Consider the following 57,671-nt stretch of genomic DNA (forward strand, 5'->3'; position numbering starts at 1 on the left):
CGACGCGCTCATGTTCTCCTGGCCACCCGCGATCACGATGTCCGCGTCGCCCGCGACGATCGCGTTCGCCGCCAGCATCACGGCCTTCAGGCCCGAGCCGCACACCTTGTTGATCGTCATCCCCGGCACTGCCGTCGGCAGCCCGGCCTTGATCAGCGACTGCCGCGCCGGGTTCTGGCCCGAGCCGGCCGTCAGCACCTGGCCCATGATCACTTCGCTCACCTGCTCGGGTTTCACGCCCGCGCGCTCCAGCACCGCGCGGATCACCGTCGCGCCCAGTTCGGGCGCCGCAATCTTCGCAAGCGAACCGCCGAATTTGCCGACCGCGGTCCGCGCGGCCGATACGATCACTACGTCCGTCATTTCCCTTTCCTCCAGGCCCGCACGACACGGCGCATCGCTACCGGCCCTGTTAAAAAAACTGCGGTGCACCGGACAGCGTGCGCCGCTGTCCGTCTTTCGTCAATCGCGCTGCAATACGTACCGGCCCGGCGCCGGCTCGATCACCGGGAACTGTGCGGAACCGGGCTGGGCAGGCGGCGCCACCTTGCGGCCGCCGTACTGGTCGAGCCACTCGACCCAGGTCGTCCACCAGCTTCCCGGATGCTCGGTCGCACCGGCAAACCAGTCGTCCGCCGATTCGGGCAGGTCGCTGTCGTTGATCCAGTAGCTGCGCTTCTTCTTCGCCGGCGGATTGATCACGCCCGCGATGTGCCCCGACGCGCCGAGCACGAACTTCAGCGGGCCCGACAGGATCGACGTCGACGCATAGGCCGTCTGCCACGGCACGATGTGATCCTCGCGCGAGCCGTAGATGAAGGTCGGCACGTCGATCAGCGTCAGGTCGACCGATTCGCCGCAGACGGTCAACGCGCCCGACTCGCGCAACTTGTTCTCGAGATAGGTATTGCGCAGGTACCACGCGTACATCGGGCCCGGCAGGCTCGTCGAATCGCCGTTCCAGTACAGCAGGTCGAACGGCGCCGGCGTGCGGCCCTTCAGGTAGTTGTCGACGACGTAGTTCCACACGAGGTCGTTCGGCCGCAGGAACGAGAACGTGTTCGCGAACTCGACGCCGCGCATCAGCCCCGGCTGCGTGCCGTTCTTGCCGCCGATGGTCTGCTCGCGCATCTGCACGTGCGCCTCGTCGACGAACACGTCGAGGATGCCGGTGTCGCTGAAGTCGAGCATCGCGGTGAGCAGCGTCATCGACGCGACCGGATGTTCGCCGCGCGCGGCGAGCACCGCGAGCGCAGTCGCGAGCATCGTGCCGCCGACGCAGAAGCCGAGCGTGTTGATCTGCTCGCGGCCGCTCACCTGCTGCACGGCGTCGATCGCCGCGAGCAGCCCTTCGTTCATGTAGTCGTCCCACGTCTTGTGCGCGACCGATGCGTCCGCGTTGCGCCACGACACGAGGAACACCTGATGGCCGTTCGACAGCGCATGCGCGACGAGCGAATTCTCGGGCTGCAGGTCGAGGATGTAGAACTTGTTGATGCACGGCGGGACGATCAGGAGCGGCCGCTCGAACACCTTGTCCGTCTTCGGCGTGTACTGGATCAGCTGGATCAGGTCGTTCTCGTAGACGACCGCACCTTCAGTACACCCGAGGTTCTTGCCGACCACGAACTGCGATTCGTCGGTCTGCGAAATCTTGCCGCGCTGCAGGTCGCCGAGCAGGTTCATCATCCCCTGCCGCAGGCTTTCGCCCTGCGTCTCGAGAATCGATTTCTGTGCGTCGGGATTGAGTGCGAGGAAGTTGCTCGGCGCGGCGGCGGCCGTCCACTGCTGGACCGTGAAACGAATGCGCTCGCGCGTCTTCGGATCGGTCTGAAGCGCGTCGGCCAGCTCCTGCAGATAGCGCGCGTTGAGCAGATACCAGGCCGCCGCGAACGCATGCGCCGGCGACGCCTTCCATGCATCGCCGCTGAAGCGGCGGTCCTTCAGTTCGGGCGACTCGAGCTTCGCGGCGGCGGCCTGCTGCATCAGCGCCATGCAATCGCGCGCGTAGTCGGCCTGCAACGCCTGAAGCCGCTCGGGGGGAATCGCGGCGGCCGGCAGCTTCAGCCCGGCGAACGGCGACGCCAGCGCGCCGAAATCGGGCATCGACGGCACCTGGAACGGAAACGAGGTCGGAAACTGGAATGTCGCGAACGGATTCACGGTGGCCGACGCAGTCGCGGCACGTGCCGGATCCGCAAAACCGCGCCACGCGTTCAACCACGACTCGAACATCTGCTGCATCGGCTGGGCGGCCGGATCGAAACCAATGCTGCCCGAGGAAGTGCCCGCTTCAGCGGACGTCGACGATTTTTTCGATGCTGTCATTACCTGCCTTACCGGTGATTCGTGAGCGTCTATCGTGAAATCCTGCTCGCGCGCGGCGTGCCGGCTGCGAGCCGGGCCGTCATGCTCTGGAGAGGCGTCTCCAGATTCTGCCGCAGTGCGGTATTTTTATCATTATCGTTTTCCCCATGTGAAGCGCCATATCAAACCGCTGAACAATTCCGCACGGAGATAATCCTCGCGCAACAGGCGGGACAAGGGTTCCGGCGAAACATAAAACATTTTGATTGACTTGACTTCGCATTTTTCATTCAGCCGCGCACGTAACGCGGCATGGCCGCCGCAAAATCGAGATAACCCGATTTTGCAGCGCGACAAATTCCGCGCCCATGCGCATCCCGTCAATCCGCCAGCCAGATCGCCCCCGCCATGCGGCCCGTCACGCGATCGCGCCGGTACGAATAGAAGCGCGCCTGCTCGGTGACCGTGCAGGCCGTCCCGCCGCTCACGTGCGCCACGCCCGCACGGGCAAGACGCAAGCGCGCGAGCGCGTAGAGATCGGCCAGGAACTTGCCGGGCGCGCCATCGATCGCGACGAACGCAAGCCGGGTTTCATCATGCTCCGACTGCGGGGCCGTGTCGAGAAACGCGTCACGCACGTCGGCGCCGACCTCGAACGCCCGCGGGCCGATCGCCGGCCCGAGGTAAGCATGAAGCGCGTCCGTCGCACCGCCCGCGAGTGCCGCGACCCGCGCCGCCGTCTGTTCGACGATGCCGGCCGCCAGCCCGCGCCAGCCCGCATGCGCGGCACCGACGGCGCGGCCCTGCGTGTCGCACAGCAGCACCGGCAGGCAATCCGCGACCATCACGACGCAGACGGCGCCGGCACGGTCGGTGACACTCGCGTCGGCCTGCACCGGCGCGACCCCTGCGTTTGTCGCCGCGTCTGCCGCCGCGATCACCTCGTCCGCGCGCACGATCTGCGCGCCGTGAACCTGCTCGAGCCACGCGGCGCTCGACTGGCCAGCCAGCGCGAGCAGGCGCGCGCGATTCGCGGCGACACGAGCCGGATCGTCACCGGTATGCAGGCCGAGATTCATCCCGCCCGGCAGAGCTTCCGCGCCCTGCCAGCGCCCGTACGGGCCTTCGCTCACCCCGCCGTCGCGCGTCGTGATCAGCGCGCGCACGCGCGGCGACACCTGCCAGTCGGGCTGTACGCAGTCCTGCCACGTCAACGGCGCCAGGTTCGTCATCGGCACTCACTCCTCCTCATCGTCCAGGTACGGCTCATCGTCGTGATACTCGCCGCCGAAATCGTCATCGTCGTAGACACCGTCATCGTCGTCGAATTCCTCGTCGCCCTGCCCGAAGCCGAGCGCCGCGACGAGGGCGTTCATGTCGTCCGGCAGCGGGCAGCGCCACTGCATCGCCTTGCCCGTGACCGGGTGCACGAGACCGAGCCGCCATGCATGCAGCGCCTGCCGCGCGAAACCGTCCGGCAACGGCGCGACCGAGCGCTTGCCGCGCGCGCGCCCGTACACGGGGTCGCCGAGCAGCGGGTGCCCGGCATGCGCGCAGTGCACGCGGATCTGGTGCGTGCGGCCGGTCTCGAGATCGCACTGGATTGCCGAAACCGGCTGACGTTGCCACAGGCATGTGTCAACCGTGCGGAAATGCGTGCGCGCGGGCTTGCCCGATGCGCCGGTGACGACGGCCATGCGCGTGCGTTCGCGCGGATCGCGGCCGATCGGCGCATCGATCGTGCCTTCCTCGGGCATCGTGCCCCACACGAGCGCGAAATAGCGGCGCTTCACCGTGCGGGCCTGCAACTGGCGCACGAGATCCGTCTGCGCGGCCAGCGTACGCGCCACCACCATCAGGCCCGATGTCTCCTTGTCGAGCCGGTGGACGATCCCCGCGCGCGGCAGGCCGGCCGCCGCGTCGCCATAGCGATGCAGCAGCCCGTTGAGGATCGTGCCGCTCCAGTTGCCGGCGGCCGGATGCACGACGAGGCCGGCCGGCTTGTTGATGACGACGAGCGCGTCGTCCTCGTAGATCACGTCGAGCGGCACCGGTTCCGGCGTAAAGGCGAGCTGCTCGGGGAGCAGGTCGGGCACGAGCTCGATCCTGGCGCCGAGCGGCACCGGCTGGCGAATCTTCGCCGGCGCGCCGTCGACGAGCACGCGCTGCGCCTCGATCCAGCTCTGCAAGCGGCTACGCGAGAATTCAGGGAACAGTTGGGCGAGCGCCTTGTCGAGGCGCTCACCCGCGAGCGACAGCGGCACTTCGACGACGCGCGGCGCGTCGTCGGCCGCCGCGGACGGCACGACGGGCGCCTGCATGGCGTCGCCGGCCAGATCGTCATCGAGGGAATCCCCCGACGCAGCGTCGGCGGGCCGATCGCTTGGGCTATAATCTTCGCGATTTGGTGTGCCCGGCTGGGCATTCTGCGAACTTGAACGGGTCATTTAGACTGGGTCACCGAGACTTGAAGCTAGGACATGCGAGCATGATGAATTCGACCAAACGCACGGCCAGAACCGTCGCCGCCCGGGCTGCGGCGGTAGCGGCCGCGGCCCTCATCGCCGGCTGCCACGGCTTGCCGCAGAAGCAGGACGAGACGGCTACCTGGTCGAACAACAAATTATACTCAGAGGCCCAGGACGCACTGTCCGGCGGCGACTGGGGCAAGTGCGCGAAATATTTCGAATCGCTGCAAGGTCGCGATCCGTTCGGCCACTTCGCACAACAGGCGCAGATCAACGTTGCGTACTGCAACTGGAAGGACAACGAAGCGGCCGCCGCCGACCAGGCCGTCGATCGCTTCATCCAGCTCCACCCGGATCATCCGGATATCCCGTACGCGTATTACCTGAAGGGGATGATCCACTTCAATGACGATCTCGGCCTGTTCGGCCGGTTCTCCGGCCAGGACATGAGCGAGCGCGATCCGCAGGCACTGCGTGAATCGTACGATGCGTTCAAGGTCGTCGTCGACCGCTTCCCGAAGAGCAAGTACGCGCCCGACGCCGCCGCACGGATGCGCTACATCGTCAACGCGCTCGCGTCGCACGAAGTGCACGCGGCCGACTACTACTACCGGCGTGGCGCCTACGTCGCGGCCATCAACCGTGCGCAGCTCGCGATCAAGGACTACAAGGGCGCCCCGGCGATCGAGGACGCGCTGCACATCATGATCCTGTCGTACGGCAAGCTGAACCAGCCGCAACTCGCCGAGGACACGAAGCGCGTGCTCGCAGGCACGTTCCCCGACAGCCCGTACGTCACGGGCCACTCGCGCCCCGGCGCGAAGAAATCGTGGTGGCAGTTCTGACGAAAGCACCATGCAGCGCCCGCTGCACGAACAAAAAACCCGGCCATCGAGCCGGGTTTTTTATTGGCGCCGCGCTCAGGCAGCGTCGGTGCGAGCGCGCGACGAGCGCCGCGCGCGCCGTCACGTGCGCTTTGCGGAACGGTGCTCGTCGAAGAAGTCCTGGACGACCGCGATCTCGCGAGTCCGCTTGAACGGCGGCAGGCTCTGCCAGATCCGGCGCCCGTAGGGCTTGTCGACGAGCCGCGTGTCGCAGATCATCAGCACGCCGCGATCCGTCTCCGCGCGAATCAGCCGGCCCGCGCCCTGCTTCAGCGTGATCACGGCCTGCGGCAACTGGTGCACGGCGAACGGGCTCAGCCCCTTCTTCGTCAGCGCATCGAGGCGCGCGGCGAGCACCGGATCGTCCGGCGGCGCGAACGGCAGCTTGTCGATCACGACGAGCGACAGCGCATCGCCGCGCACGTCGACGCCCTCCCAGAAACTCTGGCTGCCGACCAGGATCGCATTGCCGTATGCACGGAAACGGTCGAGCAGTTCGGTACGGCTCGCATCGCCCTGCACGAGCAGCGGCGTGTTCCAGCCGCGCGATTCGATCACGTCGCGCAGCTTCGACGCGATCCGGTCGACCGCGCGCAGCGTCGTGCACAGCATGAACACGCCGCCACCGGACGCCTCGATCGCCGGCAGCGCGGCGTCGAAGACGGCATCGGTAAACGCCGGCGAAGACGGTTGCGGCAGGTTGCGCGGCACGTACAGCAGCCCTTGCGACTGGTAGTCGAACGGGCTCGCGAGCGTCATCGAGCGACGCGAGCTGAGGCCCATCTGCGCCGCGTAGTGCGTGAAATCGCCGCGCACCGACAGCGTGGCCGACGTAAACACCCATGCACGCGGCACACCCGCGCGCTGCTTGGCAAAGATCGGCGCGACCGACAGCGGCGTTTCGTGCAGCTGGACCGTGTGCGCGAACACTTCGACCCAGCGCACCTTCTCGTTCGGATCACCGTCGGATGCCGCCTTGTCGCCGGCCGCCGCCGCGTCGGCCTTCGCAGCCGCCTCCGTCGCGCCGGGCGCGACCCAGCCGGCCAGCAGGTCCTGCAGTTCGCGTGCGCGCCGCAGGCACGCGCCGAGCGATTCCGCCCGTTCGGCCTGGCTGGCAAGCGCCGACGCAAGCGCGTCGAGCGCGGCCTCGAGCGCGTCGAGCGCGCCGAACATCGGGTGATCGTCGCCGAGCTGGGCGAGCGACATCCGGACGATCTGGTCGTTCGCGAACGCCAGGCGCAAGTCGCGCGCCGCGCGCTCGAGATCGCCGCCGAGCTTCACCCATTCGACCGCGTCGCGTGCATGGCTCAGGCCTTCAGCTACCGTGTCGCGTGCGAGTTCGAGAATCTGCGTCGTCGACAGCGTCTCGCCGAAGAACAGCGTCGCCGTTTCCGGCAACTGGTGCGCTTCGTCGAAGATGACCGTGTTCGCGTTCGGCAGCAGCTCGGCCATCCCCGTGTCGCGCAGCATGATGTCCGCAAAGAACAGGTGGTGGTTGACGACGACGACGTCGGCCTGCTGCGCCTCGCGCCGTGCCTGCATCACGAAGCATTCCTTGTAATGCGGGCATTCCTGGCCAAGGCAGTTGTCGCGCGTCGACGTGACCATCGACCAGACGGGCGCCGTTTCCGGCACGCTCGCGAGCTCGGCCTTGTCGCCGCTCTTCGTGATCTTCGCGAAACGGACGATTTCCTGAAGGTAGGCCGTATCCTGCCGCGACGGCAGCCGGCCGTTGTCGGCCGTGCGTTGCAGGTAGTAGTGACACAGGTAGTTCGCACGCCCCTTGAGCATCGCGACCGACACCGGCACCGCCAGCGCGTTGCGCACGGTCGGGATGTCGCGCTGGAACAGCTGGTCCTGCAGGTGTTTCGTGCCGGTCGACACGATCACCTTGCCGCCCCACAGCATCGCGGGCACGAGGTACGCATAGGTCTTGCCCGTCCCCGTGCCGGCCTCGACGATCAGCGTGTTGTCCCCGGCATCGCTGTCGGGCTCGGCTGCGGCGGCGTCCGCGCCCGGCTCGGCCGCCTTGTCGCCGTCGCCGAGGCGACGCGCCGGCCGCTTGCGGGTTTCGAAGATCTCGGGCTCGGGCATCCGGCGAGCGGACGCCTCCATCGCGGACGCGACGGCGCGCGCCATCTCGATCTGCGAGGTACGCGGCCGATAGCCGTCGAGCGCGCGCGCGAGCAATCCGCCCTCACCGAAAATCGTGTCGAGTTCGTCGACGCGCTTGCGGCTCAGTTCAAAGGTGCCTTCGGGCGCACGAGCGCGCCCGGCGGACGACTCGTCGCGCCGGGCATCGGGGGTGGCTTCAAGCGGTGAATTCAAGGCAAGCGTTCCTGTGTCCAGCGCCCGGGCGGCGCCGGCGCTTGCCAGGCCGCGCTCAGGCGCGCTTATCCGGTTCCAGCTGCGATTGCAGCAAAATGATTTTGTCCTTGGCCGCCAGCTTTTCCTTCTTCAGCCGGTGCAGCGTGATGTCGTCGATGTCGGAGTGTCCTTCCTTCAGCTCGATCTCCCGAGCGAGCTGCTGGTGCTGCTCCTGCAATGCAGCCAAACGGTTGTGCAATTCCTGCTGCTGTTCCGTGTGACGGTTTTGCATAGTTGCCTCCTCATCGAAGCAGCGCGCCGGCTGGCGTGCCAGCGCGCACGAGACTGATTCCGGATCAATCCAACACGTTACTGCCCCTGCTGTTGCTTCTGCTGCGCCTTTTCGGTCGCTTCCTTCTGACGCCGCTCGACATCGGCCTTGTGCTGCTCGGCTTCCTTCTGCTTCTGCTCGTAGCGCGCCGCGTTGTCCGCCCGCTCCTGCGCCTTCTGCGCGGCCTGCTGGTGCGCCTGGTCGAGCTTGCGCTGGAAGTCGCCCTGCTTCTGGTCGTACGCCTGCTTGTTCGCCGCGCGCTGCGGCCCTTCCGCGCCGCGCTGCGCCTGCTTCAGCGCATTCTGCTCCTGCTTGTCGCGGAATGCAGCGGCGTTTGCCGCGTCGTTCGCCGCGCGCTGCGGCGCTTCCGCCGCGTCCTGCGCCTGCTTCAGCGCCTGCTGCTGGTCGCGCTGCTGCGCGCGCACCGCCCGCTGCTCGTCGTTGAGCGCGAGCTGCTCCTGGCGGATGCTCGCCCGCTCGTCGCGCATCTGGTCACGCGCCTTGCCGAGACAGTGATTGACGAAGAACTTGCTGTAGCAATCGTGCTCGGCCACCGCATAACGATAATCGTTTTCCGCGGAGCGTTGATTGAGCACTTTTTGACGGGCGTCGAAATCCGGTGCGGCGGAGGCGGCAACGGGCGCGGACACGGCGGCGTCCGAGGCCTGCGCGAATGCGCCGGAAGGCCCGGCAGACAAAGCCGCGGCGAGCGCTGCGCCGAGCGCGACGAGAGAAATTCGGGAAGTTGGCAACGTCGTAGGAAAGCTGCGGGACATGTGTCAAATTCTATCACCCCCGGCTGGACGCTCCGCCATTTATGGCAAAATGCCCCGCTTCACTCACCCGCGGCATCTGGCCCGTCGGGCCCGCCACGCAGCCCGCCGCTTCGGGCCTGCCGGCCCGCGCCGCGATTTCAGCAGGCAGATCATCCACGACATGACGGAAACCGTAGCACTCAAGATCGTACAGCGCATCGCCACCGAACTGTCCGTCCAGCCGCGCCAGGTCGCGGCGGCCGTGCAACTCCTCGACGAAGGCTCGACCGTTCCGTTCATTGCCCGGTACCGCAAGGAAGTGACCGGCAACCTGGACGACACGCAGTTGCGCCAGCTCGAGGAGCGCCTCCTGTATCTGCGCGAGCTCGAGGACCGCCGCGCGGCGATCCTGTCGAGCATCGACGAACAGGGCAAGCTGACCGACGAGCTGCGCGCCGCGATCGACGCGGCCGACAGCAAGCAGGTGCTCGAAGACCTTTATCTGCCGTACAAGCCGAAGCGCCGCACGCGTGCTCAGATCGCCCGCGAGGCCGGCCTCGAGCCGCTCGCACAGGCCCTGCTCGCGAACCCGCTGCTCGACCCGCAGGCCGAGGCGGCCGCGTACGTCGACGCCGACAAGGGCGTTGCCGACGTGAAGGCCGCGCTCGACGGCGCGCGCGACATCCTGTCCGAACAGTTCGGCGAAACGGCCGAGCTGCTCGGCAAGCTGCGCGACTACCTGCACAGCCAGGGCGTCGTGTCGTCGGCCGTCGTCGAGGGCAAGGAAAACGAGGAAGGCGAGAAATTCCGCGACTATTACGACTACGCGGAAACGATCAGGACCGTGCCGTCACACCGCGCCCTCGCACTGTTCCGCGGCCGCAACGCGGGTGTGCTGACGATCAAGCTCGGCCTCGGCGAAGAGCTCGACGCCCAGGTGCCGCATCCCGGCGAGGCGATGATCGCGCGCCATTTCGGCATCGCGAACCAGAACCGCCCGGCCGACAAATGGCTGTCCGACGTATGCCGCTGGTGCTGGCGCGTGAAGGTGCAGCCGCACATCGAGAACGAACTCCTCACGCAGCTGCGCGAAACGGCCGAAACCGAAGCGATCCGCGTGTTCGCGCGCAACCTGAACGACCTGCTGCTGGCCGCGCCGGCCGGCCCGAAGGCCGTGATCGGTCTCGACCCCGGCCTGCGCACGGGCGTGAAGGTCGCGGTCGTCGACCGCACCGGCAAGGTGCTCGCGACCGACACGATCTACCCGCACGAGCCGCGCCGCGACTGGGACGGCTCGATCGCAAAACTCGCGCGCCTCGCCGCGCAGACGCAGGCCGAGCTGATCAGCATCGGCAACGGCACCGCATCGCGCGAAACCGACAAGCTCGCGAGCGAACTGATCGCAAAACATCCGGAGCTGCGCCTGCAGAAAATCGTCGTGTCGGAAGCCGGCGCGTCGGTCTACTCGGCGTCCGAACTCGCGGCGAAGGAATTCCCCGACATGGACGTGTCGCTGCGCGGCGCCGTATCGATCGCGCGCCGCCTGCAGGACCCGCTCGCCGAGCTCGTGAAGATCGAGCCGAAGGCGATCGGCGTCGGCCAGTACCAGCACGACGTAAACCAGCGCGAACTGGCCCGCTCGCTCGACGCGGTCGTCGAGGATTGCGTGAACGCGGTCGGCGTCGACGCGAACACCGCGTCGGCCGCGCTGCTGGCGCGCGTGTCGGGCCTGAACGCGACGCTCGCGCGCAACATCGTCGACTACCGCGACGCAAACGGCCCGTTCCCGTCGCGCGAGCACCTGCGCAAGGTTCCGCGCCTCGGCGACAAGACCTTCGAACAGGCCGCCGGCTTCCTGCGGATCAACGGCGGCGAGAATCCGCTCGACCGCTCGTCGGTGCACCCGGAAGCGTATCCGGTCGTCGAGCGGATGCTCGCGAAGATCAGCAAGCGCATCGACGACGTGCTCGGCGACCGCGAAGCGTTGTCGGGCCTGTCCCCGACGGAATTTGTTGACGAACGTTTCGGCCTGCCGACCGTGCGCGACATCCTGGCCGAACTGGAGAAGCCGGGCCGCGATCCGCGTCCGGAATTCAAGACGGCCACGTTCCGCGAAGGCGTCGAGAAGGTGTCGGATCTCGTGCCGGGCATGACGCTCGAAGGCGTCGTGACGAACGTCGCCGCGTTCGGCGCGTTCGTGGATATCGGCGTGCACCAGGACGGGCTCGTCCATGTGTCCGCGATGTCGACGAAGTTCATCAAGGACCCGCACGAAGTCGTGAAGGCCGGCCAGGTCGTCAAGGTGAAGGTGCTCGACGTCGACGTGAAACGCCAGCGGATTGCGCTGACGATGCGCCTCGACGACGAGGCAGCAGCGCCCGGCATGTCGTCGCGCAGCAGCCAGGACCGCGGCAACGCGGGGCGCGGCGCCGCCCGCCCGCAGCGTTCGCGCGAGCCGGAACCGGCCGGCGCAATGGCCGCGGCGTTCGCGAAGCTGAAGCGCTGAGCACGCAAAAAAGGCGTCGCCGCACAAAAAAACCCGCCTCCCGGCGGGTTTTTTTATTGAGTCGTCGTTTGCATTTCCGATATCCGGGATGAAAACCGAATATGCGCGTTTCCATCGCCATTCCCCTGCGTTTAATCGGCAAATTAAACAATCCGCATTGCGACATGCGTTTTCTTGACGCTTCACAAGCGACACATAAAATAAGTTTTCGAACGGCCGTATTTTGATGCTTCTGTATTGGGCAGCGATCTTGCCGTTCAGCGACAGCGTTCTCCGCGGCGCTCGCATGCCCGGTGAATATCCTGCCTCCCGTATTTCGGTCTCGCTTTTTTGCAGTCGATTCGCGACGCATTGCATCCGGTATTCGCCTGACCGGCGAACCGGGACGGATTCGCGAAAATGGATCGGGGAACCATGACAGACGATCATCTGAAAACCGAACTGGCCGCATTGCGCGCGCCCGTTTTCGACGTGCCGTGGGCCGGCGCCTGTTCGCCGCACGTCGAGCGAATCGAATCGCGCATGCTCGAGTGGGCCAACGCATACGGCCTGCTCATCAGCGACGCCTACCGGGAACGCGTCGTACGCACCCGATACGGCTGGCTCGCCGCGCGCTGTTACCCGAACGCCGATCCTTCCCTGCTGCAGGCGCTCGCCGATTATTTCGTGTGGTTCTTTCTCGTCGACGACCTGTTCGTCGATCGCGTCGAGCCGGTCGGCCCCGATACGTTGCGCAATCTGACCGCGATGATCGATGTGCTCGACTACGAATGTACCGGCCCCCAGCCCATATATGGCGAGCGAGCATGGCTCGATGTGTGCCAGCGCCTGCGCGCACGCCTGTCGGCCGAACATTTCGCGCGCTTCGCACAAGGCATGCGCCTGTGGGCCACCACGGCCGGACTGCAGATTATCGGCCACCTGAGGGCCGAGCCGATCGCAGTGCAGCAATACGAAACGATCCGGCGTCACACGAGCGGGATGAATCCTTGCCTCGCGCTGGCGGACGCGGCCAATGCCGGTGCCGTCCCGCCCGATACGTTCCATCGGCCGGAAATCCAGACACTGTTCCGGCACGCGAACCATATCGTCTGCTGGAGCAACGACATCCAGAGCGTTGGCGTCGAAGCGTGCCAGCCCGGGCAGTTCCGGAACATGGTGATGATCCAGGCTTCCCGCGGCCATACGCTGCAGGCCAGCGTCGACTACACGGCCGAGCGTGTGCGCGCCGAGATCAGCGCATTCGTCCTCTGCGCCGATGCACTCGCCCAGCATGCCGACACGCGCGTGCGCGGCCTTGTCGACGGCTGCCGATACTGGATACGCGGTTATCTGGATTGGGTTGCGCGGGATACGCAGCGCTATACGGCTGCGGCCGCGGCCAGCGATGCGGACGATCGCGGCCTGATTGCCTGGTCGGCGGACTCGGCGGCGCGCGGCTGAACGACCCGCGCGCCGCACCCGGTCAGATCTCGATCTTCGTGCCGAGCTCGACCACGCGGTTCGCCGGAATCGAGAAGAAGTCGGTCGGCTTCGCCGCGTTCTGGTGCATCCATGCGAACACGCGCTCACGCCAGATCGACATCCCGGGCAGATGCGTCGGCACGACCGTTTCGCGCGCGAGGAAGAACGACGTGTCCATCAGTTCGAACGTCATGTCGTGCGTGCGGCCGAATTCCTCGAGCACGGCCTTCACGTCGGGCGTCTCGTTGAAGCCGTACTCGGCCTTCACGATGTACAGCCCGCCGCCCGCATCACGCGCGGTCTGGCGCTTGTCGTCGCGCACGTAGGGAAAATCGCGCGTCACGAACGTGAGGAAAATGGTTCGCTCATGCAGCACCTTGTTGTGTTTCAGGTTGTGCAGCAGGCTGACGGGCACGAGCTTGTCGTTGCCGGTCAGGTAGATCGCGGTGCCCGACACACGATGCGGCGGATGTGCGAGCAGGCCCTGCAGGAACGGCTCGAGCGGAATACCGTCGGCGGCCGTGCGCTCCTTGACGATGTGACGCCCCTTGTACCAGGTCATCAGCAGGAAGAACAGCAACGCGCCGATGCCGAGCGGCAGCCAGCCGCCCTGCGCAACCTTCAGCAGGTTCGCGCCGAAAAAGCCGAGGTCGACCGCGAGGAACACGGCGATGATCGCGCCGACCAGCAGCCGGTTCCAGTTCCATACCTTCACCATCACGACTGCGGCGAGCACGGTCGTGATCACCATCGTCGCCGTCACCGCGATGCCGTACGCGGCCGCGAGGTTGTCCGAGCTCTTGAAGCCGATGACGATGCAGAGGATCACGAACAGCAGCAGCCAGTTCACGACCGGCACGTAGATCTGGCCGATCGCCAGTTCCGACGTATGCAGCACTTTCATGCGCGGCACGTAGCCGAGCTGGATGGCCTGCGACGTCAGCGAATACGCGCCCGAGATCACCGCCTGCGACGCGATCACGGTCGCGACCGTCGACAGCACGACGAGCGGCAGCAGCCCCCATTCGGGTGCCAGCAGGAAGAACGGGTTCTCGATCGCCTTCGGGTTCTGGATCAGCAGCGCGCCTTGGCCGAAGTAGTTCAGCACGAGCGACGGCATCACGAGCCCGTACGCGGCGATGCGGATCGGTTTCGCGCCGAAGTGGCCCATGTCCGCGTAAAGCGCTTCCGCACCGGTCAGCACCAGCACGACCGAGCCGAGCACGACATAGGCCTGCAGCACATGCTCCGACATGAACGACGCGGCGTAATACGGGTTGATGGCCGCCATGATGCCCGGCACGCGCACGATGTGGTACACGCCGAGCGCGGCAATCACAACGAACCACAGCACCATGATCGGGCCGAACAGCTTGCCGACCAGCGCGGTACCGTGGCGCTGGATCCAGAACAGCGCGATCAGGATCACGATCGTGATCGGCATCACGAGATGGGACAGGTGCGGCGTCGCGATCTCGAGACCTTCGACCGCCGACATCACCGAGATCGCCGGCGTGATCACCGCGTCCCCGTAGAACATGCATGCGCCGAATATCCCGAGCGCCATCAGCGCGCCCGCGACGCGGGTCTTCGAGTCGAGCGGCCGCAACGACAGCGCCATCAGCGCGAGCACGCCGCCTTCGCCGTTGTTGTCCGCCCGCATCACGAACAGCAGGTACTTGATGCCGACCACCAGGATGATTGCCCAGAACAGCAGCGAGATCACGCCGAGGATCGACCCTTCGGTGAGCGGAATGCCGTGTGCGGGGCTGAACGCCTCCTTGAGCGAATACAGCGGGCTGGTGCCGATGTCGCCGAACACGACGCCGATGGCTGCTATCGCTAGCGCCCGCATCGAGTGTTGCTGCGTCGAATGCGGCGCGTGTGCTGCGTCGGTCGCGTGGATCGTGTCGTTCATATGAAGCGTAATAATCGGGTCCGGGTCGGACAAAACGAGCGCTATTCTACTCGCGCCCCCTTGAAACGCCGCCCTGCTCTGTTGCCATGGAACCACGTGAGCCACGCCATGCATGCAATCCGGCGCAAGCTGTGGCAGGGCTGCCAATCATAGCCGGGGCAGCGCCGTCTGCCTACCGGATCCGCGGCCCGCGCGCCGCCGGCGTGCATGGCGCCCCAATGAAAAACGGCGCCGCAAGCGGCGCCGTACAAGGCTTTCCTTCGATTGGCCGGCCGCTTACGCGCCCGAACCGTCGCGCTGGGCGCGACCGCGCTTGATCCACGCCTCGAGGTTGTGCGGGCGAACCGTGTCCCACTCCTCGAACGGCTGATGAATCCACGGATTCGTCGGCAGATACTGCGTGTGATAGTCGGGCTTGACCTTCGAGCAACCCTTGTACCAGAGCACGGCAGAACGCACGGCCGTCACGGACGGGTAGCGCTCCTTCAGGTGCTCCTGCACGCGCGCAAGCGTGACGCCCGAATCCACGAGATCGTCGACCAGCAGCACGTTGCCCGCCAGGTTGCCGCGCGTCATCGTGATGTACTGCGCGATGTCGAGCTCGCCCTGCTCCGTGCCGGCCGCTTCCCGGTACGAACTCGTCGCGAGGATCGCGAGCGGCACGTCGTAGATGCGCGACAGTTGATCGCCGACGCGCAGACCGCCGCGCGCGAGGCACAGGATCTGGTCGAACTTCCAGCCCGATGCATGCACCTGGAGCGCGAGCAGCTCGATGAGACGGTGATATTCGTCCCAGCCTACCCACAGGTTCTTGTCGTCGTTGCGCGGATCGGTCATCAAGTCTGCCGCCGTCATCGTGATTTGCTGCGTCATCTGGGGTTACACCTTGAACGGATGGCGGAGCAGGATCGTTTCGTCGCGGTCCGGGCCCGTCGATACCATGTCGACCGGCACACCGGCCACTTCCTGAACGCGGGTCAGGTAAGCCTGGGCGTTTGCCGGCAGCGCGTCCCACGTCTTGATGCCGACCGTGCTTTCCTTCCAGCCGGCAAACGTTTCGTATACGGGCTCGCAACGGGCCACGTCGGCGGCACCGCGCGGCAGGATGTCCGCATCCTTGCCGTCGATCTTGTAGCCGACGCACAGCTTGACTTCGTCGAGGCCGTCGAGCACGTCGAGCTTCGTCATGCACAGGCCCGACACGCCGTTGATCTGGATCGAGCGGCGCAGCGCGGCCGCGTCGAGCCAGCCCGTGCGGCGCGGACGGCCGGTGACCGAACCGAATTCCTTGCCGACGTTCGCGAGCGTGACGCCGACCTGGTCCTGACGCTGCGGGTTGTCCGCATCGTACAGTTCGCTCGGGAACGGGCCCGAGCCGACGCGCGTGCAATACGCCTTCGTGATACCGAGGATGTAGTTGAGCTTCTGCGGGCCCACGCCCGCGCCGGCCGACGCCGCACCCGCGACGCAGTTGCTCGACGTGACGAACGGATAGGTACCGTGATCGATGTCGAGCAGCGTGCCTTGTGCGCCTTCGAACAGCAGGTTCTGACCCGCATTGTTCGCGTCGTACAGGCGGCGCGACACGTCGGCCACCATCGGCTTCAGGCGGTCGGCATAACCGAGCATCGTGTCGAGCGTCGCCTGGAAATCGACGGCCGCGCCGCCCAGGTACTGGGTCAGTACGAAGTTGTGGAAATCGAGGTTTTCGCGCAGGCGGTCGGCGAAGGTCTTCGCGTCGAACAGGTCCTGCACGCGCAGCGCGCGGCGGCCGACCTTGTCTTCGTACGCGGGGCCGATGCCACGGCCCGTCGTGCCGATCTTGCCCGCGCCCTTGCGCGCTTCGCGCGCCTGGTCGATCGCGATGTGGTACGGCAGGATCAGCGTCGTCGCTTCGGAAATGAACAGGCGGTCGCGCACGTTCACGCCGGCCTCTTCCAGCTCGCCGATTTCCTTGAACAGTGCTTCCGGGGACAGGACGACGCCGTTGCCGATGTAGCAGGCGACGCCTTCACGCATGATGCCCGACGGAATGAGGCGCAAGATCGTTTTCTTGCCGCCGATGATGAGGGTGTGGCCGGCGTTGTGACCGCCCTGGAAACGCACGACGCCCTTAGCGTGGTCCGTCAGCCAGTCGACGATCTTGCCCTTGCCTTCATCACCCCATTGCGTTCCCACGACGACGACATTGCGCCCGGGAGTCACGTTCACTGCGCTGGCAGACATGTTGATTCGTTAGCTGGTTAAAAACGTATTCTACCTATGTTCGCGGGCGATTCCGAATTTTTCCGTTTCGCTTCAACGATATGCACGCCGAAGCACGTCCCGCGAACGCCTGTTTATCGGGGTTCGACCACCCATGCGCCGCCGCGCTCGACGAGCGAACGGTCGCAGGCGAACTCGTCGAGCACATGATCGTGGCCCGGCAGCGCCTGGATCACGACCTCGCCCGCATCGCGCAGCGCCGCAACGGCCGCGCTCAGCGCATCGTCCTGCGCCCACGGCGCGAGAATCGCGGTACCGCGAGCCTCGACCGGGGAAATCCGGGCGAGCTCGCGCAGGTCGAGCGAGAAGCCGGTGGCCGGACGCGCACGACCATACGCCTGGCCGACGTGGTCGTAGCGGCCGCCGCGCGCGATCGCGTTCGGCACGCCGTCGATGTAGGCGCTGAACATCGCGCCGCTGTGATACGCGTAGCCGCGCAGGTCGCCCAGATCGATCGCCACTTCGGCACCCTTCGCCTGCGCCGCGAGTTGCGCCAGATCGTCGAGCGCCCGCGTGATTTCGGGCAGCACCGGCAACCGCGTCCGCGCCTCGGCGAGCACGCTCGCATCGCCATAGAGGTGCGGCAGCGCCCGCAGCGCGGCGCGCGTATCGGCACCGAGATCGTCGGTCAGCTCGTTCAGCAGCGGCACGTCCTTGCCCGACAGCGCGTCGTACAGCGACTCGCCACGCTCCGCGGCCTGCGCGTCGCGCGCCAGCAGCGCCGCGAGCACGCCCGCGTGGCCGAGGTCGAGACGGATGCGCGACAGGCCTGCGAGATGCAGCGCATCGAGCATCAGTTGCTGGATCTCGAGGTCGGCTTCCAGCCCGGCATGCCCGTAGATTTCGGCGCCGATCTGGATCTGCTCGCGCGTCGCGTGCAGGCCGCGCGGACGCGTATGCATCACGTGGCCCGCATAGCAGAGGCGCGTCACGCCCTGGCGGTTCAACAGGTGCGCGTCGATCCGCGCGACCTGCGGCGTGATGTCCGCGCGCAGGCCGAGCGTACGGCCCGACAGCTGGTCGACCAGCTTGAAGGTGCGCAGGCGCAGGTCGGCGCCGCCGCTCGTCAGCAGCGACTCGAGATACTCGAGCAGCGGCGGCATCACCATTTCGTAGCCATACGAACGGAAGCGGTCGAGCAGCCTGCGGCGCAGCTCCTCGATCTTGCGCGCTTCCGACGGCAGCACGTCGGCGATATTCTCGGGAAGTAACCAGGTCGACATCGGTACGGTCCTACGACGGGAAACAGCGCGCGACCACGCGCGCCGCGATGTGAATCGGAAATTCTGAATTCGGGCGGGACGGACGGCGGATGCGCCGTCCGGATCAGGTGGCGAGCAGCAGCAGTATGAGCCCGAGCACCATCACGATCAGCCCGCCGATCCGGATATGATGCGGCGGCCGCTCAGCCATTCTACGAAACGTGTCGCGCCAGGCGACGGGAAACACGAAGGGGAACGCCCCCTCGATGATCAGCATCAGCGCTACTGCGAGCAACAACGAGCCAGCCAGGTCCATGCGAGCGACGGCGCCGCTCGACGCGGCGCCCCAAGGTCAGTGTTTGCGGGGAGCAGCCGCCGCCGGTGCGGCACCGCCCGTCGGGCTGCGCATGAAGCGGAAGAACTCGCTGTCGGGATCGACGACGATGATGTCGTTGCGCTTGAACGTGTTCCGGTAAGCCTGCAGGCTCGCGTAGAACTGATAGAACTGCGGATCGCGGCCGAACGCATCGGCGGCGATCGTCGCGGCCTTCGCGTCGCCCTCGCCCTTGATCGTCTGCGCGGACTTGTACGCGTTCGCGAGCACGGCCTGCTGATCGCGTTCGGCGTCGGCCTTGATCTGCTCGACGTCGGCCGCGCCTTGCGCACGCACCTGCGCGGCCTGATCGCGCAGTGCGCCGATCATCCGCTGATAGACGGCATCGGTTTGCGCAGCGGGCAAGTCGACGCGCGTCAGCTGGACGTCGACCACGTCGACGCCGAAACCGGACGCCTTTGCCTTCACTTCGTCGCGGGCCGCATCAGCGATCGCACGCTGGCCGCCGAGCGCATCGTCGAGCGCATGCTTGCCGAACGCGTCGACGAGTGCGCCCTTCAGTGCGCCGGCCAGACGTTCGCTGGCGGCCGCCGGGTCGCCCCCTGTCGCCGTGAAATACTTCATCGGATCGCCGATCCGGTACTTCACCGCATAGGCGACGAGCAGGTCGTGCTTGTCTTCCGTCGCCACTTGCAGCGGATCCGACGACTCGAGCGATTGCAGCCGCGTGTCGATCAGCGTCGCCGTCTGCAGCGGCGGCGGCAATTTGAAATGGATGCCGGGCCCGGCCAGTTCAGGCTGCGCGCCGTCGCGCCCCGACAGCACGGCCGCATGGCGCGGATCGACGGTAAGGACTGTCGAGGATGCCGCGAAGGCAACGATCACGATTGCGACGACGAGCGCAATGATTCGGTTCATGTTCTGCGCTCCCCGTTACTTCAGATCGTCTTCGCGCGACCGGCTGCGAAACGCCTCGCGCGATCGCAGCACGTCGTTGCCCGACGCTGCCGCGGGCGACGCCGCACTCGCGGGCGCCGCTACCGCCGGCGCGACGGCCGCCGGTGCCGACGCCGCATCGGGTGCGGATGCCCCCGTGGACGCCGCGGCGTTTTGTCGCCCCTGCTCGACGAGCTTGTCGAGCGGCAGGTAAACGACGCTGTTGCCGCCCTTGTTGCCGACGAACACCTTCGTCGAGTTCGAATAGATTTCCTGCATCGTCTCGAGATACATCCGCTCACGGATCACCGCAGGCGCCTTCGAGTACTGCGCATAGACCTGCTTGAAGCGGTCGGCATCGCCTTCGGCTTCCGTGACCACGCGATCGGCATACGCCTTTGCTTCGTCGACGAGCTTCGCGGCATCGCCCTGCGCCTTCGGCAGCAGGTCGTTTGCATACGCCTGCGCGGCGCGCTTCGCTGCCTCGCGCTCGTCGCGCGCCTTGGCGACTTCGCCGTACGCGGCCTGCGTCTGCTCGGGCGCCGCAACGCTCTGCATCGTGACGGCCGTCACCTCGAGTCCCGACTGATAGCGATCGAGATCGCGCTGGATCGCGGTGGAAAGCTGCTCGCGCAGCGCGTCGCGGTCCTGGTTCAGCACGTCGGCCGCGCTGCGCGTACCGACGATCGCACGCACCGCGGCCTGCGCGGCCTGCGACACGCTGCGCTCAGGGTCGACGCTGCGGAACAGGTAATCGGTCGCGGAACGGATCCGGTACTGGACGATGAAGCGCACGTCGACGATATCGGCATCGCGCGTCAGCATCGCGGCTTCCTTCACGTTCGCGAGGCGCACGACGTTGTTGCGGCCGATCTCGATCGAGCGGACCTGCGACGTGTCGACGATCTCGTGCGACGCGAACGGATACGGCGCGCGCCAGTGCACGCCCTGGCCGACCGTACCCGACAGCTTGCCGAGCTGCAGCACGACGCCTGTCTGGCCTTCCTGCACGACGAACAGCCCGCTGCCCGCGTAGACCGCGACCAGCACGCCGATCACGATGCCTACGCCGACTCGCGCGGCCCGCCCGTTGTCAGGACGAAAACCGTTGCCGCCCTTGCCGCCGAAAAGGCCGTTCAGGCGCCGGTTGAAGTTGCGCCACATCTCGTCGAGATCGGGCGGACCATCGCCGTCGCCGCCTTGCGGACGCTTCGATTCGTTCGCACGGGGACGGGATCCGTCTTTGCCATTGCCTTCGCCGCGTCCCCAGCGGGGATCGTTGATCGACAGCAAGGCGCGCATCCGCCGCCAGGTACTCCGCTCGTTGTATTCGTTCACCAGAGTTTGTTCACCAGATTAGACGCCGGCGAACCGGCCGGGACCGGTTAGCGCCCGTGTTCGGAAATCGTGTGGTCTTCGTGTGGTTCAGCGGGAGCGCCGTCGAGCGCGCCGTCGGGTAACGTCGCGCTGGAAAGGTGTTCCGCGGAGGCGATTTCGGCGATGGCGGCACGCAACGCGTCAAGACCCTGACCGGTGCGCGCGCTCAAAAAGACGCGCGAAATATTACCATACTCGTCCCGCTCGACCGCGTCGCCGCGGGCCGCCAGCTCAGGCACGGCGTCGATCTTGTTGAACACCAGTACCTGCCGGATCGTGTCCGCGCCGATCTCGTGCAGCACGCCGTTGACCTGCTCGATCTGTTCGAGCCTGACCGCGCTCGATGCATCGACCACGTGCAACAGCAGATCCGCGTGAATCGTTTCCTCGAGGGTCGCGCGGAATGCGGCGACCAGCTGGTGAGGCAACTCGCGGATGAACCCGACCGTATCCGACACGACGATCTGGCCGACCTCATCGCCGAGGTACACGCGCCGCGACGTCGTGTCGAGCGTGGCGAACAGCTGGTCGGCCGCATAGGCCTGCGCTTTCGTCAGCGCATTGAACAGCGTCGACTTGCCCGCGTTCGTATAGCCGACCAGCGACACCGACATCGTGCCGCTGCGCGCGCGTTGCCGGCGTTGCGTGCTGTGTTGCCGGCGCAGCCGGTCCAGCCGCGACTTCAGCATCTTGATGCGTTCGCCGATCAGCCGGCGGTCGGTTTCGAGCTGGGTTTCGCCAGGGCCGCGCAGGCCGATACCACCCTTCTGCCGTTCGAGGTGGGTCCACGCGCGAATGAGTCGCGTCGACAGGTACTGGAGCTGCGCGAGCTCGACCTGCAGCTTGCCTTCGTGGCTACGGGCGCGCTGCGCGAAGATGTCGAGGATGAGGCTGGTGCGATCGACCACACGCCTGTTAAGTGCCTGCTCCAGATTACGTTGCTGGGCCGGCGCCAATGCGTGATTGAAGATGACGATTTCGACGTTGTGCGCGTCGCAGGCGAGCCGGAGTTCTTCGGCTTTGCCGCTGCCGATGAACATCTTGGCATCGGGACTGGAGCGACGACCCGTGAGGGTGACGGCGGGACGGGCCCCCGCACTGGAGGCGAGAAGACTGAGTTCTTCGAGACTGGCTTCGAAATCGGTCTTGCCGAAATCGATGCCGACGAGCGCTGCGTTGATCAAATTTTCAGGTGTCAAGATAAGGCGGCTGGCATCGGTCGCTCGCGGCGACCGGATGCCGGCCGCTGCGATAGGTTAGGACGAGGCTTCCGCGTCCGGGTGGAAATTCACCGGGCGCGCCGGCACGACCGTCGAGATGGCGTGCTTGTACACCATCTGGGTCACCGTATTACGGAGCAACACGACGTACTGGTCGAACGATTCAATGTTCCCTTGAAGCTTGATGCCGTTGACGAGGTAGATCGAAACGGGAACGTGCTCTTTGCGCAGTGCGTTCAAAAACGGGTCTTGTAACAATTGCCCTTTGTTGCTCATGGCGTACTCCATCTTTTTTTGCAGGTTGATCTGGATTGGCGGCGAAGAAAAAGAGATCCGGCGCCAATCGCTACACTATAGCCGATTTTGCCTGGCCCACCCGGGGCATAGGCCGTGCGGCCTACCCCTCGTGTAACGCGTGTAACAGGCGTGCTTCAGCTCTTGTCCGCGTACGGATTGTTCGACGAACGGAACTCTATGCGCAATGGAGTCCCCGTCAGTGAGAAAGTTTCGCGGAACCGGTTTTCCAGGTAACGCTTGTACGTTTCCGTCACGGCGTCGAGCGCGTTGCCGTGGATGACGATGATCGGCGGATTCTGGCCGCCCTGGTGCGCGTAGCGCAGCTTTGGACGCACCGGGCCGCGACGGCGCGGCTGCTGGAACTCGACTGCCTCGATCAGCGCGCGCGTGAGCTTCGGTGTCGGCAGCTTCGCCATTGCCGCCGCGTACGCGTCGTCGACCGAGCGCATCAGCGTGCCGATGCCGGTCTTCTTCGTGGCGGAAATGAAGTGCGATTTCGCGAAGTCGAGGAATTTCAGCTTGCGGGTCAAATCCGCTTTCGCCCGATCGCGCGCATGCTCGTCGAGCCCGTCCCACTTGTTGACGCCGATCACGAGCGCGCGACCCTGTTCGACGACGAAGCCGGCGATGTGCGCGTCCTGGTCGGAAATGTCCTGCTGCGCATCCAGCAAAAGAATGACGACGTTCGCGTCGGAGATCGACTGCAGGGTCTTCACGACCGAGAATTTCTCGATCGCCTCGAACACCTTGCCGCGGCGCCGCAGGCCGGCCGTGTCGATCAGCGTGTATTTCTTGCCGTTACGCTCGAAGTCGACGTAGATCGAATCGCGCGTCGTGCCCGGCATGTCGAACGCGATCACGCGATCCTCGCCGATCAGCGCGTTGACGAGCGTCGATTTGCCGACGTTCGGGCGGCCGACGATCGCGATCTTGATGCCGCGCGAAGGATCGTTGTCGTCCTCTTCCGCCGGCCGGTCCGCGTACGCGACCTCCAGCGCCTCGTTGATCATGTCGGTCACGCCGTCGCCGTGCGCGGCCGAGATCGCGCGCGGATCGCCGAGCCCGAGCTCGTAGAAGTCGGTCGCGACCGCCGTGTACTTCATCCCCTCGGCCTTGTTGACGACCAGGAAGATCGGCCGGCCGGTCTTGCGCAGGTAGTCGGCGATCGACTTGTCCTGCGGCGCAAGCCCGTTGCGGCCGTCGACGATGAACACGACGACGTCGGCTTCCTCGACGGCCTGGCGCGTCTGGCGCGCCATCTCGTGCAGGATGCCGTCCTTCGCGACAGGCTCGAAGCCGCCCGTATCGACGACCAGGTACGGCCGCTCGCCGACGCGCCCTTCGCCGTAATGGCGATCGCGCGTCAGGCCGGGCAAGTCGGCGACCAGCGCATCACGCGAACGCGTGAGCCGGTTGAACAGCGTGGATTTCCCCACATTGGGGCGCCCAACGAGGGCAATGACCGGTTTCATCTGTGTTTTCTACGGTGAAGCGCAGCAGCGGGAGGCCCGCTGCTGCGGGCGGCTGCGCTGAATGAAAATATCACGAATTCGCGCCGCGCCGAATGCGCGCGCCTGGCGCGCGATGCGCGCCGTCGTCTTTCGTCTCGAACTGCCTTTCAAATACCGAGCGGCCGGGAGCACCGGCCGCCTTCAAGTCGCACGACCACGGCGCGCGGGACAAGCCCGTCGCGCTGCGGTCGCGCATGTTTCCTGCGCGTCAGCGCGGACGGAATCCGTACAGGCCGCCGTCCTTCGTCTGCACGACGAGCGTATTGCCCGCGAGGACCGGCGCCGCCGTGATCGCGCTGCCGTCGGTCTTCATCCGCGCGATGAAGCTGCCGTCTTCGCGCGACAGGAAGTGCACGAAACCCTTGTAATCGCCCATCACGACCGCGTGCCCGAGCAGGTACGGCACGCCGACGTCGCGGCTCTTCAGCTTGTCGTTGCGCCAGAGCTGGTTGCCCGAAGCGGCATCGTACGCGGTCACGACCGACCAGTCGTCGCCGCCGGCAACGACCGAGTCGTCCTGCGCGAGGCCGCTGCGGCTCGAGAACGGCTTTTCCCACAGCGGGCGCCCCGAGTTCGCATCGAAGCAGCCGAGCTGACCCTGGAACGTCACCGCGCAGGCTTCCGCACCCACGAGCGTCGGCGGGCCGCTGACGTCGTTGATGCGCTCGACCTCGGTCACGCCCTTCGGGAACGACACCGGCGTCTGCCAGAACGGTTCGCCCGTCTGCAGGTTGATCGCGACCAGCCCGCCGCCGGGGAAACCCGCCAGCACCGCCGCGTCACCGGCGAACGTCATGCCGGCCGACACACGCAGGTTCAGCGGCACCGCACGGTTGCGGTAGTTCCACTTCTGCTCGCCCGTCTGCGCGTTGAACGCGACCACCTGGCCGTCGATCGTGCGGACGACCACCAGGCCGTTGCCGACGAGCGGCGGCGAGAAGATCTCGCCCTGCACGCTGGTCTTCCACAGTTGCTTGCCGTCCGGACCCAGTACGAACACGCCGCCCTTCAGCGCGCCGACCGCGGTCAGGTTGCCGTCGCTGCCGACACCGGCCGACAGGTCGGAGCCGACCTTCGCGCGCCAGACCGTCTGGCCCGTCTTCGCGTCGATCTTCTCGACCGAACCGTTTTCGCCCGCCGCATAGACGGCGTCGCCCACGGCCACCGGCGAGAACAGGTAGCGCCCGCCCTTGCCGACGCTCGCCTTCCAGACCTGTTGCACGTCCATCACGGGCTTGAACTCGGTGAGCGGCGTCGGCACGCGGCGCGCGTCCTTCGACGACGAGCAGGCCGCCAATGCGAGGACAGCCGCCGCGCAGGCAACGGGCACAGCGTAACGTTTCAGCAAATTCATCGGTTAGCGAAGCAGAGTTAAGAGGTTGAGGGGACCGGGGTTCAGCCGCCGAGCGCGTCCAGCTTGAACTGCACGAGCTGGCGGGCAGACTGGTCGTCCTTCGACAGGCCGTCGAGCGCGAGCTTGTATGCGGCGCGCGCGTCGTCGGTCTTGCCTTGCGCGGCAAGCAGATCGCCGCGGCGATCGGCCACGAGGCCCTTGAATGCATCGACCGGCGTACCCGACAGCAGCGCGAGGCCCGCGTCGTACGCCTTCTCGTCGAGCAGCAGCGACGCGAGGCGCAGCTTCGCGATCTGCTTATACTCGTCATCCTTGGCGTGATCGACGGCCCATTGCAGCTGCGCCTTCGCACCTGCCGTGTCACCGGCCGCGTACAGCGTCTTTGCTGCGGAGAGCGCCGTCATCTGTGCATACGGCGTGCTGCCGAACTTGGCTTCCATGTCGGCGGCCGCGCGAGCCATCGTCGCCTTGTCGTTCGCGGCGGCAGCCTTCTGGACCTGTTCGTACAGCCCGGACGCCTCGGCAGCCTGACGGCGCTGCCAGTAGTTCCAGCCATTGAAACCGGCCGCGACGACGAGCGCCGCGAGCACGATCCACGTGGTGAGGTTGCCCCAGCGGGCCCACCACGCCTTCAGACTTTCAATCGATTCTTGTTCGTCGTGATAACTCATCGGCGAGCGATTCCTTCCTGTTCAGGCCTTTCTTGTCGAGCGGATGCCAGCGCGATCAGTCGTCGCCGTCTTCGGCGGATGCAACCATCGCATTGATTAGGAATTCGGTCAAGCCTTCGACCGGTACGGTCTGCTGAACGTTCTTTTCCCCGTCTCCGCCCGCACCGCGCAGCGCCTTCACGCCCACCGTACCGTTCGCAACCTCCTCTTCGCCGAAGATCACCGCGAACGCGGCGCCACTGGCGTCGGCCCGTTTCATTTGCGACTTGAAGCTCGCCGGTGCGCCGTCCGCGCTGCAGTGGAAGATCACGTCGAGGCCCGTATCGCGCAGGCGTTCGGCCGCGATGAACGCCTGTTCGCGCGCGGTCTCGCCCTGGTGCACGACGTACACGTCGACGCCTTCCTGCTCGGGCGCGAGATCTTCTTCCTTCAGCAGTTCGAGGATCCGCTCGATGCCCATCGCCCAGCCGCACGCCGCGGTCGGCTTGCCGCCGAGCTGCTCGATCAGCGGATCGTAGCGACCGCCGGCCGCGACCGTGCCCTGCGCGCCGAGCTTGTCGGTCACCCACTCGAACACGGTCAGGTTGTAATAGTCGAGACCACGCACGAGACGCGGGTTGATCTTGAACGGGATGTTGTTCGCGAGCAGCAGGCGCTGCAGCCCTTCGAAGTGCGCGCGCGATTCTTCGCCGAGGAAGTCGATCAGCTTCGGCGCATTCTGCGCGATTTCCTGCAGCGCGGGATTCTTCGTGTCGAGCACGCGCAGCGGGTTCGTATACAGACGGCGCTTCGCATCCTCGTCGAGCACGTCGGCGAACTGCTCGAGGTACTTGATCAGTTCGACGCGGTGCGCGGCACGCTCTTCGGCAAGGCCGAGCGAGTTGATCTCGAGCTTGATGCCGGTCAGGCCGAGGTCATCCCACAGGCGCTGGCACATCATGATGATCTCGGCATCCGCATCGGGGCCCGCGAAGCCGAGCGCCTCGACGCCGACCTGGTGGAACTGGCGATAGCGGCCGCGCTGCGGACGCTCGTGACGGAACATCGGGCCGATGTACCACAGGCGCTTCGGGCCGTCGTACAGCATGTTGTGCTCGATCGACGCGCGCACCACCGCCGCGGTATTTTCCGGGCGCATCGTCAGGTTCTCGCCGTTCAGCGCGTCGGTGAAGCTGTACATCTCCTTCTCGACGATGTCCGTGACCTCGCCGATACCGCGCGTGAAGAGCTGCGTGTGTTCGACGATCGGCGTGCGGATGTTCTGGTAGCCGTATGCGCGCAGCAGCGATTTCACGGTGGCTTCGAAGAACTCCCAAAGGCCGGCATCCTGCGGGAGGATGTCGTTCATGCCCTTGACGCCGGTGAGCTTCTCGATCTTGCGTTTTTGTTCAGTCATCGTGTGTGTGGACGAATTAGTTCAGGGCCTCGGTACGGCCGTAATTGCGTGCGACGTAGTCGCTGACGATCTGCTGGAATTCCTCGGCGATCCGCTCGCCGCGCAGCGTCTTGACCTTCTCGCCGTCGATGAAGACGGGCGCGGCCGGGTTCTCGCCCGAACCCGGCAGGCTGATGCCGATGTTTGCGTGCTTCGATTCGCCCGGGCCGTTGACGATGCAGCCCATCACCGCGACGTTCATCTTCTCGACGCCCGGATACTCCTTGCGCCAGACCGGCATCTGTTCGCGCAGGTAGGTCTGGATCTGCATCGCGAGCTCCTGGAACAGCGTGCTCGTCGTACGGCCGCAGCCCGGGCACGCGATCACCATCGGTGCGAACGAGCGCAGGCCCATCGTCTGGAGGATTTCCTGGCCGACGATCACCTCGCCCGTGCGCGATGCGCCCGGTTCCGGCGTCAGCGAGATGCGGATCGTGTCGCCGATCCCTTCCTGCAGCAGCACGCCGAGTGCAGCCGTCGAAGCCACGATGCCCTTCGAGCCCATGCCGGCCTCGGTCAGCCCGAGGTGCAGCGCGAAGCCGCAGCGGCGGCCGAGTTCGCGGTACACGGCGATCAGGTCCTGCACGCCGCTGACCTTGCACGACAGCACGATACGGTCGCGGCCGAGGCCCAGTTCGACCGCACGCTCGGCCGAGCCGATCGCCGACTGGATCAGCGCCTCGTACATCACGCTCTGCGCATCCCACGGCTGCGAACGCGCACCGTTCTCGTCCATCATGCGCGCGAGCAGATCCTGGTCGAGACTGCCCCAGTTCACGCCGATCCGTACCGGCTTGTCGTACTTGGCCGCGGCCTCGATCATCTGCGCGAACTGCGTATCGCGCTTCGCGCCCTGGCCGACGTTGCCCGGGTTGATCCGGTACTTCGACAGCGACTCGGCGCAGCCCGGGTAGTCACGCAGCAGCAGGTGGCCGTTGTAGTGGAAATCGCCGACGAGCGGCACGGTCACGCCCATGCGGTCGAGCTGCTCGCGGATCGCCGGCACGGCGGCCGCGGCCTCGGGCGTGTTGACCGTGATGCGCACCAGTTCGGAGCCCGCGTTCGCGAGTTCCTTGATCTGGATTGCCGTGCCGATCGCGTCGGCCGTGTCGGTATTCGTCATCGACTGCACGCGCACCGGCGCGTCGCCGCCGATCGTCACGAGCTGCCCGCCCCAGCGGACATCCACCGCATGCGATACGCGGCGCGGCTGATGCCCGCCGAACACCGGCTCGGTTGAACAAATCTGACTGCTGCGTGGGGATTGAGCTTCGGATTGCATCGATAGATCCATTTACGCGGAATGCGCCGCGACGCGGCGCATGAATTGAAAAAGCGCCGTGCCCTCACGGCCTGCCGATATCGACGACAGGCCTTCGCCACGGCGCTTGACGTCAGGGCAACGTGAACCGCGCCACGTTACCCCGCGCTGCCGAATATTTTGCCGGATCGACGGGTTTTCCGTCGAACGCAACGGTGTCGAGGCCCGCCTTGTTGCCGATCGTGACCTTGAACGGGCCATCGCCCGCGACCTGCTTCGCCTCGCCGCCGCGCACCAGCCCGGAGAACAGCTCCTTGCCGCTCTTGTCGCGCACGCTGAACCAGCTGTCCTGCTTGACCTTCAGTTCGACCATGGACTGGCCGGCCGCGACCGCGACGCTCGCCGGCTGAGCCGGCGCGGCGGCGCTTGCCGCCGCCGTCGCCACGACCGGCTGCGATGCGGCAGCCGTCACGGCCGGCGCCACCGGCGCGGGCGCCGGAACTGCCGACGCAATAACCGGCGCCGGCGCAGCAGATGCAGCAGCCGGGGCCGGAACCTCATTCGCGACCACGGCAGCCGCACCGCTTGAGGCCGCCTCTTCGACGGTTGACGAGGATGCCGCCGCCGGCACGCTCGCGGCCGACGCATGCTCCGCGTCGCCGCTCCTGAAGCGCGCGAGCAGGCTCGACGAATCGCCGCCAGTGTGCCACATCAGTACGGCGACCACCGCGACGACGACGATCGCCGTGCCCCACAACCACGGATGATGCCGCGACGATCCGCCCAGCGGAATCGACACGCGGCCGCGCGGCAGATCCGTCCCCGACGACGCGGGCATCGACAGGTCGACTTCCGGCACCCCGCGCTCACGGCGCAACGCCTGCGCGAACGGCTCCGGATCGACGCCGAGCATCTTCGCGTAGCTGCGTACGACGCCGAGTGCAAACGTCACGCCGGGCAAGTGACTGATGTCACCCGCCTCGAGCGCCCGGAGCTTCTGCGGTGCGACCTTGAGTCGCGCCGACACGTCGTCGACGGTCCACCCTCTTGCCTCCCGAAGCTGCGCCAGCCGGCTGCCGACCGCCGCAAGCGATTCCAACCCTGCCGGTGCCGGCTTCGCGCCATTCGTCTCTGCGCCGTTAGACGGCTGCGGCTCACTCATCCTTGTCCTCGCGTCGATTCTTCTTCACTGGCGGCCGCCGCCGGTTCCCGCCGGCCGGCACCCGCAACTGTCCATACCATGCGCGACGCCGTGGCGCCGCGACCGATCGCTATTCGCGTGTTGTACCGCCCAAAAGGCGCTGACATCCCCGGCCAGGCGCCCCTGTCAAATCGCCCGAACCTCGATGATTTTCCCTGCTGCGCCCGTTCGTTCCGCGAGGCGCGTGCGATCCTTCACTGCGCCGGCCAGCTGGCCGCACGCGGCATCGATGTCGTCGCCGCGCGTCTTGCGCACGGTCGTGACGACACCCGCGTCGATGAGGACCTGCGCAAAGCGCTTGATCTGCTCCGGTTTCGAGCGGATGAGGCCCGATTCCGGAAACGGATTGAACGGGATCAGATTGAACTTGCACGGCACGTCGCGCGTGACGGCCAGCAGTTCGCGCGCATGCGCTTCGGTGTCGTTGACGCCGTCCAGCATGCAGTATTCGAAAGTAATGAAGTCGCGCGGCGCGACTTTCAGGTAGCGCTGGCAAGCTGCCATCAGCTCACGCAGCGGATACTTCTTGTTGAGCGGCACCAGCTCGTCGCGCAGCGCATCGTTGGGCGCGTGCAGCGAAACGGCCAGCGCAACCGGCAACTCGGCGCCGAGGCGGTCCATCATCGGCACCACGCCGGACGTGGACAGCGTGACGCGGCGGCGCGACAGGCCGTACGCGTTGTCGTCGAGCATCAGCCGCATGGCCGGCACGACCGCGCTGTAATTCAGCAGCGGCTCGCCCATGCCCATCATCACCACGTTGGTGACGACCCGCTCGGCCTTGCCGTTCGGGCCGGGTGCGCGACCCAGCGACGCTCGCAATGCAAATTCGGCCATCCGTAGCTGGCCGATGATTTCGGCTGTCGACAGGTTGCGGGAAAAACCCTGCTTGCCCGTCGAGCAGAAGCGGCAGTTCACCGCACACCCGGCTTGCGACGACACGCACAGCGTGCCGCGCGTCTCTTCCGGGATGAACACGGTTTCGACCGCATTGCCGTTTCCGACGTCGATCAGCCACTTGCGCGTGCCGTCGGCGGAAACGTGATCGCTGGCGATCTCGGGCATGACGATCGACGCGCGGCCCTTGAGTTTCTCTCTCAAGGACTTCGCAAGATCGGTCATGCCGTCGAAATCGCCAGCGTTGTACTGGTGGATCCAGCGCTGCAACTGCTTGGCGCGGAACGGCTTCTCGCCGAGGCTGCCGCAGTACGCGACAAGACCCTCGGCATCGAAGTCGAGAAGATTGACGGAAGTTTCGCTCGTCATGATGTGCTGCCTTGCCGCGTGCGCTGAATCCTGCCTACTTGCTGCCAGCCAGGGCTTAGCGCGAGTAAACGTTCATTTCCGGGAAGAAGAACGCGATTTCGACCGCTGCCGTTTCCGCAGCGTCCGAGCCGTGCACGGCGTTCGCGTCGATGCTGTCGGCGAAGTCGGCGCGGATCGTGCCCTTTTCCGCCTTCTTCGGATCCGTTGCGCCCATCAGGTCGCGGTTCTTCAGGATCGCGCCTTCACCTTCCAGAACCTGGATCATCACCGGGCCCGAGATCATGAAATCGACGAGGTCCTTGAAGAACGGACGCGCTGCGTGAACCGCGTAGAACTTCTCTGCGTCAGCACGCGACAGGTGCGCCATGCGCGATGCGACGATCTTCAGGCCGGCGCCTTCGAAACGGCTGTAGATCTGGCCGATCACGTTCTTTGCCACCGCATCCGGCTTGATGATCGACAGGGTGCGCTCGATTGCCATAAAAACTCCAAAAAATTAAGAAGTTACAGGTTCAAATGAATCCGCTATTGTAGCACAATCCCGTGTATCATTGCGATTGAACCCTTACACGCGTGAAAGGTTCAGAATCCATATGTTTTGTGCTGCCCGGACATTGAAACCTCCCGGCACGGAACGTATCTTAGCCATAGCTGCTCCGGTTTGCTGCGCCGCACACCGCGCGCGCCGAACCGGCCCCGGACGCCCACGCGTTCAATGTTAGGAGAAACCATGAACGACTATCCGTACAATTTCGGCCGCGGCGGTTCCGTCAGCACCGCCGAGGTTCGCAACCGCGTGCTGCGGAACACGTACTGGCTGCTCGCGCTGTCGATGGTGCCGACCGTGCTGGGCGCCTGGGTCGGCGTCGCGACGGGCTTCTCGCTGTTCGCAGCCACGAGCCCGATGATGAGCCTGCTCGCGTTCTTCGCGATCGCGTTCGGCTTCATGTTCGCGATCGAGCGGACGAAAAACAGCGCGGCCGGCGTGTTCGTGCTGCTCGGCTTCACGTTCTTCATGGGCCTGATGCTGTCCCGGCTGCTGAGCTTCATCCTCGGCTTCTCGAACGGCCCGTCGCTGATCATGCTCGCGTTCGGCGGCACCGGCATCATCTTTGCCGCGATGGCGACGATCGCCACCGTCAGCAAGCGTGATTTCTCGGGGCTCGGCAAGTGGCTGTTCATGGGCGTGATCGTCATCCTGCTTGCCTCGGTCGCGAACATCTTCCTGCAACTCCCGGCGCTGATGCTCACCGTGTCGGTACTCGCGATCGCGATCTTCTCCGCCTACATGCTGTTCGACGTCCAGCGCGTCGTGAACGGCGGCGAGACGAACTACATCTCGGCGACGCTCGCGATCTACCTCGACCTGTACAACGTGTTCACGAACCTGCTCGCGCTGCTCGGCATCTTCGGCGGCAACCGCAACTGACGTTCGCCACGCATCATGAAAAAACCGGCCCGTGGGCCGGTTTTTTTACGTCCGCCGCCCGGATCTCAGTCGCGCTCGAACAGCGCGATCGATTCGACGTGCGACGTATTCGGGAACATGTTCACGACACCGGCGCCCTTCAGGCGGTAGCCGGCCTCGTGCACGAGCAGGCCCGCGTCGCGCGCCAGCGTCGACGGGTTGCACGACACATAGACGATGCGCTTCGGCAGCGGGCCTTCACCGCTCTGCGCGATCTCGGCCAGCGCCTTCGATACCGCGAGCGCGCCTTCGCGCGGCGGGTCGATCAGGAACTTGTCGAATGCGCCGAGCGCACGGATGTCGTCGCCAGTCACTTCGAACAGGTTCCGGCACGCGAACGTCGTGTGGCCGTCGACACCGTTTTCGCGCGCGTTCGCCAGTGCGCGCGTCGTCAGCGTGTCGCTGCCCTCGATGCCCATCACCTCGCGCGACAGCCGCGCGAGCGGCAGCGTGAAGTTGCCGATCCCGCAGAACAGGTCGAGCACGCGGTCGTCGCGCGACGGCGCGAGCAGGCGCAGCGCACGGCCCACCAGCACGCGGTTGATCTGATGATTGACCTGCGTGAAGTCGGTCGGCTTGAACGGCATGCGGATACCGAATTCCGGCAGCGTGTAATCGAGCGACACGTCGAGCGGATAGAACGGCGTCACCGTATCGGGGCCCTTCGGCTGCAGCCAGAACTGCACCTTGTGCTCGTCCGCGAATGCGCGCAGCAGCGCTTCGTCGTCCGCGTTGATCGGCTCCAGCACACGCAGCACGAGCGCCGTGACTTCCGAGCCCACCGCGAGCTCGATCTGCGGCATCCGATCGCGAATCGACAGCCCTTCGACGAGCCGGCGCAGCGGCACCAGCATCGCCGACACGTGCGGCGGCAGCACTTCGCAGCTCGTCATGTCGGCCACGTAGCTGCTCTTCTTCTCATGAAATCCGACCAGCACGCCGCCCTTCTTCGCAACGTTGCGCACGGTCAGGCGTGCACGGTAGCGATAGCCCCACGACGGGCCGTGGATCGGCGCGAACATCGTTTCCGCGCGCAGCTTCGCCAGGTGCCACAGGTTGTCTTCGAGCACGCGCTGCTTGACCGCCACCTGTGCGCGCATGTCGAGATGCTGCATCGAGCAGCCACCGCAGGTGCCGAAGAACGCGCATTTCGGCTTCGTGCGCATCACGCTCGGGCGCAGAATGTCGACAACCGTCGCCTGCTCGTAGCTCGGCTTGCGGCGGAAGCTCGAATAGGTCACGCGCTCACCCGGCAGCGCGCCCTCGACGAAGATGACCTTGCCCGGCTCGCCGTCCTCGGTGATCGTGCGGCCGACACCGCGCGCTTCCATGTCGAGCGATTCGATCTCGAGAACCGGGGCGATTCCGGGCGCGACGGGCGCATTTCTTGATTTGCGCGCAGAAGTGGGGACGGCTTCGGACACCAGCTTTTCCTGACAAACGTTGAAGAAGGCGAGATTGTAGACGACGAAGGCCCGCATCGCCCGCTTTGCATGAGGCAGGCGTCCATACTTGAGCATGGACCGCACGACATTGCGCCGGAATGGCCAGGGGCGCAACTCCGCCCGGGCGGGCGCGGCGAAGCCGAGCGGGCGCCTCCCCCGGCCTGGAATCCACCCGCCAGGAGATTCGACCATGCGACTGATCGACTGGAACATCCAATGGGGTCGGGACGCGGACGGCGTCGTCGATCTTTCGCGCACCGTCGCGGCAATCCGCGGGCTCGGCGACTTCGACGTGCTGTGCCTGCAGGAGGTCACGCGCGGCTTCGGCGCATTGCCCGGCCGGCCCGGCGCCGACCAGTTCGCCGAACTCGCGGCGCTGCTGCCCGGCCATACGATCGTCGAAGCGATCGGCGCCGACCTGCCGCCGATCGAAGCCGGCGCACCGCGTCGCCAGTTCGGCAATGCGATCGCGACCCGGCTGCCGGTCGGGCGCGTGCTCCGCCAGTTGCTGCCGTGGCCGGCCGACGCCGGCGCGCCGTCGATGCCGCGCGTCGCGCTCGACGTCGAGCTGCAGGCGCCCTTCGGACCGCTGCGCGTGGTCACCACGCATCTGGAATACTATTCGGCGCGCCAGCGGCTCGCCCAGGTCGACGCGCTGCGCGACCGGCACCGCGAGGCCTGCGCACACGCTGCACGACCAGCGCCCGCCGAAGCCGCCGAGGGGCCGTTCAGCACGACCGGCCAGCCGTGCGATGCGATCGTCTGCGGCGATTTCAACAGCGCGTTCGGCAGCGATGCCTATCGTCGATTCCTGGCGCCGCTCGCAGACGCGCCGCGCTTCGTCGACGCATGGGTCGCCCGGCACCCCGGCCGCACGCCACCGCCGACGGCGGGTGTCTACGATACGGCGCAATGGTCGGAGGGGCCGCTCGCGTGCGACTTCGTATTCGTGACCGATACGCTGCTGCCGCACGTGATGCGCTGCGAAATCGACGGCGACGTCCGCGCATCGGATCACCAGCCGGTGCTGCTCGAACTCGATTGATCGCGCCGGCCCCGGCGCACCCCACCCGCGCTACGCGGTGAAGCCGGCGAGGTATTCGGCCCAGTGCGACGCCGGCTCCTGCGCAAGCGAGTTCTTCACGAGCAGGATCTCGTCCGCATACTCGCTCGGCGTCAGGCCGCCGCGCATCAACTGGAACCGGCAATACAGCAGGTAGGTATTGACGACGTCGGTTTCGCAATAGTTGCGGATTTCCTCGATCCGCCCGTCCAGGAACGCCGGCCACACCTGGCTGCCGTCCATCCCGAGCTTGCCCGGAAAGCCGCACATCTTCGCGAGTGCGTCGAGCGGCGCGTTCGCGCGCGCCTGATACATCGCGAGCACATCCATCAGGTCGGTATGCCGCGAGTGGTAACGCGAGATGTAGTTGTTCCACTTGAATTCGCGGTCGTCCTCGCCGAGATCCCAGTAGCGGGTCGCGGGAATGCCGTGCACGAGCGCGCGGTAATGGAGCACCGGCAGATCGAAGCCACCGCCGTTCCACGACACGAGCTGCGGCGTGTATTTCTCGATCACGCGGTAGAACGACTGGATCAGCGTGGCTTCGTTGTCCTGCGGCGTGCCGAGCGAGCGTACGCGAAACCCGTTGTTGTCACGGAACACGCACGAGATCGCCGCGATGCGCTGCAGGTGGTGCGGCAGGAAATCGCCACCGGTCTTCTCGCGGCGCGCGGCGAACGCATGTTCGGCCACCGCGGCATCGTCGAGCGTCGCGGGCAGGTCTTCCAGACGGCGAATGCCGTCGACATCGGGAATCGTCTCGATGTCAAAAACAAGAATCGGAGTCATCAGTTACAGAACGGCGTCCTTGCGCACGCCGTTGGAGGCGAAAAACCGCTTGAGGCGCACCAGCGCTTCCTGCTGGATCTGGCGCACGCGCTCGCGCGTGAGCCCCATCTCGTCGGCCAGCTCCTCGAGCGTCGCCGGTTCGATGTGATTCAGGCCGAAGCGGCGCTCGATCACGTGGCGGTGCTTGTCGGACAGCCGCGACAGCCACGCGCGAGTGAGCGTCTCGAGTTCGCGATGCTGCACTTCGGCGTCGGGCGACTGGCTCTGGTCGTCGGGCAGCAGGTCGAGCAGGCTGCTCGCGGGATCGAGGTCGAGCGGCGCGTCGAGCGACGCCGTGTGCTCGTTGAGCGCGAGGATGTCGGTGACTTCCTCGGCGGTCTTGCCGGTGAGATAGGCGATGTCGTCGATGCTGGCTTCGCGGCGCTCGGCCGCCTCGCCCGTCGACATCGAATTCTTTTCGAGGTGGCGCTTCGCGCGCAGCACCTGGTTCAGTTCGCGGATCACGTGCACGGGCAGGCGCACCGTGCGGGCCTGGTTCATGATCGCCCGCTCGATGCTCTGGCGGATCCACCACGTCGCGTAGGTCGAAAAACGGAAGCCGCGCGTCGGGTCGAATTTTTCGATCGCATGCATCAGGCCGAGGTTGCCCTCCTCGATCAGGTCGAGCAGCGGCACGCCGCGGTTCAGGTATCCCTTCGCGATGCTGACGACGAGGCGCAGGTTGCGCTCGATCATCACCTGCCGCGCCTCGAATTCACCGGCCTTGGCCAGACGCGAATAGCGCTGCTCCTCCTCGACGGTGAGCAGCGGCTTCACGCTGATGCGGTTCAGGTAATGCTGGATCGTGTCGGCCGTGAGTTCGGCCTGCAGCAGCGTGCGGAAATCGTCGACGTCGGGCGACGCCTCGGGCCGGCCTTCGCGCTCGTCGTCGCCACCGTCCGCCTCCGCGTCGCGCGCCTCGAGATCGCGTTCGTTATCCGCGTTGTCGTCCTCGTCGTCCGTCGAAGCACCCGCTCGCCCCACCGATGCTTGCGTGGCACGACTGATCTTCTCAGACTCGGCTTGCGGCTCGTGGCGCTTCGATTTCGGCATGGTCGTCTCGGTTATTGAGGCGGCAAATACTTCAGCGGATCGACAGGCTTACCCTGCCGGCGAACCTCGAAATGCAGCATCACGCGGTCGGAATCGCTGTTACCCATCTCGGCGATCTTCTGCCCCTTCGTCACCGCGTCCCCCTCTTTTACCATCAAAGCGCGATTGTGTGCATACGCCGTGAGGTAAGTTGCATCGTGTTTGATGATAATGAGGTTGCCGTAGCCACGCAGGCCATTGCCGGAATAAACGACGCGGCCATCGGCTGCCGCCTTCACGGCCTCGCCGGCCGTACCGCCGATATTGACGCCCTTGTTCTTCGCGTCGTCGAACCCGTTCAGCACGGGGCCGCGCGCGGGCCACGCGAACGTCACGGGGCCGCTCGGCGCAGCTGCCGTGTCGCTCGATGCGGCCGCCGCGACAGGCGGCGTCGCGACCGACGACGTACCGGCGGCCGGCGTTGCCGGGCCGCTGCTGAGCGGCGCGGTAGCGACGGCGGCGCCCGCGATCGGCGCGGCGACCTGCGTGCCCGCAACAGCGGCACCGGCCTGCGGCGACACGCGCAGCAGCTGGTCGACTTCGATCTGATTCGGGTTCGCCAGGTTGTTCCACGCGGCGATGTCGCGATAGTTCTGCCCGTTTTCGAGTGCGATCCGGTACAGCGTGTCGCCCGGCTTTACCCGGTAGTAACCCGGCGGCGCCGGCGGAAGCGGTACCGCGGGCTGCGCGGCGGCAGTCGTGCCGAGCGAACCGGAGCGATCGACGACGGGCGCGTTGTCGAGCCGCGTCGCACAGGCGGCCAGTAGCGTGGAGAACGCAGCTACGCAGATCGCGCGCTGGGCGAGCGTGAGCGGTTCCCTGGAACGGTTGTTTTGCATCGCGCGCAACATACTCATCGGTTTCAAATTACTCCGGATTTTAAAGGGACAAAGAAAACGCGATCAAGCCGTGACTCCCGCCATTGCGCGTGCGCGACGCGCTCGACGAGCGTGAGCACCTGGTGCTGCCCGCTCTGCGCGCCGACCGGCGCGACAAGGCGCCCGCCGATCGCGAGCTGCTCGAGCAGCGCCTGCGGCACGTCGAGCCCCGCCGCCGCGATCACGATCGCGTCGAACGGGGCCGCGGACGGCAGGCCGACACGCCCGTCGCCGTAGTGCAGACGGATGTTCGGCACGCGCAGCGGCCGCAGGTTCAGCTTCGCGCGCTCGTAGAGCGGCTTGATGCGTTCAATCGAATACACGTCGCGTGCCACGTGGCTCAGCACGGCGGCCTGATAGCCGCAGCCCGTGCCGATCTCGAGCACGCGCTCGAGCGTGCGGCCGGCCATCGCGAGCTCGATCATGCGCGCGACAACCGACGGCTTTGAAATGGTCTGCTGGTGGCCGATCGGCAGCGCGGAATCCTCGTAGGCCTGCGTCGCCAGCCCCGGATCCACGAACAGGTGGCGCGGCACCGCGGCCATCGCGTCCAGCACGCGCGCGTCGGTCACGCCGTTCGCGCGCAGCCGTTCGACCATCCGTTCGCGCACGCGTTCCGACGTGAGCGCGAACGCGCCGGCCGGCGCAACGCTCGGCGCGGCCGGCTTCGGCATCGCGGGCTTCAGCGCGGTCGGCTTCGGTGCGGTCGCGGGCTTCGCGGCGGGGGAACCGGGCATGGCCGTGCGCGCGGCAGCGGCTTTCACCGCAACCGGTTTCAGCACGGCCGCGGGCTTGTCGGCGGCCTTCGATGCCGCGACCGCCGCATGGCGTTCGCCGGCCCGACCTTCCGACTTGCGTGGCGCTCGCTTGAGATCTTCGAGCGCGAGCGGAAACCGCTTCGCGCGCTCGCCGCTCATGAAGCCCGCCCTCCGGCGCGCGCCCATTCGCGCGTCGCGGGCAGCATCTGGGTATGCGTGAGGTCCAGCTGCAGCGGCGTGATCGATACGAAACCGTTTGCCACCGCATGAAAATCGGTGCCTTCGCTGGCGTCCAGCGCTTCGCCCGCCGCACCGATCCAGTAGATCGGTTCGCCGCGCGGGTCGATCTGGCGAATCACCGGCTGCGACGGATGACGTTTGCCGAGACGCGTGACTTTCCAGCCTTTCAGTTCGTCGTAAGGCAGGTTCGGAATATTGACGTTCAACAGCGGCTGCCCCGGCAGCGGATGCGCGAGGGAGTGCTCGACGATCTCCGCGGCGACGCGCGCGGCGTCCGCGAGATGGGCCCAGCCCTTGTCGACCAGCGAGAACGCAATGGCCGGCACGCCGAACATGATGCCTTCGGTGGCGGCCGCAACTGTCCCCGAATAGAGCGTGTCTTCGCCCATGTTCTGGCCGTTGTTGATCCCGGAAACGACGAGGTCCGGCCTGGCGTCGGCCATCCCTGTCAACGCGACGTGCACCGAATCGGTCGGCGTGCCGTTCACGTAGAAGAAACCCGTACTCGCTGCGCGCTGCACCGACAGCGGCCGCGACAGCGTGAGGGAATTCGACGCGCCGCTGCAGTTCTGCTCGGGCGCGATCACCGTGAGTTCGGCCAGCGGCTGCAGCGCGTCGCTGAGCGCGGCGAGACCGGGGGCGAGATAGCCGTCGTCGTTGCTGAGTAGGATTCGCATCCGGCGATTGTAACCGAGGAAAGATGGCGCGAGAGCGACAGTCCGGCGACTGCGGAAGGACGGTTGCGGGCAACCGTACACGCTGCACCGCCGCGTTGCGCGGCGGCGTTCCGCACGCTCAGGAAAACGCCCCGCCGCCCCGGGTTTTCCAGCACCAACGGCGCTCGCTTGTGGAACATGCCCTTCGGGGAGCCCGGCGCGAGGCGACAGGCCCAGGGGCGGTCAGATCGCGCCGGCGTCGCGCAGTGCGGCAATCGCCTGCGCATCGTAGCCGAGGCCGCGCAGCACCTCGTCGGTATGCTCGCCGAGTTCGGGCCCGAGCCAGCGCGTTTCGCCCGGCGTGTCCGACAGCTTCGGCGTGATGTTCGGCAACGGAATGTCGGTGCCGTCGGCCAGCTTGAAGCGCTGGATCATCTGCCGCGCGACGAACTGCGGATCGGTGAACATGTCGGCGGCGCTGTAGATGCGCCCGGCAGGCACGTCGGCCGCGTTGAGCACGACGAGCGCTTCATCGATCGTGCGCGGCGCGAGCCATGCGGCAATCGCGTCGTCGATCTCCTGCGTGCGCGGCACGCGCCCGTCGTTTTGCGCGAGTGCGGGATCGTCGGCGAGGTCGTCGCGCTCGATCGCCTTCATCAGCCGCTTGAAGATCGGGTCGCTGTTGCCGCCGATCACGATGCTGCCGTCGCGGCATGCATACGTGTTCGACGGCACGATACCCGGCAGCGACGCGCCGGTGCGCTCGCGCACCATCCCGTACACGCCGTACTCGGGCACCACGCTTTCCATCATGTTGAAGACGGCTTCATACAGTGCAACGTCGACCACCTGCCCCGCGCCGCCGTTGACCTTGCGGTGATGCAATGCCATCAGCGCGCCGATCACGCCATGCAGCGCGGCGATCGAATCGCCGATGGAGATGCCGATGCGCGGCGGCGGCAGGTCGGGATACCCGGTGATGTGGCGCAGCCCGCCCATCGATTCGGCGATCGCGCCGAAACCGGGCCGGTCGCGGTACGGGCCCGTCTGCCCGTAGCCGGACAGGCGCACCATCACGAGGCCCGGGTTCTCGGCCGACAGCACGTCGTAGCCGAGCCCGAGCTTTTCCAGCAGGCCCGGGCGGAAATTCTCGATCACGATGTCGGCCTCGCGCGCGAGTTGCCGCGCGATCGCCTTGCCGGCGTCGGCCTTCAGGTTGAGCGTGACCGATTTCTTGTTGCGCGCCTGCACGGACCACCACAGCGAGGTGCCGCCCTGCTCCGGATGGAGCTTGCGCCACTTGCGCAGCGGGTCGCCGCCGTTCGGATCCTCGATCTTGATCACTTCCGCGCCGAATTCGGCGAACAGCCGCGACGCGAACGGCCCCGCGATCAATGTTCCGAATTCGAGCACTTTGACGCCCGCGAGCGGGCCCTGGCTGGTGCTCATGTGTCTCCCTGGCATGAGGAACGGCGCCGCCGACCGGCGGCGCCCGGCTTACATCGTGCGGCGGTCGAGCATCGCGCGGGCGATGGTGCCCGCGTCGACATATTCGAGCTCGCCGCCCACCGGCACGCCACGCGCGAGGCGCGTGACCGCGAGCCCGCGCGCCTTCAGCGTCTGGCCGAGGTAGTGCGCGGTGGCCTCGCCCTCGTTCGTGAAGTTGGTCGCGAGCACGACCTCCTTGACGACCCCGTCGGACGCGCGCCGCACGAGGCGGTCGAAATGGATTTCCTTCGGGCCGATCCCGTCGAGCGGGCTCAGCCGACCCATCAGCACGAAATACAGCCCGCGGTAAGTCATCGTCTGCTCGAGCATGATCTGGTCGGCCGGCGTCTCGACGACGCACAGCAGCGTCGGATCACGCTCCTCGTCGCTGCAGACCTCGCAGATCTGCGCTTCGGTGAACGTATTGCACTTCTCGCAATGCTGCAGGTGCTCGGTCGCGAACAGCAGCGACCGGCCGAGCCGCTCCGCGCCCTCCCGATCGTGCTGCATCAGGTGGACCGCCATGCGCTGGGCGGATTTCGGCCCGACACCGGGCAGCACGCGCAACGCTTCGACGAGAGCGGACAGGGCGGACGGCTGTTTCATACGGCGGCAAAAAGTGGCACGGACGCCGCGTTCAGAACGGCAGCTTGAAGCCCGGGGGCAGCGGCAGGCCGGACGTCATGCCGCTCATCTTTTCCTGCGACGTCGCTTCGGCCTTGCGCACCGCGTCGTTGAACGCAGCCGCGACGAGATCCTCGAGCATGTCCTTGTCGTCCGCGAGCAGGCTCGGGTCGATCGACACGCGACGCACTTCGTTGCGGCACGTCATCGTCACCTTGACGAGGCCGGCGCCCGACTGCCCTTCGACTTCGATCAGTGCAAGCTGCTCCTGCATCTTCTTCATGTTTTCCTGCATTTGCTGCGCTTGCTTCATCAGTCCGGCGAGGTTGCCTTTCAACATGGGAATACTCCTTCTTGATCGTGTGAACACCGGCACGCGGCGCGTGCCGGCCAATGTGTGGGCGTGATTGTGCCTGTCGCGGGGCGCTCAGTTCAATGCAGCGTCGGCGGCGGGCCGTCCGGCGCCGCGTCGGCAAGCGGGCGCACCGAACCCTCGACGATGCGCGCACCGAAGTCGCGCACGAGCTGCTGGACGAACGGATCGCCGTGAATCTCCTGCTCGGCCTCACGCTGGCGCGCCGCGCGCGCAGCCGCATCGAGTGCCGCCGCCGTACGCCGGGCAGGCCCGACCTCGACGGCCACCTCGACCGGCTTGCCGAGCGCATCGGCCAGCGCGGCCTTCAGCTTCGCCACCTGCGCAGCGTCCGCATATTGCGGCACCGGCACTGAAAGTTTCAACGTAGTCGCATCGACGGCCGTCAGCTCGCTGTTGAACGCGAGCTGGTAGGCGACGCCCTTGAGCGGCAGCCGCGCGGCCAGCGCCGGCCACTCGCCGTCGAAGCCGACTGGATCGAGCGCGATCGCGGGCGGCAGCGGACGCGTATCGACCGGAGTGGACGGGCGGGCCTCCGCCGGCTTCGGCGTCACGCGCACATCGTCGGGGCCGCTGTCGAATACCGGCACGAAGCCGTCGTCGGGCGGGCCGCCAAACATCTCGTCGGCACTGAGCGGCACGTATTCGTCGGGCGGGATGTCCTCCCACGGCGGCGGAGCCTGACGCGCATCGGCTGCCTGCGGCGCACGGGCCGCCGCGCGCGGCGTCGGTACCTGTACGGCGGCGGGACGCGGCGCGACGGGCTTCTCGGCGGCCGGCTGGGCGGCCGGTTTCGCGGCGGCGCCTGCGCGACCGCGGTCGGACGACACGCGCATCCCCGCATTGCGCAGCACGTCCAGCGCGGCGGCGGCTCCCCCGGAACGCGCTGCCGGACGGGCGGCGGGCTCGGGTGGCGCAGCGCGCGGCACCGGTTCGGCCGGCGCAGCCGGCGTGTCGCTTCGCTGGACAACCGCAGCCGGCGGCTCGGGTTCATCGCGGGCGGGTGTCGGCCTCTCGCTGGCCGGCTCCGCTTGCGGTACTGCGGCCACGCGCGGCTGCGGCGTTTCGACGACCGGCTCATCAACCGGGGCCGGCGCGGATGCGGGGACGGCAGCCGGCTTCTCGGCCGGCTGGTCTGCTTCGCCGCCAGCCGGTGCCGGCGCCGCTGGCGCAGCCGTTGCCGTAGCCTGCGGCCGCGCTGCCTCGACGGGTGCGGCGGATACCGGCTTCGCCACGGCAGCCGATGCCGCCGCGACGCGCGGACCCGGCACCGCTCGCGGCACGGACGGCTGTCCGCCCGGCGCGCTGCCGGCCGCCACAGCCGGCTCGAACGCGAGCATCCGCAGCAGCGTCATCGTGAAACCGGCGTATTCGTCCGGCGCCAGGCCGAGTTCCGCGCGGCCGACCGTCGCGATCTGATAGAACAACTGGACCTGCTCGGGGCTCAGCGTCTCCGCGAAGCGGCGCAGGTCGCCCGCTTCGGGCCATTCGTCGAGCACCGAGCCCGGCGCGAACTGCGCCCACGCGATCCGGTGCAGCAGGCTCGCGAGATCCTGAAGCGCGGTCGAGAACGACAGGCTGCGCAGCGACATCTCGTCGGCAATCGCAAGGATTTCGGGGCCGCTGCCCGCGGCAAGCGCGTCGAGCAGACGCACCATGTAAGTCTGGTCGAGCGCGCCGAGCATGCCCGACACGGCCGACTCGGTCACCTCGTTTGCCGAATAGGCGATCGCCTGGTCGGTGAGGGACAGCGCGTCACGCATGCTGCCCTGCGCGGCACGCGCGAGCAGGCGCAGCGCCTGCGGCTCGAACGTGATGTGCTCTTCGCCGAGAATCCGTTCGAGATGCGACACGATATGCCCGGCCGGCATCTGCTTCAGGTTGAACTGCAGGCAGCGCGACAGCACGGTGACGGGAATTTTCTGCGGATCGGTCGTCGCAAGGATGAACTTGACGTGCGGCGGCGGCTCTTCGAGCGTCTTCAGCATCGCGTTGAACGCGTGATTCGTCAGCATGTGCACTTCGTCGATCATGTAGACCTTGAAGCGCGCATCGACGGGCGCGTACACGGCGCGCTCGAGCAGCGCGGCCATTTCATCGACGCCGCGGTTGCTCGCGGCATCCATCTCGACGTAATCGACGAAACGCCCTTCGTCGATCTCGCGACAGGCGCGACACACGCCGCACGGCTGCGACGTGACGCCGGTTTCACAGTTGAGTGCCTTGGCGAAGATCCGCGACAGCGTCGTCTTGCCGACACCGCGGGTTCCGGTAAACAGATAGGCGTGATGGAGACGCCCGCCGTCGAGCGCGTGCGTGAGCGCCCTGACGACGTGCTCCTGGCCGACGAGCGAAGCGAAATCCTTCGGACGCCACTTGCGTGCGAGAACTTGATAGGTCATCGGGAAATTGTATCAGTAACGCTGCGTCGCGCCGACACGCGAAACGGTGCGAAAGACAGGCAACGCGCAGGTAAAACGGAGTGGGGTGCAGAAATAAAAAACGCCCGGCGAACGGGGCGAGAAGGAAGGTGACGAGCCCAACCCTCGGCACTGGCAGAAAACGATTGTGGCTGCTTCGTTCCCGACCTGACCAGGTTCACCGCCCCACCATGCGAGGAGGCCCGTCACTGCATATTCTATCACCGCTTCCGGACGAATGCGACCGTTTGTTCGCACCAATGCGAATATGACCGGGCAAACCGGCGCGCATCGGGTCGCACGACGATCGCCCGCATCGAATTGCCTGCGTCCCCTTGTAATTTGCGGGCCGGCCTCCACCTGCAGGGCACAACGGTCGAACGGCGCGCCGTACCCCTACTCGCGTAGCGGCTACTATCGCCGCCCGCAGCAGATAGCAATTTAGGCTAATATGACGCCCGAACGACCCGCGAGCCGCGGCATGCAGCGCTTACACCCCTCCTGTCCGGAGAGCGGAGTGACCTGCCGCAGCGGCCGGCAGCCAACGGCGGCCGGTACGCCGCAACGCGCAAGCAGGCAGTCCCCGAACCGTAAGAGGTATTGACCCAATGAGCGAACAGATCAAACACATCAGCGACGCATCGTTCGAACAGGACGTCGTCAAGTCCGACAAGCCCGTGCTCGTCGATTTCTGGGCCGAATGGTGCGGCCCGTGCAAGATGATCGCCCCGATCCTCGACGAAGTCGCGAAGGACTACGGCGACAAGCTGCAGATCGCGAAAATCAACGTCGACGACAACCAGGCAACGCCCGCCAAGTTCGGCGTGCGCGGCATCCCGACGCTGATCCTGTTCAAGAATGGCGCGGCCGCCGCGCAGAAGGTCGGCGCGCTGTCGAAGTCGCAGCTCACCGCATTCCTGGACAGCCACCTGTAATACCGGCAGTTCCGCGGACGTGTTGTCAACCGGCAACACGTCCGTCGCCAAGCCGCCGTTCGCTCGCTCAAGCGCGAATCGGCCTATGCTAGAATTAAAAAACGTCTACAAGACGCATTTAAGTCTCTGAGCGCTTCCGCTCGCCCTCCTCCCTTTATTTCTTTCGTCGTCTCCTCCCTGGCGGGTTCTCCGTATGCATTTATCCGAGCTCAAGTCTCTGCACGTGTCCGAACTGATCGAAATGGCCAATGGCCTCGAGATCGAAAACGCGAACCGCCTGCGCAAGCAGGAGTTGATGTTTGCCATTCTTAAAAAGCGCGCCAAGACGGGTGAGACGATCTTCGGTGACGGTACGCTCGAAGTGCTGCCGGACGGTTTCGGCTTCCTGCGCTCGCCGGAAATGTCGTACCTCGCGAGCACCGACGACATCTACATCAGCCCGTCGCAGATCCGCCGCTTCAACCTGCACACCGGCGACACCATCGAAGGTGAAGTCCGCACGCCGAAGGACGGCGAGCGCTACTTCGCGCTGGTGAAGGTCGACAAAGTCAACGGGCAGCCGCCCGAGGCCTCGAAACACAAGATCATGTTCGAGAACCTCACGCCGCTGCACCCGAACAAGCCGCTCTCGCTCGAACGCGAAATGCGCGGCGAGGAAAACGTCACGGGCCGCATCATCGACATGATCGCGCCGATCGGCAAGGGCCAGCGCGGCCTGCTCGTCGCATCGCCGAAGTCGGGCAAGACCGTGATGCTCCAGCACATCGCGCACGCGATCAAGCAGAACCACCCGGACGTGATCCTGTTCGTGCTGCTGATCGACGAGCGTCCTGAAGAAGTGACCGAAATGCAGCGCTCGGTCGCGGGCGAAGTGATCGCCTCGACGTTCGACGAACCGGCCACGCGCCACGTCCAGGTCGCCGAAATGGTGATCGAGAAGGCCAAGCGCCTCGTCGAAATGAAGCACGACGTCGTGATCCTGCTCGACTCGATCACGCGTCTCGCACGTGCGTACAACACCGTGATCCCGGCATCGGGCAAGGTGCTGACGGGCGGTGTCGACGCGAACGCACTGCAGCGTCCGAAGCGCTTCTTCGGCGCGGCACGCAACATCGAGGAAGGCGGCTCGCTGACGATCATCGGCACCGCACTGATCGAAACCGGCAGCCGCATGGACGACGTGATCTACGAAGAGTTCAAGGGCACCGGCAACATGGAAGTGCACCTCGAGCGCCGCCTCGCGGAAAAGCGCGTCTATCCGTCGATCAACCTGAACAAGTCGGGCACGCGCCGCGAAGAAATGCTGATCAAGCCCGAGATCCTCCAGAAGATCTGGGTGCTGCGCAAGTTCATCCACGACATGGACGAAGTCGAGGCAATGGAATTCCTGCTCGACAAGATCCGCCAGACGAAGAGCAACTCCGAGTTCTTCGACCTGATGCGCCGCGGCGGCTAAGCGCCCCCGCCCCGCACCGAACGGCCGCCCGCGCATCCTGCCCGGCGGCCGTTTTTCGGTGCCAACCTGAACGTGAACGTACAGGTTGATCTACAATCGCATCATCGCCCGGATCGAATTCCCTCCACGCCCCATGCCGAACGACACCTCCACCCCGCTGCTGACCGTGAGCGACGCCTCGTCGCGACTCGGCGTCACGCCGCGCACGCTGAAGTATTACGAGGAGCGCGGGCTCGTCACGCCGTCGCGCAGCGAGGGCCGCTACCGCCTCTACGACGAAGCCGACCTCGAGCGCTTCGCGCGTATCCTGCGGCTGCGCGCGCTCGGCTTCTCGCTGCACGGCATCACCGAAATGCTGAAGCGCCCGCTGGAAGAAACGGGCGACGGCCGGCGCCGCTACTCGGAAGCGTCGCTGCGCGACATCCGTACCGGCCTCGCCGAGCAGGTCGATACACTCGACCGGCGAATCGCGGCCGTCCAGCGCGAACTGAAGGAAGCCGTCGCGCTGCGCAAGGAACTGCAGCACGACATCGACTACGTCGAGCGGCGTCTTGCCGGCGAAAGCGCCGACACGCTGATCGCGCAGCGGCAGGCCGAAAGCGGCACGCGGCGCGCGCGCAAGGCGCGCGAATGAACGCGATGCCCGGCCGCCCGCCGCTGTGGAGCCGCGCGAACCTGCGCGCGGACCTGTTCCCGTGGGCGCTCGCGCTCGTCACCGGCATCGACTATTTCGACAACGCGGCCTTCTCGTTCTTCGCGAGCTACATCGCGGGCGGCATCAACGCTTCGCCTGACGAACTCGTGTGGTCGTCGAGCGCTTACGCGGTCACGGCCGTGCTCGGCATCCTGCAGCAGCAATGGTGGGTCGACCGGCTCGGCCATCGCCGCTACGTCGCCGGCTGCATGCTGATGTTCTCGTTCGGCGCGATCGCGGCCGCGCTCGCCGACACGTCGCTCGAACTCGCGTTCGCGCGCGGTTTCCAGGGATATTTCATCGGCCCGATGATGGGCGCGTGCCGGATCCTGATCCAGATCAGTTTCAAGCCGCAGGAACGGCCGCCCGCGACACGCGCTTTCCTCATCATGATCCTGCTCGGCAGCGCGCTCGCGCCGATCGTGGGCGGCCTGCTCGTCGCGCATGCGACATGGCGCGCACTGTTTGCGTGCACGGCGCCGGCCGGCATCGCGTTCGCGATCCTCGCGCTGCTCACGCTGCCGGACTCGGGCCGGACGCCCGACGACGAACGCGGCTCCGGACATTTCTGGCCGTATGTCGTGTTCGCGCTCGCACAAGGTGCGCTGCAGATCGTGCTGCAGCAGGTGCATTACCAGCTCTACAGCGGCTCGCCGATGCTGATCCTGCTGACGATCGCGGGGATCGGCGCGCTCGCGTGGTTCGCGTATCACCAGTGGAACCATCCGACGCCGCTCGTGCGCCTTCATGCGTTCCGCGAACGGACGTTCCAGGTCGGGCTGCTGCTCTACATGTTCTATTACTACGAGTCGACAGGCTTCAGTTACCTGACCTCGCGGCTTCTCGAAGGCGGGCTCGGCTATCCGGTCGAGAACGCCGGGCGGCTCGTGGGCACGATGTCGCTGATTTCGGCCACCGCGCTGTTCGCCTACCTGCGTTACGCGAAATTCGTCACGCACAAGAAGTGGTTCGTCGTGCCGGGGTTCGCGGTCGCCATCACGGCCGCGCTGTGGATGACGCGAATGACGCCGCAGGTCGGCGAAGCCGCGCTGATCGTCCCGCTGCTGCTGCGTGGGCTGCTCCTGCTCTTCATCGTGCTGCCGGTGGCCAACCTGACGTTCCGGATCTTCGCGATCGACGAATACACGCACGGCTACCGGCTGAAGAACATCGTGCGGCAACTGACGATCTCGTTTGCGACGTCGTCGGTGATCATCGTCGAACAGCACCGCGTGGCCGTGCACCAGACGCGACTCGTCGAGCGCGCGAACGTGTTCGATCCGCTGTTCCAGCAGGCCGTCGATGCGCTGACGCGCAGCTATGCGGCCGCCGGCCACGCGCTGAACGACGCGCACGGGCTCGCGATCGCGTCGATCGCGCGCATGGTCGCGCAACAGGCGTCGTTTCTCGCGTCGCTCGACGGCTTTTACTTCCTGGCCGGCGTGGCGCTCGTCGGCGGCCTCTTCGCGGCATGGCAAAAAGAGATCGATTGAGTTAAAAGACAGGCTTTGGATTTCCGCGAGCCGCCTTCATGCTCTCGAAACTGACCCGCTGGTTCGACGACCGCCGCCGCGACCGCGCGCTGCGCAGCCATCCGATCCCCGACGCGCTATGGCAGGACACCGTCGAGCGCCTGCCGTTCCTCGCGGCGCTGTCGCCCGACGCGCTCGGCCGGCTGCGCGAACTGACGAGCCTGTTCGTCGCGAAGAAATCGTTCTCGACCGCGCACGGGCTCGAGCTGACCGACGCGATGATCGTCGCGATCGCCGCGCAGGCCTGCCTGCCCGTGCTGAATCTCGACCTGTCGCTGTACGACGGCTGGGTCGGCGTCGTCGTGTATCCGGGCGAATTCGTGATCCGCAAGACGGTGCAGGACGAGGACGGCGTCGTCCACGAAGTGGAGCAGGACGCGAGCGGCGAGGCCTGGGAAGGCGGCCCCGTGATCCTGTCGTGGGAGGATGCGCAGATGACGGACGGCCGCGACGCGTACAACGTCGTGATCCACGAGTTCGCGCACAAGATCGACATGGTCAACGGCGCAGCCGACGGCTATCCGCCCCTTTTTCGCCGCTGGCACGCGCCGTACCTCGATGCGCAGACCTGGGCCGACGTGTTCGAGCACGCGTACGACCAGTTCTGCGCGCGCGTCGACGCGGTGCCGGACCGCGCGTGGGCGCGCTTCGAGCGGGAATCGCTGATCGATCCGTATGCGGCCGACCACCCGTCCGAATTCTTCGCGGTGTGCAGCGAAGCGCTGTTCGTACGACCGAAAGCGTTCGAGTCCGAATTTCCGGAGCTGTACCGGCTGCTCGCGCGCTACTACCGGCAGGATCCGGCCGGCACCGGCGCGCTCGACGCACCGTGAAAATAATTCGTCAACCATCTGATTTTCTGGCATAATCGCCGTTTTTCGACCTTAGGCAAGTGGCTCGCGCCGGGCTTGACGTCGGCTGGATCGCGCAACTTTGTGCGGCACGGCACGGCAAGCGGCGGGTTGGCTACCGCTCTCACCAAGGAAAATCATGAAACCTGGCATTCACCCGGATTACCGCGAAGTCGTCTTCCAAGACATGTCGAACGGCTTCAAGTTCATCACGCGCTCGACGATCCAGACGCGTGAAAACATCGAACTCGACGGCAAGACCTACCCGCTCGCCAAGATCGAAGTGTCGTCGGAATCGCACTCGTTCTACACGGGTCAGCAAAAGATCATGGACACGGCCGGCCGTGTCGAGAAGTTCAAGAACAAGTTCGGCGTTCGCGCCAGCGGCAAGGCGAAGTAAGCTTTGCACCGCATCCGGTGGTTGCAACGCACCGGTATCGCACAAAAGGGCAGCCCAGGCTGCCCTTTTTTGTCTCTGCTCGCCGGAAAAGCACCGGCCGGCGTCCGGGCATCGGCCTGACGCGCAACTGCCGGCGCGTCTACAATGCCGGATGCTCGAAACCGGCTCGACCGCGCGCACCCGCGCCGGCCGCCCGCCCATAACAAATCGCTCATCTGCATGAAGCCTGTCGTCCGTCTCACCGCCTCCGCCACGCGTGCGCTGCCGCGCTGGCTGCTGCTTACCCTCTGCTTCGTCTACGCAGCGTTCGGCCTGTTCGGCCGCGACCCGTGGAAGAACGAGGACGCGGCGGGCTTCGGCGTGATGTGGACGATGGCCAAGGGCGGCTGGCACGACTGGCTGCTGCCGAACCTCGTCGGCAAGTTCATCACGACCGACGGGCCGCTCGGCTACTGGCTCGGCGCGCTGTCGATCCGCGGCCTCGGCCCGTGGGTCGATGCGAGCAACGCGTCGCGCGTCGATACCGGCGTGCTGTTCTGCGTCGCGTGCGCGTTCGTCTGGTACGCAGCCTACCTGCTCGGCCGGCGTGCCGAGGTCCAGCCGTTCAAATACGCATTCGGCGGCGAACCCGAGCCGCGCGACTACGGCCGCACGCTCGCCGACGGCGCGCTGCTGGTGCTCGTCGCCTGCTTCGGCCTCGCGGAACGCGGGCACGAAACGACGCCGCAGCTGGCGCAGTTCGCGTGGATCGCCATGCTCGTCTACGGGATCGTCCGCGGCATCGACAAGCCGATGCAGGGCGCGCTGTGGTGGGGTCTCGCGATCGGCCTCGTCGCCCTGTCAGGCAACCCGGTGCTCGTCGTCGCCCTGCTCGCCGGCACGGCCGTGCTGTGGCTCGTCACGCCCGAGATGCGCAACCTGCGCCTGCCGCTGGTCGGCGTACCGCTCGCGGCCGCGATCTTCGCGCTGTGGCCGCTTGCCGCGTTCGTCGCGGCGCCCGACGACGCCGCATGGTTCTTCAACCAGTGGATTCACGGCAGCCTGATGCGCTTTTCCGGCCCGCCGACCGCCGTGCTCGGCTATGCGGCAAAGAACCTGCCGCTGTTCACGTGGCCCGCGTGGCCGCTCGCGATCTGGGCATGGTGGAGCTGGGCCGGCATGCGCCGCCGCGCGCACGTCGCGATTCCGCTGTCGGTCGCCGTGCCGCTCGTCGCGCTCGTGATCCTGCAGAGCCAGCAGTCGAACCGCATGTACATGCTGCTGATGCCGCCGCTGGCGGTGCTCGCGACGTTCGCGCTGCCGACCCTCAAGCGCGGCGCGATCAATGCGATCGACTGGTTCGCGGTGCTGAGCTTCACGATCCTCGGCACCTTCGTGTGGCTCGTGTGGCTCGCGTCGCTCACGGGCTTCCCGCATCCGCTCGCCCGCAACCTCGCGCGCCTCGTGCCCGGCTACGAGCCGCACTTCAAGATCCTGTCGTTCATCTGCGCGGTGATCGCCACGGTGTGCTGGTGCTTCCTCGTGCGCTGGCGCATCTCGCGGCAGCCGAAGGTCCTGTGGCGCAGCGTCGTGCTGTCGGGTGCAGGCACCACGCTGATGTGGGTGCTGCTGATGACGCTGTGGCTGCCGATCGTCAATTATGGCCGGACCTATCGCGACGTCGCGCAGCAGATCGCCGTGCACCTGCCGTCCGACTACGAGTGCATCTCGCCCGTGCGGCTCGGTGACGCGCAGCTCGCGACCTTCGCGTATTTCGGCAACATGCGCTTCGATTTCTCCGGCGACTGCGACGTGATCCTGCGCCAGGACCGCGCGGACTTCGGCGAGCCGAGCTCGATGTCGCAATACGTGTGGCGTCTCGTGTGGGAGGGCCGCCGCGTCGCCGACCGCGACGAGCGCTTCCGCCTGTACGAGCGCATCGAACGGCCGAAGACGCCCGTCAAGCGGCGTCCGCCGCGCCGTCAGCCGGCCGACTGACGATGTTCGGCGACATCCGCCGGATCGTCGGTCTCGCGTGGCCGGTGCTCGTCGGCCAGCTCGCGATCATCGCGTTCGGCGTGATCGACACCGCGATGGTCGGCCGCTACTCGGCCGTCGATCTGGCCGCGCTCGGGCTCGGCTCGTCGATCTACGTGTCGATCTACATCGGCCTGACGGGCATCCTGTCCGCGCTGCAGCCGATCACCGGGCAACTGTACGGTGCGCGACGCTATGCCGAAATCGGCGAGGAAGTGCGCCAGGCCCTGTGGCTCGCGCTGCTGCTCGCGGTGCCCGGCTTTCTCCTGCTGCATTTTCCCGAGCCGCTGCTGCGCGTCGCGCACGCACCCGCCGCGCTGCACGACCGCACCGTCGACTACCTGCGCATCCTGTCGTACGGGCTGCCCGCCAGCCTCGTCTTCCGCATCTACAACGCGCTGACCAACGCGGCCGGCAAGCCGCGCCTCGCGATGATCCTGCAGATCGGCGCGCTGGTGCTCAAGTTTCCGCTCAACGTGTGGTTCATCTTCGGCGGGTTCGGCGTACCGGCCCTCGGCGGCCCCGGCTGCGGGCTCGCGAGCACGCTGATCAACTGGGCGCTCGCGCTGATCGGCTACACGCTGCTCGCGAAGCTCGACGTGTTCGCGCCGCTCGCGATCTTCTCGCGCTTCTGCTGGCCGGTGTGGGAACGCCAGAAGGCGATCCTGAAACTCGGCGTGCCGATGGGCCTGTCGTACCTGATCGAGGTCACGTCGTACACGTGCATGGCGCTGTTCATCGCGCAATTCGGCACGACGACGCTCGCCGGCCACCAGATCGCCGGCAACATCGGCGCGGTGCTGTACATGACCCCGCTGTCGATCGGCGTGGCGGCATCGACGCTGGTCGCGCGCGCGCTCGGCGCCGGACGGCCCGAAGAAGCCCGGCTGCTCGGCCGGCACAGCGTGATCTTCGCGTGCGGCATTGCCGCGACATACGGCCTGCTCGTGTTCGTGCTGCGACCGCTGATCATCGGCGGCTATACGCCGAACCCGGCCGTCGCCGCGGCCGCGATGCCGCTCGTCGCGATCGTCGCGTGCTATCACGTCTTCGATGCGCTGCAGGTCACGTCGGCGTTCGTGCTGCGGGCCTACAAGGTCGCGGTCGTGCCGACCGTGATCTATGCGGTCGCGCTGTGGGGCGTCGGGCTCAGCGGCGGCTACGTGCTCGGCTTCGACGTGGGCGGCATCGCGCCCGCGTGGCTGACCGGCGCGCGCGGCTTCTGGTTCGCGAACACGGTCAGCCTGATGCTCGCGGGCGCCGGGCTCGTGCTGTACCTGCGCCGGGTGAGTCGCGCGCACGCCCCGGCGCCGGCCTGACGCGCCGCCCGCTAGCTGTTCTCAAGCACGTCGGCCGCATGGTACGACGACCGCACGAGCGGGCCGGCGACGACTTCCCTGAAACCCAGCGCCAGCGCGTCGTCGCGCCATGCGGCGAATGCCTCGGGGCTCACGTAGCGTCGCACCGGCAGGTGGTGCGACGACGGCGCCAGATACTGGCCGAGCGTCAGCACGTCGACTTCGTGCGCGCGCAGGTCGCGCAGCGTGTCGCGCACCTCGTCGTCGCGCTCGCCGAGCCCGAGCATCAGTCCCGACTTCGTCACGAGCGTCGGCCGCGCGGCCTTCGCCTGCGCGAGCAATTCGAGCGAGCCGCGATAGTCGGCGCCCGGCCGCGCCGCGCGATACAGCGACGGCACCGTCTCGATGTTGTGATTGAACACGTCGGGCCAGGCCGTCGACAGCGCATCGAGCGCACGGGCCACGCGGCCGCGGAAGTCCGGCGTCAGCACTTCGACGCCGATGCCCGGCACGCTCGCGCGCACCGCCGCGATGCACGCGGCGAAATGCGCGGCGCCGCCGTCGCGCAAGTCGTCGCGGTCGACCGACGTGATCACGACGTAGCGCAGCCCGAGCGCCGCGGCCGCGTCGGCCAGCCGCGCCGGCTCGTCGGGATCGAGCGGCTCGGGACGACCGTGCGCGACGTCGCAGAACGGGCAGCGCCGCGTGCACAGGCCGCCCATGATCATGAACGTCGCGGTGCGCTGAGCGAAGCACTCGCCGATGTTCGGGCACATCGCCTCCTCGCAGACGGAATGCAGCCGATGGTCGCGCAGCACGGCAGCCATGTCGGCCACCGCCGCGCTCATCATCGGCCGCGCGCGCAGCCACGGCGGCTTCGGCAACGCCGCGCCGGCCGCGGGCTCGACGCGCACCGGAATGCGCGCGAGCTTGTCGCGGTTTCTCGCGCCCGGCTGGCCGAGCGCCGTGAGGCTGGGTCGTTCGAGCGCGGCGGCCATCGTCAGTCTCCGAGGAATGCGACGATCAGGCGGTTCACGTCGGCGGCCGCCTCCATCTGCACCATGTGCCCGCTGCCGGCGATCACTTCGGCACGCACGCCGTCAGGCAAACCCTGCGCGTGATGCGCCGGGATCACCTGGTCGCGCTCGCCCCAGATCACGAGCGTGCGCGGCGCAAGCGTCACGAGCCGGTCGCGGAACACACGCCGCTGTGCGGCGCCGTCGAACGCCGCGTTCGCGATCTTCTCGAGCGCGGCCTGCACGCCTTCGAGCCGCTTGTACTTGACGAGATCCTCGACGAGCTGCCGCGTGACCAGCGCGTTGTCCGCGAACAGCGCGCCGAGGTGCGGCTTCAGCGTGTTGCGGCTGTTGCCGGCGACGAAACCGTCGATGTAAGCGCGGTTGATGTCGGTGCCGAGCCCCGCGCTCGCGATCAGCGTCAGCGAAGCGACGCGTTGCGGCGCGCGTTCCGCTGCCGCCATCGCAACCGCGCCGCCCATCGAATGGCCGATCAGGTGTGCCTGGTCGATGCCCTTCGCATCGAGCAGCGCGAGCACCGCGTCGGCGAGTTCGTCGAGGCTGCCCGTCTCGACTGCCTTGCCCGATTCGCCATGGCCGGGCAGGTCCAGTGCCCACACGGGCCGGTGCGCGGCGAGATCCGCGTGATTGAACAGCCAGTTGTTCAGGTCGCCGCCGAAGCCGTGAATCAGCACGGCGGGTGTGCCGGTGCCTTCGCCGAGCTTCAGGAAGCGCACCGTCCGGCCGCCGATCTGCGCCTTCTCGGGTTGCGGGCCGGCCGCTTCGTCGGAGGCCGCGCTAGGCACGAAATCGCGCTGGAAATCGGCGATCGCCGCGTCGATGTCCGCATCGCTCGCATCGGCCGCCGCGACGACGCCGAGCAGCGCGCCGACCGGCAGCGTCTCGCCTTCCTGCGCGACCTGCCGGCGCAGCGTGCCGTCGAACGCGCATTCGACGCCCGACGAGATCTTGTCGGTTTCGACGTCGAGCACCTCGTCGCCCTTCGTCACGCGTTCGCCGATCGTCTTCAACCAGCCGTTGACCTGCCCCTGCTCCATCGACAGCCCCCACTTGGGCATCGTGATCATGTGAATCGACATCGTGTCAGCTCCTCGTCTTCAGGACCGCCTGCGCAATCGCATCGGCGGACGGGATATACAGGTCTTCCAGCACGCTCGCGAACGGCGCGGGCGTGTGCGGCGCGGTCACGAGCTCGATCGGCGCCTTCAGCGCATGGAACGCGCGCTGCGCGACGAGCGCGGCAATGTCGGTCGCGATCGAGCAGCGCGGGTTCGCTTCGTCGACGACCACGACGCGCCCGGTGCGCTCCGCGCTTTCGAGGATCGTTTCCTCGTCGAGCGGCGACGTCGTGCGCAGATCGATCACGTCGACCTGGATGCCGTCCTTCGCGAGCTTCGCGGCCGCGTCCATCGCGAGATGCACCATCCGGCCGTACGTGACGATCGTCGCGTCGTCGCCGTCGCGCATCACGTTTGCCTCGCCGAACGGAATCGCATAGGACTCCTCCGGCACGTCGCCTTCGCGGGTATAGAGCAGCTTGTGCTCGAGGAAGATCACGGGATCGTTGTCGCGGATCGCCTGGATCAGCAGCCCCTTCGCGTCGTACGGTGTCGACGGGCACACGACCTTCAGCCCCGGGATGTGCGTGAACAGCGACGTGAGCATCTGCGAGTGCTGCGCGGCCGCGCGCAGCCCGGCGCCGTACATCGCGCGGATCACGACCGGCGTCACGGCCTTGCCGCCGAACATGTAGCGGAACTTGGCGGCCTGGTTGAAGATCTGGTCGAAGCACACGCCCATGAAGTCGATGAACATCAGCTCCGCGACGGGCCGCATCCCGCATGCGGCCGCACCGACCGCCGCGCCGATGTAGCCGCCCTCCGACAGCGGCGTATCGAGCACGCGGCCCGGAAACTTGTGGAACAGCCCCTTCGTCACGCCGAGCACACCGCCCCACGCGTCGTCCTCGCCCGGCGCGCCCGCGCCGCCTGCATTGTCCTCGCCCATCACGATCACGCTGTCGTCGCGCGCCATTTCCTGCGCGAGCGCCTCGTTGATCGCCTGCGAATAAGTAATCTTCCTTGCCATGTCTGTCTCCTGGAATGTTCGGTTCGCCGTGTCGGCCGCGGTGTCAGGCCGCGCTCACGGGTACGACACGTAGACGTCGGTCAGCAGGTCGGCTGCGTCGGGCAGCGGCGCGGCCTTGGCCTGCGCGACCGCGTCGTCGATCAGCGCCTTCACCTGGGCATCGACCGCGCGCAGATCGGCGGTCGTCAACGCTTCGGCCCGCACGACGCGCGTCTCGAAATGCTTCAGGCAGTCCTTCTCGTCGCGCAGCTTCTGCACCTCGCCGGGTGCGCGATAGGTCTGCGCGTCGCCTTCGAAGTGGCCGAAATAGCGCGTGAACTTCACCTCGACGAGCGTCGGGCCGCCGCCGTTGCGCGCGCGCTCGACCGCTTCGCCGAGCGCTTCGTGCACCGCGAAGAAGTCGAATCCGTCGACGATCACGCCCGGCATCCCGAACCCGTTCGCACGATCGGCGATGTTGTCGGTCGCGACCGACCAGCTCGACGACGTCGCTTCCGCGTAGCCGTTGTTTTCGGCGACGAAGATCGCGGGCAGCCGCCACACCGACGCGAGGTTCATCGATTCGAAGATCACGCCCTGGTTCGACGCGCCGTCGCCGAAGAAGCACACGCCGACGCCGCCCGTCTTCTTGTGCTTCGCCGCGAGCGCGGCGCCGCACACGAGCGGGCCGCCCGCGCCGACGATCCCGTTGGCGCCGAGCATCCCCATCGACAGGTCGGCGATGTGCATCGAGCCGCCCTTGCCGTGGCAGACGCCGGTTT

Annotated in this window: 51 protein-coding genes and 1 other RNA gene (1 of these 52 running past the window's edge); 13 read left to right on the top strand and 39 right to left on the bottom strand. The window is 66.6% G+C overall.

The features are described from left to right. The 4 genes from VK92_RS05570 to VK92_RS05585 all read right to left on the bottom strand — a co-directional run. On the bottom strand, window positions 1-363 hold a 363-nt coding region (locus tag VK92_RS05570), incomplete at its 3' end, for a beta-ketoacyl synthase N-terminal-like domain-containing protein (RefSeq protein WP_048028489.1). Window positions 364-462: 99 nt separating this feature from the next. Beyond that, window positions 463-2,328, bottom strand: a complete 1,866-nt coding sequence (locus VK92_RS05575) for a PHA/PHB synthase family protein (protein ID WP_048021117.1) — start codon at window positions 2,326-2,328, stop codon at window positions 463-465. A 359-nt stretch (window positions 2,329-2,687) separates the two neighbouring features. Beyond that, window positions 2,688-3,539: a peptidoglycan editing factor PgeF gene (pgeF, locus tag VK92_RS05580; protein WP_048021148.1), complete on the bottom strand. Its 852-nt coding sequence runs from the start codon at window positions 3,537-3,539 to the stop codon at window positions 2,688-2,690. A 6-nt stretch (window positions 3,540-3,545) separates the two neighbouring features. Further along, complete coding sequence (locus VK92_RS05585; protein ID WP_042977625.1) at window positions 3,546-4,754, bottom strand: RluA family pseudouridine synthase; 1,209 nt, start codon at window positions 4,752-4,754, stop codon at window positions 3,546-3,548. A gap of 41 nt (window positions 4,755-4,795) precedes the next feature. Between VK92_RS05585 and VK92_RS05590 the strand changes: the two genes are divergently transcribed. Continuing rightward, a complete protein-coding gene (locus tag VK92_RS05590) occupies window positions 4,796-5,620 on the top strand; it encodes an outer membrane protein assembly factor BamD (protein WP_021163132.1) in 825 nt (274 codons plus the stop codon). Between the two features lie 120 nt (window positions 5,621-5,740). Here the strand turns inward: VK92_RS05590 and VK92_RS05595 are convergent, their stop codons facing one another. From VK92_RS05595 to VK92_RS05605, 3 genes are all read right to left on the bottom strand, one after another. Further along, a complete protein-coding gene (locus VK92_RS05595) occupies window positions 5,741-7,987 on the bottom strand; it encodes an ATP-dependent DNA helicase (protein WP_021163130.1) in 2,247 nt (748 codons plus the stop codon). 55 nt (window positions 7,988-8,042) lie between these two features. After that, window positions 8,043-8,258, bottom strand: coding sequence for a YdcH family protein (locus tag VK92_RS05600; RefSeq protein ID WP_006478692.1), 216 nt, complete (start codon window positions 8,256-8,258; stop codon window positions 8,043-8,045). A gap of 77 nt (window positions 8,259-8,335) precedes the next feature. Next, window positions 8,336-9,073 (bottom strand): hypothetical protein, encoded by a 738-nt coding sequence (locus VK92_RS05605; protein WP_048021115.1) that lies wholly within the window; start codon window positions 9,071-9,073, stop codon window positions 8,336-8,338. A gap of 160 nt (window positions 9,074-9,233) precedes the next feature. On the opposite strand from VK92_RS05605, the gene VK92_RS05610 reads away from it, so the two are divergent. Both VK92_RS05610 and VK92_RS05615 read left to right on the top strand, forming a co-directional pair. Continuing rightward, window positions 9,234-11,558, top strand: a complete 2,325-nt coding sequence (locus VK92_RS05610) for a Tex family protein (protein ID WP_048021113.1) — start codon at window positions 9,234-9,236, stop codon at window positions 11,556-11,558. 414 nt (window positions 11,559-11,972) lie between these two features. Then, window positions 11,973-13,001 carry a terpene synthase family protein gene (locus VK92_RS05615; RefSeq protein ID WP_048021111.1) on the top strand — a complete coding sequence of 343 codons (1,029 nt, stop codon included), beginning with the start codon at window positions 11,973-11,975 and terminating at the stop codon, window positions 12,999-13,001. A 22-nt stretch (window positions 13,002-13,023) separates the two neighbouring features. On the opposite strand, the gene VK92_RS05620 is transcribed toward VK92_RS05615, so the two are convergent. From VK92_RS05620 to ndk, 17 genes are all read right to left on the bottom strand, one after another. Next, a complete protein-coding gene (locus VK92_RS05620; protein ID WP_021163125.1) occupies window positions 13,024-14,940 on the bottom strand; it encodes a potassium transporter Kup in 1,917 nt (638 codons plus the stop codon). Between the two features lie 276 nt (window positions 14,941-15,216). Continuing rightward, window positions 15,217-15,813: a phosphoribosyltransferase gene (locus VK92_RS05625; RefSeq protein WP_021163124.1), complete on the bottom strand. Its 597-nt coding sequence runs from the start codon at window positions 15,811-15,813 to the stop codon at window positions 15,217-15,219. A gap of 6 nt (window positions 15,814-15,819) precedes the next feature. After that, window positions 15,820-17,166, bottom strand: a complete 1,347-nt coding sequence (locus VK92_RS05630) for an adenylosuccinate synthase (protein WP_048021109.1) — start codon at window positions 17,164-17,166, stop codon at window positions 15,820-15,822. Between the two features lie 113 nt (window positions 17,167-17,279). Continuing rightward, complete coding sequence (locus VK92_RS05635) at window positions 17,280-18,428, bottom strand: ATP phosphoribosyltransferase regulatory subunit (protein ID WP_021163122.1); 1,149 nt, start codon at window positions 18,426-18,428, stop codon at window positions 17,280-17,282. Between the two features lie 103 nt (window positions 18,429-18,531). Then, window positions 18,532-18,723: a DUF2065 domain-containing protein gene (locus VK92_RS05640; protein ID WP_048021107.1), complete on the bottom strand. Its 192-nt coding sequence runs from the start codon at window positions 18,721-18,723 to the stop codon at window positions 18,532-18,534. A gap of 36 nt (window positions 18,724-18,759) precedes the next feature. Then, window positions 18,760-19,659, bottom strand: a complete 900-nt coding sequence (gene hflC, locus VK92_RS05645; protein WP_021163121.1) for a protease modulator HflC — start codon at window positions 19,657-19,659, stop codon at window positions 18,760-18,762. 15 nt (window positions 19,660-19,674) lie between these two features. Continuing rightward, the gene (hflK, locus tag VK92_RS05650) at window positions 19,675-21,015 is read right to left on the bottom strand and encodes an FtsH protease activity modulator HflK (RefSeq protein ID WP_048021105.1); all 1,341 of its coding nucleotides are present in this window, start codon (window positions 21,013-21,015) and stop codon (window positions 19,675-19,677) included. A gap of 47 nt (window positions 21,016-21,062) precedes the next feature. After that, window positions 21,063-22,238 (bottom strand): GTPase HflX, encoded by a 1,176-nt coding sequence (hflX, locus tag VK92_RS05655; protein WP_175829770.1) that lies wholly within the window; start codon window positions 22,236-22,238, stop codon window positions 21,063-21,065. A gap of 72 nt (window positions 22,239-22,310) precedes the next feature. Next, on the bottom strand, window positions 22,311-22,550 hold the full coding sequence (gene hfq / locus VK92_RS05660; protein WP_006399927.1) for an RNA chaperone Hfq: 240 nt from the start codon (window positions 22,548-22,550) through the stop codon (window positions 22,311-22,313). 155 nt (window positions 22,551-22,705) lie between these two features. Next, window positions 22,706-24,043 (bottom strand): ribosome biogenesis GTPase Der, encoded by a 1,338-nt coding sequence (gene der / locus VK92_RS05665; RefSeq protein WP_027787239.1) that lies wholly within the window; start codon window positions 24,041-24,043, stop codon window positions 22,706-22,708. 247 nt (window positions 24,044-24,290) lie between these two features. Further along, a complete protein-coding gene (gene bamB, locus VK92_RS05670) occupies window positions 24,291-25,436 on the bottom strand; it encodes an outer membrane protein assembly factor BamB (protein WP_042977620.1) in 1,146 nt (381 codons plus the stop codon). Between the two features lie 41 nt (window positions 25,437-25,477). Then, window positions 25,478-26,107, bottom strand: coding sequence for a tetratricopeptide repeat protein (locus VK92_RS05675; RefSeq protein ID WP_021163115.1), 630 nt, complete (start codon window positions 26,105-26,107; stop codon window positions 25,478-25,480). Between the two features lie 55 nt (window positions 26,108-26,162). After that, window positions 26,163-27,503, bottom strand: a complete 1,341-nt coding sequence (gene hisS, locus VK92_RS05680) for a histidine--tRNA ligase (RefSeq protein WP_027787236.1) — start codon at window positions 27,501-27,503, stop codon at window positions 26,163-26,165. 16 nt (window positions 27,504-27,519) lie between these two features. After that, window positions 27,520-28,824: a flavodoxin-dependent (E)-4-hydroxy-3-methylbut-2-enyl-diphosphate synthase gene (gene ispG / locus VK92_RS05685; protein ID WP_027787235.1), complete on the bottom strand. Its 1,305-nt coding sequence runs from the start codon at window positions 28,822-28,824 to the stop codon at window positions 27,520-27,522. Window positions 28,825-28,936: 112 nt separating this feature from the next. Next, on the bottom strand, window positions 28,937-29,965 hold the full coding sequence (locus VK92_RS05690; RefSeq protein ID WP_048021099.1) for a helix-turn-helix domain-containing protein: 1,029 nt from the start codon (window positions 29,963-29,965) through the stop codon (window positions 28,937-28,939). A 165-nt stretch (window positions 29,966-30,130) separates the two neighbouring features. After that, window positions 30,131-31,270, bottom strand: a complete 1,140-nt coding sequence (rlmN, locus tag VK92_RS05695; RefSeq protein ID WP_048021097.1) for a 23S rRNA (adenine(2503)-C(2))-methyltransferase RlmN — start codon at window positions 31,268-31,270, stop codon at window positions 30,131-30,133. Between the two features lie 55 nt (window positions 31,271-31,325). Then, on the bottom strand, window positions 31,326-31,751 hold the full coding sequence (gene ndk, locus VK92_RS05700; RefSeq protein ID WP_006478674.1) for a nucleoside-diphosphate kinase: 426 nt from the start codon (window positions 31,749-31,751) through the stop codon (window positions 31,326-31,328). Between the two features lie 249 nt (window positions 31,752-32,000). On the opposite strand from ndk, the gene VK92_RS05705 reads away from it, so the two are divergent. After that, window positions 32,001-32,699, top strand: coding sequence for a Bax inhibitor-1/YccA family protein (locus tag VK92_RS05705; protein WP_006761414.1), 699 nt, complete (start codon window positions 32,001-32,003; stop codon window positions 32,697-32,699). Between the two features lie 65 nt (window positions 32,700-32,764). Here the strand turns inward: VK92_RS05705 and rlmD are convergent, their stop codons facing one another. Continuing rightward, window positions 32,765-34,162 carry a 23S rRNA (uracil(1939)-C(5))-methyltransferase RlmD gene (gene rlmD / locus VK92_RS05710; RefSeq protein ID WP_081052719.1) on the bottom strand — a complete coding sequence of 466 codons (1,398 nt, stop codon included), beginning with the start codon at window positions 34,160-34,162 and terminating at the stop codon, window positions 32,765-32,767. 211 nt (window positions 34,163-34,373) lie between these two features. On the opposite strand from rlmD, the gene VK92_RS05715 reads away from it, so the two are divergent. Continuing rightward, a complete protein-coding gene (locus VK92_RS05715) occupies window positions 34,374-35,228 on the top strand; it encodes an endonuclease/exonuclease/phosphatase family protein (RefSeq protein ID WP_048021094.1) in 855 nt (284 codons plus the stop codon). A gap of 30 nt (window positions 35,229-35,258) precedes the next feature. Here VK92_RS05715 and VK92_RS05720 read toward each other — a convergent pair whose 3' ends face one another. The 10 genes from VK92_RS05720 to ffs form a co-directional block, all read right to left on the bottom strand. Continuing rightward, window positions 35,259-36,035: a 3'-5' exonuclease gene (locus VK92_RS05720; RefSeq protein ID WP_021163110.1), complete on the bottom strand. Its 777-nt coding sequence runs from the start codon at window positions 36,033-36,035 to the stop codon at window positions 35,259-35,261. Window positions 36,036-36,038: 3 nt separating this feature from the next. After that, on the bottom strand, window positions 36,039-37,127 hold the full coding sequence (rpoS, locus tag VK92_RS05725; protein WP_048021092.1) for an RNA polymerase sigma factor RpoS: 1,089 nt from the start codon (window positions 37,125-37,127) through the stop codon (window positions 36,039-36,041). An 11-nt stretch (window positions 37,128-37,138) separates the two neighbouring features. Continuing rightward, window positions 37,139-38,023 carry a peptidoglycan DD-metalloendopeptidase family protein gene (locus tag VK92_RS05730; protein ID WP_048021090.1) on the bottom strand — a complete coding sequence of 295 codons (885 nt, stop codon included), beginning with the start codon at window positions 38,021-38,023 and terminating at the stop codon, window positions 37,139-37,141. A gap of 5 nt (window positions 38,024-38,028) precedes the next feature. Beyond that, entirely contained in the window at window positions 38,029-38,961 is a 933-nt protein-coding gene (locus VK92_RS05735; RefSeq protein ID WP_048021145.1) for a protein-L-isoaspartate(D-aspartate) O-methyltransferase, read from the bottom strand. Beyond that, window positions 38,958-39,719, bottom strand: coding sequence for a 5'/3'-nucleotidase SurE (gene surE, locus VK92_RS05740; protein WP_021164242.1), 762 nt, complete (start codon window positions 39,717-39,719; stop codon window positions 38,958-38,960). Before surE ends, VK92_RS05735 begins: the two co-directional genes overlap by 4 nt. 222 nt (window positions 39,720-39,941) lie before the next feature. Further along, window positions 39,942-41,147: a CaiB/BaiF CoA transferase family protein gene (locus tag VK92_RS05745; RefSeq protein ID WP_027787226.1), complete on the bottom strand. Its 1,206-nt coding sequence runs from the start codon at window positions 41,145-41,147 to the stop codon at window positions 39,942-39,944. 48 nt (window positions 41,148-41,195) lie between these two features. Next, complete coding sequence (gene recR, locus VK92_RS05750; protein WP_006478665.1) at window positions 41,196-41,792, bottom strand: recombination mediator RecR; 597 nt, start codon at window positions 41,790-41,792, stop codon at window positions 41,196-41,198. A gap of 31 nt (window positions 41,793-41,823) precedes the next feature. Beyond that, window positions 41,824-42,150 (bottom strand): YbaB/EbfC family nucleoid-associated protein, encoded by a 327-nt coding sequence (locus VK92_RS05755; protein WP_006482124.1) that lies wholly within the window; start codon window positions 42,148-42,150, stop codon window positions 41,824-41,826. A gap of 92 nt (window positions 42,151-42,242) precedes the next feature. Then, a complete protein-coding gene (locus VK92_RS05760) occupies window positions 42,243-44,585 on the bottom strand; it encodes a DNA polymerase III subunit gamma/tau (RefSeq protein WP_048021088.1) in 2,343 nt (780 codons plus the stop codon). A 127-nt stretch (window positions 44,586-44,712) separates the two neighbouring features. Further along, an RNA gene (ffs, locus tag VK92_RS39180) (signal recognition particle sRNA small type) lies at window positions 44,713-44,811 on the bottom strand. A gap of 400 nt (window positions 44,812-45,211) precedes the next feature. On the opposite strand from ffs, the gene trxA reads away from it, so the two are divergent. The 8 genes from trxA to VK92_RS05800 all read left to right on the top strand — a co-directional run bounded on the left by trxA (window position 45,212) and on the right by VK92_RS05800 (window position 53,806). Continuing rightward, complete coding sequence (trxA, locus tag VK92_RS05765) at window positions 45,212-45,538, top strand: thioredoxin TrxA (protein WP_006402348.1); 327 nt, start codon at window positions 45,212-45,214, stop codon at window positions 45,536-45,538. A gap of 193 nt (window positions 45,539-45,731) precedes the next feature. Further along, window positions 45,732-46,994: a transcription termination factor Rho gene (gene rho / locus VK92_RS05770; protein WP_006478662.1), complete on the top strand. Its 1,263-nt coding sequence runs from the start codon at window positions 45,732-45,734 to the stop codon at window positions 46,992-46,994. A gap of 133 nt (window positions 46,995-47,127) precedes the next feature. Next, window positions 47,128-47,628, top strand: a complete 501-nt coding sequence (locus VK92_RS05775) for a MerR family transcriptional regulator (protein WP_048021085.1) — start codon at window positions 47,128-47,130, stop codon at window positions 47,626-47,628. Then, the gene (locus tag VK92_RS05780; RefSeq protein ID WP_048021083.1) at window positions 47,625-49,181 is read left to right on the top strand and encodes an MFS transporter; all 1,557 of its coding nucleotides are present in this window, start codon (window positions 47,625-47,627) and stop codon (window positions 49,179-49,181) included. The genes VK92_RS05775 and VK92_RS05780 overlap by 4 nt, the downstream gene beginning before the upstream one ends. A gap of 38 nt (window positions 49,182-49,219) precedes the next feature. Then, on the top strand, window positions 49,220-50,053 hold the full coding sequence (locus VK92_RS05785) for a zinc-dependent peptidase (protein WP_048021081.1): 834 nt from the start codon (window positions 49,220-49,222) through the stop codon (window positions 50,051-50,053). Between the two features lie 157 nt (window positions 50,054-50,210). Further along, window positions 50,211-50,471: a type B 50S ribosomal protein L31 gene (locus VK92_RS05790; RefSeq protein WP_021156486.1), complete on the top strand. Its 261-nt coding sequence runs from the start codon at window positions 50,211-50,213 to the stop codon at window positions 50,469-50,471. 144 nt (window positions 50,472-50,615) lie between these two features. Continuing rightward, complete coding sequence (locus VK92_RS05795) at window positions 50,616-52,448, top strand: ArnT family glycosyltransferase (protein ID WP_104766265.1); 1,833 nt, start codon at window positions 50,616-50,618, stop codon at window positions 52,446-52,448. Between the two features lie 2 nt (window positions 52,449-52,450). Continuing rightward, window positions 52,451-53,806 carry an MATE family efflux transporter gene (locus VK92_RS05800; protein ID WP_048021078.1) on the top strand — a complete coding sequence of 452 codons (1,356 nt, stop codon included), beginning with the start codon at window positions 52,451-52,453 and terminating at the stop codon, window positions 53,804-53,806. 11 nt (window positions 53,807-53,817) lie between these two features. On the opposite strand, the gene lipA is transcribed toward VK92_RS05800, so the two are convergent. The 4 genes in view from lipA to VK92_RS05820 are tightly spaced (at most 54 nt apart) and all read right to left on the bottom strand, a layout consistent with a single transcriptional unit that may run on beyond the window. After that, on the bottom strand, window positions 53,818-54,783 hold the full coding sequence (gene lipA / locus VK92_RS05805; protein WP_048021076.1) for a lipoyl synthase: 966 nt from the start codon (window positions 54,781-54,783) through the stop codon (window positions 53,818-53,820). A 2-nt stretch (window positions 54,784-54,785) separates the two neighbouring features. Further along, complete coding sequence (locus tag VK92_RS05810; RefSeq protein ID WP_048021075.1) at window positions 54,786-55,901, bottom strand: acetoin dehydrogenase dihydrolipoyllysine-residue acetyltransferase subunit; 1,116 nt, start codon at window positions 55,899-55,901, stop codon at window positions 54,786-54,788. A 4-nt stretch (window positions 55,902-55,905) separates the two neighbouring features. Further along, the gene (locus tag VK92_RS05815; protein ID WP_048021073.1) at window positions 55,906-56,910 is read right to left on the bottom strand and encodes an alpha-ketoacid dehydrogenase subunit beta; all 1,005 of its coding nucleotides are present in this window, start codon (window positions 56,908-56,910) and stop codon (window positions 55,906-55,908) included. Window positions 56,911-56,964: 54 nt separating this feature from the next. Next, window positions 56,965-57,671: the 3' portion of a thiamine pyrophosphate-dependent dehydrogenase E1 component subunit alpha gene (locus VK92_RS05820; RefSeq protein ID WP_021156490.1), read on the bottom strand. 277 nt of this gene lie beyond the right edge of the window; 707 of the gene's 984 nt are visible here — the last part of the coding sequence; its start codon lies off the right edge, out of view — the gene reads right to left on this strand; its stop codon occupies window positions 56,965-56,967.

This window comes from Burkholderia sp. LK4, from assembly GCF_001043615.1.
GTDB classification, from domain to species: Bacteria; Pseudomonadota; Gammaproteobacteria; order Burkholderiales; family Burkholderiaceae; genus Burkholderia; species Burkholderia cepacia.

Bases quoted from the DNA above. Each gene is read 5' to 3' on its own strand.
- VK92_RS05780 (WP_048021083.1), top strand. From the start codon at position 47,625: ATGAACGCGATGCCCGGCCGCCCGCCGCTGTGGAGCCGCGCGAACCTG.
- surE (WP_021164242.1), bottom strand. From the start codon at position 39,719: ATGCGAATCCTACTCAGCAACGACGACGGCTATCTCGCCCCCGGTCTC.
- VK92_RS05615 (WP_048021111.1), top strand. From the start codon at position 11,973: ATGACAGACGATCATCTGAAAACCGAACTGGCCGCATTGCGCGCGCCC.
- VK92_RS05730 (WP_048021090.1), bottom strand. From the start codon at position 38,023: ATGAGTATGTTGCGCGCGATGCAAAACAACCGTTCCAGGGAACCGCTC.
- VK92_RS05760 (WP_048021088.1), bottom strand. From the start codon at position 44,585: ATGACCTATCAAGTTCTCGCACGCAAGTGGCGTCCGAAGGATTTCGCT.
- rlmN (WP_048021097.1), bottom strand. From the start codon at position 31,270: ATGACGAGCGAAACTTCCGTCAATCTTCTCGACTTCGATGCCGAGGGT.
- VK92_RS05705 (WP_006761414.1), top strand. From the start codon at position 32,001: ATGAACGACTATCCGTACAATTTCGGCCGCGGCGGTTCCGTCAGCACC.
- VK92_RS05625 (WP_021163124.1), bottom strand. From the start codon at position 15,813: ATGACGCAGCAAATCACGATGACGGCGGCAGACTTGATGACCGATCCG.
- VK92_RS05810 (WP_048021075.1), bottom strand. From the start codon at position 55,901: ATGTCGATTCACATGATCACGATGCCCAAGTGGGGGCTGTCGATGGAG.
- pgeF (WP_048021148.1), bottom strand. From the start codon at position 3,539: ATGACGAACCTGGCGCCGTTGACGTGGCAGGACTGCGTACAGCCCGAC.
- VK92_RS05610 (WP_048021113.1), top strand. From the start codon at position 9,234: ATGACGGAAACCGTAGCACTCAAGATCGTACAGCGCATCGCCACCGAA.
- trxA (WP_006402348.1), top strand. From the start codon at position 45,212: ATGAGCGAACAGATCAAACACATCAGCGACGCATCGTTCGAACAGGAC.
- VK92_RS05785 (WP_048021081.1), top strand. From the start codon at position 49,220: ATGCTCTCGAAACTGACCCGCTGGTTCGACGACCGCCGCCGCGACCGC.
- rho (WP_006478662.1), top strand. From the start codon at position 45,732: ATGCATTTATCCGAGCTCAAGTCTCTGCACGTGTCCGAACTGATCGAA.
- VK92_RS05630 (WP_048021109.1), bottom strand. From the start codon at position 17,166: ATGTCTGCCAGCGCAGTGAACGTGACTCCCGGGCGCAATGTCGTCGTC.
- bamB (WP_042977620.1), bottom strand. From the start codon at position 25,436: ATGAATTTGCTGAAACGTTACGCTGTGCCCGTTGCCTGCGCGGCGGCT.
- VK92_RS05585 (WP_042977625.1), bottom strand. From the start codon at position 4,754: ATGACCCGTTCAAGTTCGCAGAATGCCCAGCCGGGCACACCAAATCGC.
- hflC (WP_021163121.1), bottom strand. From the start codon at position 19,659: ATGAACCGAATCATTGCGCTCGTCGTCGCAATCGTGATCGTTGCCTTC.
- VK92_RS05620 (WP_021163125.1), bottom strand. From the start codon at position 14,940: ATGAACGACACGATCCACGCGACCGACGCAGCACACGCGCCGCATTCG.
- VK92_RS05755 (WP_006482124.1), bottom strand. From the start codon at position 42,150: ATGTTGAAAGGCAACCTCGCCGGACTGATGAAGCAAGCGCAGCAAATG.
- der (WP_027787239.1), bottom strand. From the start codon at position 24,043: ATGAAACCGGTCATTGCCCTCGTTGGGCGCCCCAATGTGGGGAAATCC.
- VK92_RS05790 (WP_021156486.1), top strand. From the start codon at position 50,211: ATGAAACCTGGCATTCACCCGGATTACCGCGAAGTCGTCTTCCAAGAC.
- hisS (WP_027787236.1), bottom strand. From the start codon at position 27,503: ATGACTGAACAAAAACGCAAGATCGAGAAGCTCACCGGCGTCAAGGGC.
- VK92_RS05605 (WP_048021115.1), bottom strand. From the start codon at position 9,073: ATGTCCCGCAGCTTTCCTACGACGTTGCCAACTTCCCGAATTTCTCTC.
- VK92_RS05635 (WP_021163122.1), bottom strand. From the start codon at position 18,428: ATGTCGACCTGGTTACTTCCCGAGAATATCGCCGACGTGCTGCCGTCG.
- VK92_RS05735 (WP_048021145.1), bottom strand. From the start codon at position 38,961: ATGAGCGGCGAGCGCGCGAAGCGGTTTCCGCTCGCGCTCGAAGATCTC.
- VK92_RS05600 (WP_006478692.1), bottom strand. From the start codon at position 8,258: ATGCAAAACCGTCACACGGAACAGCAGCAGGAATTGCACAACCGTTTG.
- recR (WP_006478665.1), bottom strand. From the start codon at position 41,792: ATGAAACAGCCGTCCGCCCTGTCCGCTCTCGTCGAAGCGTTGCGCGTG.
- VK92_RS05640 (WP_048021107.1), bottom strand. From the start codon at position 18,723: ATGGACCTGGCTGGCTCGTTGTTGCTCGCAGTAGCGCTGATGCTGATC.
- hfq (WP_006399927.1), bottom strand. From the start codon at position 22,550: ATGAGCAACAAAGGGCAATTGTTACAAGACCCGTTTTTGAACGCACTG.
- ndk (WP_006478674.1), bottom strand. From the start codon at position 31,751: ATGGCAATCGAGCGCACCCTGTCGATCATCAAGCCGGATGCGGTGGCA.
- VK92_RS05720 (WP_021163110.1), bottom strand. From the start codon at position 36,035: ATGACTCCGATTCTTGTTTTTGACATCGAGACGATTCCCGATGTCGAC.
- VK92_RS05775 (WP_048021085.1), top strand. From the start codon at position 47,128: ATGCCGAACGACACCTCCACCCCGCTGCTGACCGTGAGCGACGCCTCG.
- rpoS (WP_048021092.1), bottom strand. From the start codon at position 37,127: ATGCCGAAATCGAAGCGCCACGAGCCGCAAGCCGAGTCTGAGAAGATC.
- VK92_RS05715 (WP_048021094.1), top strand. From the start codon at position 34,374: ATGCGACTGATCGACTGGAACATCCAATGGGGTCGGGACGCGGACGGC.
- VK92_RS05575 (WP_048021117.1), bottom strand. From the start codon at position 2,328: ATGACAGCATCGAAAAAATCGTCGACGTCCGCTGAAGCGGGCACTTCC.
- VK92_RS05675 (WP_021163115.1), bottom strand. From the start codon at position 26,107: ATGAGTTATCACGACGAACAAGAATCGATTGAAAGTCTGAAGGCGTGG.
- VK92_RS05745 (WP_027787226.1), bottom strand. From the start codon at position 41,147: ATGAGCACCAGCCAGGGCCCGCTCGCGGGCGTCAAAGTGCTCGAATTC.
- ispG (WP_027787235.1), bottom strand. From the start codon at position 28,824: ATGCAATCCGAAGCTCAATCCCCACGCAGCAGTCAGATTTGTTCAACC.
- VK92_RS05590 (WP_021163132.1), top strand. From the start codon at position 4,796: ATGATGAATTCGACCAAACGCACGGCCAGAACCGTCGCCGCCCGGGCT.
- VK92_RS05690 (WP_048021099.1), bottom strand. From the start codon at position 29,965: ATGAGTGAGCCGCAGCCGTCTAACGGCGCAGAGACGAATGGCGCGAAG.
- VK92_RS05800 (WP_048021078.1), top strand. From the start codon at position 52,451: ATGTTCGGCGACATCCGCCGGATCGTCGGTCTCGCGTGGCCGGTGCTC.
- VK92_RS05795 (WP_104766265.1), top strand. From the start codon at position 50,616: ATGCCGGATGCTCGAAACCGGCTCGACCGCGCGCACCCGCGCCGGCCG.
- lipA (WP_048021076.1), bottom strand. From the start codon at position 54,783: ATGGCCGCCGCGCTCGAACGACCCAGCCTCACGGCGCTCGGCCAGCCG.
- VK92_RS05815 (WP_048021073.1), bottom strand. From the start codon at position 56,910: ATGGCAAGGAAGATTACTTATTCGCAGGCGATCAACGAGGCGCTCGCG.